54 protein-coding genes, 1 tRNA gene, 1 pseudogene and 1 riboswitch (1 of these 57 only partly in view) are annotated in these 56,174 nt (G+C 62.7%); of the genes and pseudogenes, 18 read left to right on the forward strand and 38 right to left on the reverse strand.

The genetic code is table 11. From position 1 onward, the window contains the following. Nucleotides 1-63: 63 nt before the first annotated feature. Entirely contained in the window at nt 64-195 is a 132-nt protein-coding gene (locus LC298_RS18005; protein WP_263289079.1) for a hypothetical protein, read from the reverse strand. A 122-nt stretch (nt 196-317) separates the two neighbouring features. Here LC298_RS18005 and LC298_RS08770 point away from each other — a divergent pair, with 122 nt between their 5' ends. Next, nucleotides 318-2,291, forward strand: coding sequence for a M23 family metallopeptidase (locus LC298_RS08770; protein ID WP_131568902.1), 1,974 nt, complete (start codon nt 318-320; stop codon nt 2,289-2,291). Here the strand turns inward: LC298_RS08770 and LC298_RS08775 are convergent. The 4 genes from LC298_RS08775 to LC298_RS08790 all read right to left on the reverse strand — a co-directional run bounded on the left by LC298_RS08775 (nt 2,288) and on the right by LC298_RS08790 (nt 6,628). Next, nucleotides 2,288-3,835, reverse strand: a complete 1,548-nt coding sequence (locus LC298_RS08775; RefSeq protein WP_131568904.1) for an MFS transporter — start codon at nt 3,833-3,835, stop codon at nt 2,288-2,290. The genes LC298_RS08770 and LC298_RS08775 overlap by 4 nt on opposite strands. 111 nt (nt 3,836-3,946) lie before the next feature. Next, nucleotides 3,947-4,876, reverse strand: coding sequence for an electron transfer flavoprotein subunit alpha/FixB family protein (locus LC298_RS08780; protein WP_131568906.1), 930 nt, complete (start codon nt 4,874-4,876; stop codon nt 3,947-3,949). 22 nt (nt 4,877-4,898) lie between these two features. Continuing rightward, nucleotides 4,899-5,648, reverse strand: a complete 750-nt coding sequence (locus LC298_RS08785) for an electron transfer flavoprotein subunit beta/FixA family protein (protein WP_131568908.1) — start codon at nt 5,646-5,648, stop codon at nt 4,899-4,901. 206 nt (nt 5,649-5,854) lie between these two features. After that, a complete protein-coding gene (locus LC298_RS08790; protein ID WP_131568910.1) occupies nt 5,855-6,628 on the reverse strand; it encodes a rhomboid family intramembrane serine protease in 774 nt (257 codons plus the stop codon). A 149-nt stretch (nt 6,629-6,777) separates the two neighbouring features. Here LC298_RS08790 and LC298_RS08795 point away from each other — a divergent pair, with 149 nt between their 5' ends. Further along, nucleotides 6,778-7,662: a bifunctional helix-turn-helix transcriptional regulator/GNAT family N-acetyltransferase gene (locus tag LC298_RS08795; protein WP_131568913.1), complete on the forward strand. Its 885-nt coding sequence runs from the start codon at nt 6,778-6,780 to the stop codon at nt 7,660-7,662. A 6-nt stretch (nt 7,663-7,668) separates the two neighbouring features. Here the strand turns inward: LC298_RS08795 and LC298_RS08800 are convergent, their stop codons facing one another. The 3 genes from LC298_RS08800 to LC298_RS08810 are packed head-to-tail and all read right to left on the reverse strand — an operon-like array spanning nt 7,669 to nt 9,343. Continuing rightward, on the reverse strand, nt 7,669-8,250 hold the full coding sequence (locus tag LC298_RS08800) for a cob(I)yrinic acid a,c-diamide adenosyltransferase (RefSeq protein WP_131568915.1): 582 nt from the start codon (nt 8,248-8,250) through the stop codon (nt 7,669-7,671). A 9-nt stretch (nt 8,251-8,259) separates the two neighbouring features. After that, entirely contained in the window at nt 8,260-8,463 is a 204-nt protein-coding gene (locus LC298_RS08805) for a twin transmembrane helix small protein (RefSeq protein WP_131568917.1), read from the reverse strand. Between the two features lie 46 nt (nt 8,464-8,509). Further along, nucleotides 8,510-9,343 carry an SDR family oxidoreductase gene (locus LC298_RS08810; protein WP_131568919.1) on the reverse strand — a complete coding sequence of 278 codons (834 nt, stop codon included), beginning with the start codon at nt 9,341-9,343 and terminating at the stop codon, nt 8,510-8,512. Nucleotides 9,344-9,421: 78 nt separating this feature from the next. Between LC298_RS08810 and LC298_RS08815 the strand changes: the two genes are divergently transcribed. From LC298_RS08815 to LC298_RS18110, 3 genes are all read left to right on the forward strand, one after another. Further along, complete coding sequence (locus LC298_RS08815) at nt 9,422-10,336, forward strand: YihY/virulence factor BrkB family protein (protein WP_131568922.1); 915 nt, start codon at nt 9,422-9,424, stop codon at nt 10,334-10,336. Between the two features lie 94 nt (nt 10,337-10,430). Then, on the forward strand, nt 10,431-10,712 hold the full coding sequence (locus LC298_RS08820) for a hypothetical protein (protein ID WP_131568924.1): 282 nt from the start codon (nt 10,431-10,433) through the stop codon (nt 10,710-10,712). A gap of 40 nt (nt 10,713-10,752) precedes the next feature. Continuing rightward, nucleotides 10,753-11,706, forward strand: a complete 954-nt coding sequence (locus LC298_RS18110; protein WP_131568926.1) for an AEC family transporter — start codon at nt 10,753-10,755, stop codon at nt 11,704-11,706. On the opposite strand, the gene gluQRS is transcribed toward LC298_RS18110, so the two are convergent. Then, complete coding sequence (gene gluQRS, locus LC298_RS08830) at nt 11,701-12,558, reverse strand: tRNA glutamyl-Q(34) synthetase GluQRS (RefSeq protein ID WP_131568928.1); 858 nt, start codon at nt 12,556-12,558, stop codon at nt 11,701-11,703. The two genes, LC298_RS18110 and gluQRS, sit on opposite strands and share 6 nt — an antisense overlap. A 77-nt stretch (nt 12,559-12,635) precedes the next feature. On the opposite strand from gluQRS, the gene LC298_RS08835 reads away from it, so the two are divergent. Together LC298_RS08835 and LC298_RS08840 are read left to right on the forward strand one after the other, a co-directional pair. Then, the gene (locus LC298_RS08835) at nt 12,636-13,277 is read left to right on the forward strand and encodes a DNA-3-methyladenine glycosylase family protein (RefSeq protein ID WP_131568930.1); all 642 of its coding nucleotides are present in this window, start codon (nt 12,636-12,638) and stop codon (nt 13,275-13,277) included. A 133-nt stretch (nt 13,278-13,410) separates the two neighbouring features. Continuing rightward, nucleotides 13,411-13,968: an HNH endonuclease gene (locus tag LC298_RS08840; protein ID WP_131568932.1), complete on the forward strand. Its 558-nt coding sequence runs from the start codon at nt 13,411-13,413 to the stop codon at nt 13,966-13,968. Nucleotides 13,969-13,986: 18 nt separating this feature from the next. Here LC298_RS08840 and LC298_RS08845 read toward each other — a convergent pair whose 3' ends face one another. Both LC298_RS08845 and LC298_RS08850 read right to left on the reverse strand, forming a co-directional pair. After that, entirely contained in the window at nt 13,987-14,496 is a 510-nt protein-coding gene (locus LC298_RS08845) for a disulfide bond formation protein B (protein ID WP_131568934.1), read from the reverse strand. A gap of 81 nt (nt 14,497-14,577) precedes the next feature. Next, nucleotides 14,578-15,231 (reverse strand): exopolysaccharide biosynthesis protein, encoded by a 654-nt coding sequence (locus LC298_RS08850; RefSeq protein WP_131568936.1) that lies wholly within the window; start codon nt 15,229-15,231, stop codon nt 14,578-14,580. Between the two features lie 162 nt (nt 15,232-15,393). Between LC298_RS08850 and LC298_RS08855 the strand changes: the two genes are divergently transcribed. Both LC298_RS08855 and LC298_RS08860 read left to right on the forward strand, forming a co-directional pair. Beyond that, a tRNA-Leu gene (locus tag LC298_RS08855) sits at nt 15,394-15,478 on the forward strand. A gap of 49 nt (nt 15,479-15,527) precedes the next feature. Beyond that, nucleotides 15,528-17,180 (forward strand): AMP-binding protein, encoded by a 1,653-nt coding sequence (locus LC298_RS08860; protein ID WP_131568938.1) that lies wholly within the window; start codon nt 15,528-15,530, stop codon nt 17,178-17,180. A 19-nt stretch (nt 17,181-17,199) separates the two neighbouring features. Here the strand turns inward: LC298_RS08860 and LC298_RS08865 are convergent, their stop codons facing one another. From LC298_RS08865 to LC298_RS08920, 12 genes and pseudogenes are all read right to left on the reverse strand, one after another. Continuing rightward, nucleotides 17,200-18,474, reverse strand: coding sequence for a GNAT family N-acetyltransferase (locus LC298_RS08865; RefSeq protein WP_131568941.1), 1,275 nt, complete (start codon nt 18,472-18,474; stop codon nt 17,200-17,202). Beyond that, nucleotides 18,471-19,883 (reverse strand): lipopolysaccharide biosynthesis protein, encoded by a 1,413-nt coding sequence (locus tag LC298_RS08870; RefSeq protein ID WP_131568944.1) that lies wholly within the window; start codon nt 19,881-19,883, stop codon nt 18,471-18,473. Before LC298_RS08870 ends, LC298_RS08865 begins: the two co-directional genes overlap by 4 nt. Nucleotides 19,884-19,980: 97 nt before the next feature. Next, a complete protein-coding gene (locus LC298_RS08875; protein ID WP_131568946.1) occupies nt 19,981-20,823 on the reverse strand; it encodes an AAA family ATPase in 843 nt (280 codons plus the stop codon). Nucleotides 20,824-21,048: 225 nt separating this feature from the next. Beyond that, nucleotides 21,049-21,930, reverse strand: a complete 882-nt coding sequence (locus tag LC298_RS08880) for a 3-hydroxybutyryl-CoA dehydrogenase (RefSeq protein ID WP_131568948.1) — start codon at nt 21,928-21,930, stop codon at nt 21,049-21,051. Between the two features lie 118 nt (nt 21,931-22,048). Then, complete coding sequence (locus tag LC298_RS08885; RefSeq protein WP_131568950.1) at nt 22,049-22,411, reverse strand: MmcQ/YjbR family DNA-binding protein; 363 nt, start codon at nt 22,409-22,411, stop codon at nt 22,049-22,051. A 22-nt stretch (nt 22,412-22,433) separates the two neighbouring features. Continuing rightward, the gene (locus LC298_RS08890; RefSeq protein ID WP_131568952.1) at nt 22,434-23,795 is read right to left on the reverse strand and encodes a L,D-transpeptidase; all 1,362 of its coding nucleotides are present in this window, start codon (nt 23,793-23,795) and stop codon (nt 22,434-22,436) included. Nucleotides 23,796-23,972: 177 nt separating this feature from the next. Continuing rightward, the gene (gene clpB / locus LC298_RS08895) at nt 23,973-26,585 is read right to left on the reverse strand and encodes an ATP-dependent chaperone ClpB (protein WP_131568954.1); all 2,613 of its coding nucleotides are present in this window, start codon (nt 26,583-26,585) and stop codon (nt 23,973-23,975) included. A gap of 213 nt (nt 26,586-26,798) precedes the next feature. Further along, on the reverse strand, nt 26,799-27,503 hold the full coding sequence (locus LC298_RS08900) for a DUF4167 domain-containing protein (protein WP_131568956.1): 705 nt from the start codon (nt 27,501-27,503) through the stop codon (nt 26,799-26,801). A 285-nt stretch (nt 27,504-27,788) separates the two neighbouring features. Beyond that, on the reverse strand, nt 27,789-28,661 hold the full coding sequence (gene prmC, locus LC298_RS08905; protein ID WP_223385606.1) for a peptide chain release factor N(5)-glutamine methyltransferase: 873 nt from the start codon (nt 28,659-28,661) through the stop codon (nt 27,789-27,791). Next, the gene (gene prfA, locus LC298_RS08910; protein ID WP_131568958.1) at nt 28,658-29,731 is read right to left on the reverse strand and encodes a peptide chain release factor 1; all 1,074 of its coding nucleotides are present in this window, start codon (nt 29,729-29,731) and stop codon (nt 28,658-28,660) included. The genes prmC and prfA overlap by 4 nt, the downstream gene beginning before the upstream one ends. Before the next feature lie 144 nt (nt 29,732-29,875). Beyond that, nucleotides 29,876-31,973: pseudogene (ptsP, locus tag LC298_RS08915) on the reverse strand (phosphoenolpyruvate--protein phosphotransferase); the annotation flags it as partial. 142 nt (nt 31,974-32,115) lie between these two features. Then, a complete protein-coding gene (locus LC298_RS08920; RefSeq protein ID WP_131568960.1) occupies nt 32,116-33,369 on the reverse strand; it encodes an aspartate kinase in 1,254 nt (417 codons plus the stop codon). A gap of 162 nt (nt 33,370-33,531) precedes the next feature. On the opposite strand from LC298_RS08920, the gene ubiG reads away from it, so the two are divergent. Next, on the forward strand, nt 33,532-34,287 hold the full coding sequence (gene ubiG / locus LC298_RS08925; RefSeq protein ID WP_131568962.1) for a bifunctional 2-polyprenyl-6-hydroxyphenol methylase/3-demethylubiquinol 3-O-methyltransferase UbiG: 756 nt from the start codon (nt 33,532-33,534) through the stop codon (nt 34,285-34,287). Here ubiG and LC298_RS08930 read toward each other — a convergent pair. From LC298_RS08930 to LC298_RS08945, 4 genes are all read right to left on the reverse strand, one after another. Next, entirely contained in the window at nt 34,280-34,708 is a 429-nt protein-coding gene (locus LC298_RS08930; RefSeq protein ID WP_131568964.1) for a DUF1178 family protein, read from the reverse strand. The genes ubiG and LC298_RS08930 overlap by 8 nt on opposite strands. A 24-nt stretch (nt 34,709-34,732) precedes the next feature. Beyond that, entirely contained in the window at nt 34,733-35,569 is an 837-nt protein-coding gene (locus LC298_RS08935; protein WP_131568966.1) for a carbon-nitrogen hydrolase family protein, read from the reverse strand. An 8-nt stretch (nt 35,570-35,577) separates the two neighbouring features. Further along, entirely contained in the window at nt 35,578-35,835 is a 258-nt protein-coding gene (gene grxC / locus LC298_RS08940) for a glutaredoxin 3 (RefSeq protein WP_131568968.1), read from the reverse strand. An 85-nt stretch (nt 35,836-35,920) separates the two neighbouring features. After that, nucleotides 35,921-36,754 carry a ComF family protein gene (locus LC298_RS08945; RefSeq protein WP_223385607.1) on the reverse strand — a complete coding sequence of 278 codons (834 nt, stop codon included), beginning with the start codon at nt 36,752-36,754 and terminating at the stop codon, nt 35,921-35,923. On the opposite strand from LC298_RS08945, the gene LC298_RS08950 reads away from it, so the two are divergent. Beyond that, on the forward strand, nt 36,722-37,585 hold the full coding sequence (locus LC298_RS08950) for a class I SAM-dependent methyltransferase (protein ID WP_131568971.1): 864 nt from the start codon (nt 36,722-36,724) through the stop codon (nt 37,583-37,585). The two genes, LC298_RS08945 and LC298_RS08950, sit on opposite strands and share 33 nt — an antisense overlap. A gap of 21 nt (nt 37,586-37,606) precedes the next feature. On the opposite strand, the gene LC298_RS08955 is transcribed toward LC298_RS08950, so the two are convergent. The 5 genes from LC298_RS08955 to LC298_RS08975 form a co-directional block, all read right to left on the reverse strand. After that, nucleotides 37,607-37,936 carry a hypothetical protein gene (locus LC298_RS08955; RefSeq protein WP_131568973.1) on the reverse strand — a complete coding sequence of 110 codons (330 nt, stop codon included), beginning with the start codon at nt 37,934-37,936 and terminating at the stop codon, nt 37,607-37,609. A gap of 211 nt (nt 37,937-38,147) precedes the next feature. Then, nucleotides 38,148-38,564, reverse strand: a complete 417-nt coding sequence (locus LC298_RS08960; protein ID WP_131568975.1) for a (deoxy)nucleoside triphosphate pyrophosphohydrolase — start codon at nt 38,562-38,564, stop codon at nt 38,148-38,150. Further along, nucleotides 38,557-39,348: a GNAT family N-acetyltransferase gene (locus LC298_RS08965; RefSeq protein ID WP_223385608.1), complete on the reverse strand. Its 792-nt coding sequence runs from the start codon at nt 39,346-39,348 to the stop codon at nt 38,557-38,559. The genes LC298_RS08960 and LC298_RS08965 overlap by 8 nt, the downstream gene beginning before the upstream one ends. Beyond that, nucleotides 39,329-40,573, reverse strand: a complete 1,245-nt coding sequence (gene argJ / locus LC298_RS08970) for a bifunctional glutamate N-acetyltransferase/amino-acid acetyltransferase ArgJ (RefSeq protein WP_131568979.1) — start codon at nt 40,571-40,573, stop codon at nt 39,329-39,331. The genes LC298_RS08965 and argJ overlap by 20 nt, the downstream gene beginning before the upstream one ends. 16 nt (nt 40,574-40,589) lie before the next feature. After that, on the reverse strand, nt 40,590-41,582 hold the full coding sequence (locus LC298_RS08975; RefSeq protein ID WP_223385609.1) for a peptidylprolyl isomerase: 993 nt from the start codon (nt 41,580-41,582) through the stop codon (nt 40,590-40,592). Between the two features lie 138 nt (nt 41,583-41,720). Between LC298_RS08975 and secA the strand changes: the two genes are divergently transcribed. Beyond that, on the forward strand, nt 41,721-44,588 hold the full coding sequence (gene secA, locus LC298_RS08980; RefSeq protein ID WP_131568981.1) for a preprotein translocase subunit SecA: 2,868 nt from the start codon (nt 41,721-41,723) through the stop codon (nt 44,586-44,588). Nucleotides 44,589-44,708: 120 nt separating this feature from the next. Here secA and LC298_RS08985 read toward each other — a convergent pair whose 3' ends face one another. Then, on the reverse strand, nt 44,709-45,173 hold the full coding sequence (locus tag LC298_RS08985) for an aminoacyl-tRNA deacylase (RefSeq protein WP_131568983.1): 465 nt from the start codon (nt 45,171-45,173) through the stop codon (nt 44,709-44,711). A 470-nt stretch (nt 45,174-45,643) separates the two neighbouring features. On the opposite strand from LC298_RS08985, the gene LC298_RS08990 reads away from it, so the two are divergent. Continuing rightward, nucleotides 45,644-46,645 carry a hypothetical protein gene (locus tag LC298_RS08990; RefSeq protein ID WP_223385610.1) on the forward strand — a complete coding sequence of 334 codons (1,002 nt, stop codon included), beginning with the start codon at nt 45,644-45,646 and terminating at the stop codon, nt 46,643-46,645. 168 nt (nt 46,646-46,813) lie between these two features. Further along, nucleotides 46,814-46,891, forward strand: a riboswitch (SAM riboswitch). Between the two features lie 60 nt (nt 46,892-46,951). Next, nucleotides 46,952-47,875, forward strand: coding sequence for a homoserine O-acetyltransferase MetA (gene metA / locus LC298_RS08995; protein ID WP_131568989.1), 924 nt, complete (start codon nt 46,952-46,954; stop codon nt 47,873-47,875). A 6-nt stretch (nt 47,876-47,881) separates the two neighbouring features. Here metA and LC298_RS09000 read toward each other — a convergent pair whose 3' ends face one another. Next, nucleotides 47,882-48,823, reverse strand: coding sequence for a Tle-like phospholipase domain-containing protein (locus LC298_RS09000; protein ID WP_131568991.1), 942 nt, complete (start codon nt 48,821-48,823; stop codon nt 47,882-47,884). 106 nt (nt 48,824-48,929) lie between these two features. Here LC298_RS09000 and LC298_RS09005 point away from each other — a divergent pair, with 106 nt between their 5' ends. Together LC298_RS09005 and LC298_RS09010 are read left to right on the forward strand one after the other, a co-directional pair. Further along, entirely contained in the window at nt 48,930-49,391 is a 462-nt protein-coding gene (locus LC298_RS09005) for a GNAT family N-acetyltransferase (RefSeq protein ID WP_131568993.1), read from the forward strand. 21 nt (nt 49,392-49,412) lie between these two features. Beyond that, nucleotides 49,413-50,675 (forward strand): flavin-dependent oxidoreductase, encoded by a 1,263-nt coding sequence (locus LC298_RS09010; RefSeq protein ID WP_131568995.1) that lies wholly within the window; start codon nt 49,413-49,415, stop codon nt 50,673-50,675. Nucleotides 50,676-50,716: 41 nt separating this feature from the next. Here LC298_RS09010 and LC298_RS09015 read toward each other — a convergent pair whose 3' ends face one another. The 3 genes from LC298_RS09015 to LC298_RS09025 form a co-directional block, all read right to left on the reverse strand. Further along, complete coding sequence (locus LC298_RS09015; protein WP_131568998.1) at nt 50,717-51,196, reverse strand: c-type cytochrome; 480 nt, start codon at nt 51,194-51,196, stop codon at nt 50,717-50,719. A gap of 64 nt (nt 51,197-51,260) precedes the next feature. Beyond that, on the reverse strand, nt 51,261-51,536 hold the full coding sequence (locus LC298_RS09020; protein ID WP_131569000.1) for a DUF2933 domain-containing protein: 276 nt from the start codon (nt 51,534-51,536) through the stop codon (nt 51,261-51,263). A gap of 85 nt (nt 51,537-51,621) precedes the next feature. Next, on the reverse strand, nt 51,622-52,701 hold the full coding sequence (locus LC298_RS09025) for a YncE family protein (protein WP_131569002.1): 1,080 nt from the start codon (nt 52,699-52,701) through the stop codon (nt 51,622-51,624). Between the two features lie 117 nt (nt 52,702-52,818). On the opposite strand from LC298_RS09025, the gene LC298_RS09030 reads away from it, so the two are divergent. Together LC298_RS09030 and LC298_RS09035 are read left to right on the forward strand one after the other, a co-directional pair. Then, on the forward strand, nt 52,819-54,063 hold the full coding sequence (locus LC298_RS09030) for a sensor domain-containing phosphodiesterase (protein ID WP_223385611.1): 1,245 nt from the start codon (nt 52,819-52,821) through the stop codon (nt 54,061-54,063). Between the two features lie 68 nt (nt 54,064-54,131). After that, a complete protein-coding gene (locus LC298_RS09035) occupies nt 54,132-55,316 on the forward strand; it encodes a vWA domain-containing protein (protein ID WP_131569004.1) in 1,185 nt (394 codons plus the stop codon). Here LC298_RS09035 and LC298_RS09040 read toward each other — a convergent pair. After that, a protein-coding gene (locus tag LC298_RS09040; RefSeq protein ID WP_131569006.1) for a glycerate kinase type-2 family protein crosses the window boundary here: on the reverse strand, nt 55,305-56,174 show its 3' portion. Its footprint extends 405 nt past the window's final position; only the last 870 of its 1,275 coding nucleotides appear in the window; its start codon lies beyond the right edge, outside the window — the gene reads right to left on this strand; it ends in the stop codon at nt 55,305-55,307. The genes LC298_RS09035 and LC298_RS09040 overlap by 12 nt on opposite strands.

A 56,174-nucleotide genomic window follows, 5' to 3' on the forward strand; every position in this document is an offset into this window, starting at 1 on the left:
CGCCATTCTGCGTTTTTTTTCATTTTTTTGCCAGTCGGCCCGGACGCCTTTCTGGCCCTTGCGTTAAGGGCGCGAAGCCGGCTGCGCAGACCACACTGCGAGACCCGGACCACCGTAAGCGAGGACACCCAGAAGCGCGCCGTCGGCGCGGTCCGACGCGAGCGGGCCGAACTCGCCGTCCTCTATGTTGTCCACTCTCGGCGGACTCCTTAAAATATGCCCCCCTATTGACGCTTCCTGTTCATAGGTCCGCGTTGACACATTACGGTCCAAAAGGCATGGAACAGGCGTAAGGGGAAGCCAACATCAAAAGCATAATGGCAATCACGCATTCCGCCGGACCGCAATCCCGGAGCATTGACGTCGGAAATGAGCCGCCGCTCCTCGGTGCGGGACGGAAACGCGTGCCGGATCGGCGAGAGGTTTCTCTCAGATGGTTGAGCGGCACCGCCCTCACCGGACTGACGTCCACGGTTCTGATGGGTGCCGCCTTGTTTGCCGCCTTGGACGGCCGTGAACTTTTGGCCACGCCTGCAGAAGTGGCCAGCGCCGACGTTTTGGATGCTTTCGGCAACCGGGATTTGGGGGAAAAGGGCGCGCGTGTATACAAGGCGGCCGCCTTCATTTCCGAACCCACAGACCGCCGGCGCATGAGCGTCTCGACGGTCACCCGACAGGGTGACGGCGACGTAATTCGCACCAAGCCGTTTGAACACGTGAAGATCGCACTTGCAGCAAATCACAAGACCGACCGAGCCTTTCCGCCATTCGATCCGCTCAACATCTTCTCCGATAATGAGGAGGCCGGGGGCGTTGTCGACGATGTCGAGCAAAGTCTCATTTACGGCGCGACGGTCGAAACCGAGGTCAGCATCTGGACTGCGGATTTCGACTTCAGCAAGGACATCCCCTCGAACGCCTTGGCGCTCAACGATCAGGAAGCCGAGGAAATCGTTCGGGAGACGGCGGCTATATTGACGGATGGCACGGTGCAGCTCGCATCGCTGCACTATGTGGATCCCTTGCGTTTCGGGGTCGACGACATCGGACTGGCCGCTCTTGGACTGGCCGCCACAGCCCGTGTGATTCCCCAAAACATGACCGTCGCACCGCGCCAGGACAACACGGTAGAATTCCCCGTTTTTGAGGAAGACCTGATCGAGATGACCTCCACGATGGAAATCGCCGCGGTCCTCGGGTCAACCGGATATGGCCGGGCTGCTTCCATGGCCGAAGCCTTGGAAACGCTGCTGAAGACCAAGTCGCTAAAGTCCGGCCACGCCATCCGGCTCGGGCTGCAGGATGGCCCGGCCGGTAAGGACATCGTGCGGGCATCGGTCTATTCCGGCCCGAACCACCAGCTGACGATCGCGCTGAATGACAGGATGCAGTATGTCCCGGCGCCCGAACCGGTTGGTTCGGGGATCATGAGCGACCGCGAAGGCGACGAGATGGCTCCGGTTCTGGCGAGCCGTGATCTGCCAAGCGCCTATAACGCGATATACCGCGGCGTCCTCGCCTACGATCTGCCGGAGGAGATGGCGGCGCAGATCGTCCGCATGGTTGCCGCCGATGTCGACTTCCAGAGCGCGATTCGACCAACGGACCGGCTGGAGCTGTTTTTCTCACTGCCGGAAGAAGCGGTGGCGGAGGAAGAAGATCACGAGCTCCTTTTCGTGGAGGCCGACTTCGGCGGAACAACCCGCACCTACTATCGCTACCGCTCATCCGATGGAACGGTCGACTATTACGATCCGGAGGGACGCAGCGCCCGCCAGTTCCTGCTCCGCAACCCTGTACCGAACGGGAAATTCCGCTCGGCCTTCGGCATGAGGAAACATCCAATCCTCGGTTATTCGAAGATGCACTGGGGGGTCGATTGGTCGGCGCCGCGCGGCACTCCGATAATCTCCCCGGGCGCCGGGGTTGTGAAGAAGGCGGGGTGGTCGAGCGGTTACGGCAAACAGACTCTGCTTAAGCATGCAAACGGCTACGAGACCTCGTTCTCGCATCAAACGGCGTTTGCGAAGGGCATACGTGAGGGTGCCCGCGTCCGCCAGGGACAGGTGATCGGTTATGTCGGCACCACCGGCCTTTCGACCGGTCCGCACCTTCACTACGAGATGCGGGTGAACGGCAATCGCGTTGACCCGCTTCGAGTCCGACTTCCCAAGGGGCGGGTTCTTGCCGGCGATGATCTTCAGGCCTTCAGCCGCGAACGCGACCGCATCAATGCCTTGCTGCAGAAAGAGACGCCCGACGGGACGGTTGTCGCGCAAGTCGACGGCTAGCCGGCCTCAGTTTGCCGCGCGGCCTCCCCTCTCGGTCCATGCCCGAGCGTGATCCAGGCGATGGCCGCCGACGCCAACGACATCGCCCCCACGATTGTCGCGATCAATGCGAAAGCGCGGTTGGTCGCAGCCTGATGGGCCGCTTCGGCGCCCGCATCGCCTAAGAAGAGTGAGCCAAAGGAGACACCTGACAACGCGGCTGCCTCACCGCTCGCTTCCACGCTCGAATCATAAGCGGTGGCGGCGACCAGACCCATCGACGCGACCGCGACCAATCCGGCGACACGCGAGATCGCGTTATTGACTCCCGAGGCCGTGCCGGTGTCGTCATCGGAGACCGACGTCATCACCGCAGCGGACAGAGGTGAAACGACGAGACCCATGCCGAGACCGCCCGCAAACATGAGCGGCAGCACCTGGAACCAGAGATCCTGAGACGAAGCGGACCATGCGAGGCCGAAATACGCCAAAGCGACAATCACCGATCCCGCTGTGATCATGGCCGCCGGTCCAAACCGGTCCGACTGTGCGCCCGCCCAACCCGAAAGCACGGCAATTGATGCTCCGAACGGCACGAATGCGATCGCGGCTTCCGACTCGCTGAAGCCCCAGACGCCGATCACCGTCATCGGCAGATAAAACAGAACCGCAGACAGGCCGAAATAGAGGAAGAAGGTCAGCACGTTCGCACCCGAAAAGGCAGTGATGCGAAACAGGTCGAGCGGCACCATCGGCACCTTGGCGCGCATTTCGGCATAGACGAACAGCGAAAGGAAAAGCGCTCCGGCGCCAACGAACAGGATCAGCCTCGGCGCACCCGGCACAGTGCTCTCGCCCTCCGTGCCCGTCAGCCCATAGGCGAGAAGAAACAGGGAAACCGTGACGAGCGACCCTCCGATCCAGTCGATTTCGCGTTTTGCTTCCGGCGCGTCGGGCGGCACCCGGAACCACAACATCGCCATCGCCGCCAGCCCGAGTGGCAAATTGATCGCGAAAATCAGCCGCCACGCCGGCTCGCCGCCCACCGACAGAACGAACCCGCCGAGGACCGGTCCGCCGATCGTCATGAAAGCTGACGCCGAAGCCCATATGCCGATCGCCTTCCCGCGCTTGTCGGGTGGATATGCCTTAGCGATGATCGCCAAGCTACCGGGAACCATGATCGCCGCGCCCACTCCTTGGATCGCACGGGCACCGATCAGCAAGGGGGCATTCGGCGCAAGCGCGCATACCAGCGACGCGGCAACGAAAATTGCGATTCCCGCGATGAATGTCCGCCGCAAACCATAGCTGTCGCCAGCCGCGCCACCGATCAGGATCAGCGACGACAGGAAAAGCATGTAAGCGTTGGATATCCAGAGAGCTTCCGCCAGCGAAGCCGGCAGGTCCTGCCGGATGGACGGAATTGCGATCGCGACGACACTTCCGTCGATGAAGCCCATACTCGAAGCGAGAATCGCCGAAATCAGGACGAACCGTCTGCGTTCCCGCGGGCAGAACGTCCGGCTTCCCGCCGCCCGTACCGTCTGTGCATTCGCATCCATGGCCACCTGCCGATCTCCCGGGCATGGTCCAAGCGGTAACAAAGTCCAAGCGGTAACAAAAAAGCCGCCGGCAAGCCAGCCGGCGGCTTTGGTTCGGTTGCCGTAAGCGGCTCAGAGCGCCTTCTCGAACTCCGGCAGAATGTCGAACAGGTCGCCCACCAGACCATAGTCGGCGACCTGGAAGATCGGCGCCTCCTCGTCCTTGTTGATGGCCACGATGACCTTCGAGTCCTTCATGCCGGCAAGATGCTGGATCGCTCCTGAGATGCCGCAGGCGATATAGAGTTCAGGCGCGACAACCTTGCCGGTCTGTCCGACCTGCCAGTCGTTCGGCGCGTAGCCGGCGTCGACCGCGGCGCGGCTCGCGCCGATCGCGGCCCCGAGCTTGTCGGCCACGGGCAGCATCACTTCCTCGAACTTCTCCTTCGATCCCAGCGCGCGTCCGCCCGAGATGATGATCTTGGCGCTCGTCAGTTCCGGCCGGTCGCTCTCCGCGATCCTGTTCTCGACGAAGGAGGAAAGCCCCGGATCGGCCGGCGCTGAGACAGTCGCCACCTCCGCCGAGCCGCCCTCGCCAGCGCTGTTGAAGGAGGCCGTGCGCACGGTAATGACCTTTTTGGCATCTGTTGCCTGAACGGTCTGGATCGCGTTGCCCGCATAGATTGGGCGCTTGAACGTGTCGGCGCTGACAACCTCGATAACATCCGAGATCTGCATCACGTCGAGCAGCGCCGCGACGCGCGGCATGATGTTTTTGCCGTTTGTGGTCGCGGCCGCGATCAGCGTGTCGTAATCGTCCGCCAGCGAGACGATCAGCGCCGCCATTGGTTCGGCGAGTTGCTGCTCCAGCGAAGCATCCTCGGCCAGTAGCACCTTGGACGCGCCGTCTAGCTTCGCGGCCGCCTCGGCCGCCGCCTTCGCATTGGAACCTGCGACCAGCACATGCACCTCGCCGCCGATGGCAGACGCCGCGCTCAGCGCTTTCGCGGTCTGGTCGGAGAGGGTTTCGTTGTCGTGTTCGGCAACAAGAAGAATGGCCATTTTCGTGTTCCTTCCCGCGTCCCTAGAGGACACCCGCTTCGTTTTTCAGCTTGTCGACGAGTTCCGAGACGCTGCCCACCTTCACGCCTGCCTTGCGGCCTTCGGGCTCTTCCGTCTTCAGCACCCTGAGACGCGGGCTCACATCGACGCCGTAATCGGAGGGCGTCTTTTCATCGAGTGGCTTCTTCTTTGCCTTCATGATGTTCGGGAGCGAAGCGTAACGCGGCTGGTTGAGGCGCAGGTCGGTCGTAACGATTGCCGGCATCGCGAGTGAAACCGTCTGCAGCCCGCCATCGATTTCGCGCGTCACTTTCGCATTCTCGCCTTCGATCTCGACCTTGGATGCGAAAGTTCCCTGACTCCAGCCGAGCAGCGCAGCCAGCATCTGGCCGGTCTGGTTTGCGTCATCGTCGATCGCCTGCTTGCCGAGAATTACGAGGCCCGGCTGCTCTTCGTCGACCACACCTTTCAGGATCTTGGCTACCGCCAGCGGCTCGGTCAGCTCGTCGGTCTTGACCAGAATGCCGCGGTCGGCGCCCATGGCCAGTGCGGTTCGAATGGTTTCCTGTGCCTGCTGCGGCCCGATCGAAACGGCGACGATCTCGGTTGCTTGGCCAGCCTCCTTCAGCCGGATCGCCTCTTCCACCGCGATTTCGTCAAATGGATTCATCGACATCTTCACATTGGCAAGCTCGACGCCCGAACCGTCTGCCTTCACGCGAACCTTGACGTTGTAGTCAACGACCCGCTTGACCGGCACCAAAACCTTCATTGCTCTTCACTCCCATGCTTTTCGCCGCAATCCATACGGACGCAGCGGCTGCGCGGCTTGCGCAAACTCGACATTTCCCGTCGGCACGGGAATGCCGTTTTCTTGCCCATGCGGCAAGTCCCTTTTCGGACAAGCCCTGAACCTCCGTACACGAACTAATTGACGTTTACGTGAACGTCAACAACCTCTTCCTGCACGCGCCTGCCTTACCCGCGGCCCCATGGTCTGGGCGGCGCGGATCGAGGGTTCTCGCGCGCGGCGGTTGTCCCGACCGTGACCGCGCGCGGAGTGACTATCCTCCGGTCGAACAACGGCACACCGCGTCGTCGCATGACAAGAACCAGCGCCATCCCGGTGAGGACCCCGCCCACATGCGCCGCCCATGAGATTTCATCATCCGGATAGAGAACGATTGCGGCCATTTGGTATCCGACCCACAATACCAGCGGGATGAATGCCGGCAGCCGCAGCGGGATACGCCCGAAAGCGAGCACCCAGATCAGCACCTTCGGATGCAGTAGCAGATAGGCGCCGATGACGCCCGAAATGGCACCTGAGGCACCAATGAGCGGCGCCTCCGAAGTGGGAAGAAGCAGTCCGTGGGCCAGAGCGCCCGCCGCCGCGCAAAGCAGGTAAAAGGCAAGAAAGCGAAAGTGCCCGAGCGCATCCTCGACATTGTCGCCGAACACCCAGAGAAACAGCATATTGGTTCCAAGATGCATGAACCCGGAGTGCAGGAAGGCGTGCGACACGAGTGACAGCTCTTCAGGGATCAGCACTGCCTCGGGCGGCAGTTCGGCGAAATCGTTCACCACGGCCGGGATGTAGCCAAGCGAGAAAACGGCAGCGTTGTGGAATCCCGGAACGAAATCGAGATTGAAGGCAAGATAGACAAGCACGTTTACCGCGATCAGCGCCAGCGTCACATACTGCAGCTTGATGTGCTTCAGCTGATTGGCGTCATGCAGCGGGATGAACATGGTGGGCGGCGACTCGATCGGAAAGCGATATCCGTTCCTAGCGGTTTTGGCACGTGGCCTACAAGGTGGCCCGCGACCTGCTCGAAACCGTGGGGACCGAAGCAATGTTTTTCTTGTCAACGCAATTTATCTGACTAAAGTCAGAGATCATGACGACGATTGATCCCGTTGCCCGTTTCCGCCGCTTCAGCCGCGCCGTGACGATGGAGGTCGGCGCGCTCGACACCTCGTTTCTGGGCCGCGGACGGCCGCTCGGCGCCGCGCGGCTTTTGAATGCGGTGGGTCAGGGGCGATCCGACGTGTCTGACATTCGCGACTACCTCGGGCTGGATTCCGGATTGGCGAGTCGCCTCCTCCGCGGGCTGGAGGAGGACGGGCTCGTGGTGACACTGCGGCATTCGCGAGATGCTCGCCGCCGCATCATTGAACTGACGGAGGCGGGCCGGCGGGAGTTTGCGGCCTATGAGAGGTTGTCCAATCAGCGCGCCGAACGTTTTCTCGGTAGTCACCCGAATCCGGATGCGCTGCTCGAGGCGATGGATCTTGTGGCATCAGCCATTGGCCGCGACAACATCTCCCTTGCGGAGACCAATCCGGAAAGTACGGACGCACGATACTGCTTGGAGGCGTATTATGCGGAGCTGGCGCGTCGTTTCGAGGAAGGCTTCGAGGTCGCACGATCTCGCGATCCCGAGGCCTCGGACATGGTCCGCCCGCGCGGAGCGTTTATCGTGGCGGAGTCCGACGGACTGCCAGTAGGGTGCGTCGGTCTGAAGGGCAGCGGCGGCCAGATCGCGGAAGTCAAGCGGCTCTGGGTCGCCCCTTGCGCGCGCGGCCTGGGACTGGCCAGGCACCTGATGGCCGCCGCGGAGGATGCCGCCTTGAGCCTTTCAATCACCACGTTGCGACTCGACACGAATAAGGCCCTTCCCGAGGCGATCCACCTCTATCGGAATACGGGCTGGACAGAGATCGACCGCTTCAACGACGACCCCTATCCGGATTTCTTCTTCGAGAAGCGCTTAACGCCGTAGGAAGAGTTAGCGGTTTTCGCCCGGTACCCACAGCACATCCCGGCCGCCCTTTTTGTTGACCGCGCGTGCCGCAACGAACAGGAAGTCGGACACCCGATTGATATATTTGAGCGCTTCTGCGTTGACTTGCTCGCCGGGCTTTTCCGCTAGTTCGACCATCACCCGCTCGGCGCGTCGTGCCACCGTGCGGGCCAAATGCAGCGCGGCGGCAGCCTCCGTCCCGCCGGGCAGAATAAAGGAACGCAGCGGGCTGAGATCGGCGTTCAGCGTATCGATGTCGTTCTCGATACGCGCAACTTGCGACTGGATGATGCGAAGCGGCTCGTAAGGCGGCTTTTCGCCCGTTTGGGGCGTCGCCAGGTCGGCGCCGAGATCGAACAAATCGTTCTGGATGCGCGACAGCATCGCGTCGATCTCCGCATGGCCCTTGGCCGTCTCAATGCGAGCGAGACCGATGCAGGCATTCGCCTCGTCGACAGTTCCGTAGGCTTCGACGCGGATATCGTGCTTCAGGCGCCGTTCCCCGGACCCGAGCCCGGTCGTGCCGTCATCGCCAGTCTTCGTGTAGATCTTGTTGAGCACGACCATGAATCATTCCTATCCTGCACCGCCCGACCGGGCGATCCAGATACCGATCACGATGACCACAACGGCAACGAACTGCAGAAATACGCGAAGCTGCATCATCTTGTTGGAAAAATTCCCGTCGCCGCTGCGCATCATGTTTCGCAGACCGACCATCAGCGTGGCAGCAACAGCAAGCATGACCGCCAAAGCTAGATAAAAAAGCACATCAGACATAGTGAACGTCCATGAGTTTCGTCAAACCGCTTCCGTGCACCCTTACCTAGGCTCGTGCCGCGACGAGTCTATAGAAAAGGTCGGTGGGAAGCAGCCACTTTCCGAGCGCGGCGATGCGGGTTTGCGGCGTGACATGATATCGAGATTGCGGCCTTGCAGCCGTCAGGGCGTGGCTCAGTGCGCGATAGACCGAGGCCAGCGCGCGCCCCTTGTCGTCGGGGGTGCCGCCGGCCTCGAGTTGCGCAATCCGCTTTCCGTAGGCAGCGGCATGCACGCTGCCCTCCAGGTCGATATACTTGCGGGCGTATCGCAGCGCATTGGCGGCGATCATGGATGGAACCGGTCCTGGCTCGATTAGCGAAACATGAAGGCCACTGCCCAGCAATTCCATGCGCTGCGTCAGCATGAGACCCTCGATCGCGTATTTCGAAGCGACATAGGCGCCCCGGAGCGGCGCCGGTACAAATCCCAGTACCGAGGAACAATGGATGATCCGGCCGTGCCCTTGGCGGCGCATCACCGGAACGGCAAGCGACGTCAGTTCGTGCCAGCCGAAGAAATTCGCGTCGAATTGCTCACGAAGCGCCGCGATCGGCAGATCTTCCACTGCCCCCGGCTGGCTGTAGGCGCCGTTATTGTAAAGCGCGTCTAGCCTGCCGCCCGTCGCGTTCATCACCTTCTCGAAAGCCGCCGCAATCGAATCGGGTTCGCGGTAGTCGAGATAGACTGTCTCGAATCCCTCTCCGGCAAGCCGCGCTAGATCGGCCTCCTTGCGCGCGGACGCGAACACGCGGTACCCGTCTTCACGAAGGCGGCGGGAACAGTAGCGTCCGATGCCCGTTGAACAACCGGTGATTAGAATTGCTGAACTGTGTGGCATCTTCGCGTTATGGAAATATCAACAGGATGGAGGGCTTTCCCATATTCGCATTGGCATGGCAACGCGCTGGGGAATCCGATGCTTAAGCGGATCGTCGCTGTAAAGCGTGTCACCTACGACGCGTTTGGCCATTTCAACGCGACGGACGGATGGGCCCTTGCCAGCCACGTTGCCCTGTCGACTCTGCTCGCCATTTTTCCCTTCCTCATTTTCGCCACCACGCTCGCCGGCTTTCTGGGCGCCGAACGGTTTACCGAGACGGCTGTCCACCTGGTTTTCGACACCTGGCCGGAGAGGATCGCCTCGCCGATCGCCCGCGAGGTGGAAAACGTTCTGACGGTGCAGCGCGGCGGGCTGATGACGATCTCGGTTCTCGCGGCGGCATTCTTCGCCTCTAACGGCATCGAGGCCTTGCGCGTGGCGCTCAACCGCGCCTATCGCGTCGACGAATCCCGGCCGATCTGGGTAATCCGGCTGCAAAGCCTCGGTTTTGTCATCATCGCCACCTTCAGTTTCATGGCCATCAGCTTTCTCCTGGTCCTCGCGCCGCTGGCATTCCGGATCGCCCGGCAATGGGTGCCTGGAATCGAGGCGCTGTCGGTCTCCATCGGGGTATTGCGTTTCACCGTGGCGCTGGTGGTCCTGATTGGCGGTTTGTTCGTGGCGCACAAATGGCTGCCCGCTGGCAGACGCTCGTTCGGGTCGCTGGTTCCGGGGATCGCGCTGACAATGGTCGCCTGGGTACTCGGCGCCACCCTGTTCGCCACCTATCTCGAGAGCTTCGCCGTCTACGTGACCACCTATGCCGGCCTGGCGTCGATTATGATCGCGCTGGTTTTCCTCTACATAATCTCCGCCATCTTCATTCTCGGCGCTGAAATCAACGCTGCAATCATCCGTTACCGCGAGGCTCGCGCCTTGGTGACCAGCGCGCGTACCGAGTCGCTGACGAAGCGTCGTCGCCTCCGCCGGAGAAAAAGCCCGCGCCGTTAAAATTGGACGCTTCCGGTCAACAACAAATAAAGACCGGCAGGTGATATTAACGACTGATGAACGAAAGCGTGGTGGGACAGCTATGATAGCTGGCATGGACACGACGACGCTCCTGATGATCGGATTGATCGTCTGCGCGGGGGCATATTTTATCGCTTCGGCGATGGATGGCGTGATGGGCGCTGACGGTTTCGGTACGGTACCCAACATGGTCATTCTGCTCGTAGGGGGATTTCTCGGCCTCTACCTGATGAACTGGATCCACATTCCGTTGGGTGACCCGACAATGCAGGCTGTTGCAGGCATCACCGGCGCGTTTGTATCGCTTGCTTTCCTGGCAACTATCAAGGCGATCGCCAGCCGCCTCGGCTACTAAGGCCCTTTACCGCGCATCGGTTTCGTGAAATTGCGGACGGGTGGCGCACGTATTCGAGATCGTTCTCCCCGTCTTTGGCATCTGCCTTCTTGGCTATCTCGCTATATCGGTCAAACTCCTGACGATCGATACCGGTGATGCGCTCGCCCGTTATGTTTTTGTCATCGCGGTACCGGCCCTCCTGTTTTCCAGTCTCGCCACCGGAACCTTCGACGCCGCCAGCGCCGCGCAACTCTGGCTGGCCTATTTTGGCGGCGTGGCGGTCACTTGGATCGTCGCCTCGATCATGATCCGGGTCGTGTTTAAGCGCGATTACAAGGCGAGCATCATCGCCGGCATAGCAGCATCCTTCGCAAACACGGTGTTGATCGGCATTCCTCTCGTGCAGCGCGCATATGGCGACGAACTGACCCAGGTCCTGTTCCTCATTGTCTCAATCCACCTGCCGATGATGCTGCTCGCCGCAAGTCTGCTGGTGGAGTATGCAGCCTATGCGGACGACCCGGGTTACGGGTTCCATCCATACGAGATCGCCCTGCGCGTGCTGAAAAACCTCGCCACCAATGCCATCGTCGTGGGAATTGTCGCCGGGGCGCTCTGGCGCCTGACGGGCCTGCCGCTTTCGGGACCGCCGGCCACTATCGTCGAATGGCTCGGACGCACCGCCGGACCGCTGGCTCTGTTTTCGCTCGGCATGAGCCTGCACAAATACGGGATCGCCTCCAACATAAAGCAGGCTTCGCTCATCACCGCCATGTCATTGGTGTTCATGCCCGCAGTCGTGCTCGCGATCGGCATTTCCCTTCCGGGGCTACCCATTGAATGGGTCCGGGTCGCGGTGATGACAGCGGCATGTCCCACGGGGGTAAATGCCTATCTGTTTGCCACTCACTTCAGGACCGCCGAGGGGCTGTCAACGAATGTAATCATGATGAGCACCGCGTTCGGCGCGGTCACGATCGCATTCTGGCTGGCGGTTGCAGCGGCGCTATAGGCTGACCATCCGCCGGATATCGCCGGGTGTCGCCCCGGCCTCACGCAAGGCCGAGAGGCTCGTGTCCCGGTTGGTCTTCGACAGCTTGCGGCCGTCTGCTCCCAACACGAGGTCGTGGTGATGATACAACGGCCGCGTCAGCCCAAGGAGTTCCTGCAGCACCACATGCACGGCCGTCGCGTGAAAGAGATCGCGGCCGCGCACGATATCGGTAACCCCTTGCAAGGCGTCGTCAACCACGACGGACAGGTTGTAGCTCGTCGGCGTATCGCGCCGCGCGACCACCACATCGCCCCACGCTGCAGGATTGCCCTGCACGGTCCCGGTTTCTCCCTCCGGTCCCGCGCCGGTCTCCTCCCAGCGACAGTCAGATCCAATTCGTTCGAGCGCCGCTTTCATGTCCAGGCGAAGAACATGGGGTTGGTCCCCGCTCCCGGTTTCAAACCGCCCGCCCGGATAGAGTGGCGCGCCATCGGGATCGCGCGGCCATGGCCCGGCCTTGGACTCATGCGCCTCGACCAGACGACGCGCCTCGGAGCGGCTGAGGAACGACCGGTAGACGATTCCCTCGGCTTCCAGCAGATCGAGCGACTGCCGGTAATCGGCGAAATGTTCGGATTGGCGCCTTATGACGTCATCCCATTCGATGCCGAGCCACTGTAAATCCTCACAGATACCCTGCTCGAACGCTGGCGTGCAGCGTTCGACGTCGATATCCTCCATGCGCAGCAGGAAGGCACCGCCCGTTTGACGCGCCATCTCGAAATTGACCAGCGCCGAATAGGCATGCCCGAGATGGAGCCTGCCGTTCGGGCTCGGCGCAAATCGGAAAACGGCTCCGGATCGGTTCATCGGGTTTCAGACAATCGATTCAAGGCAGTCGGTTAGGAGTGGTGTGACGAACGAAGACCGGGAAATGGCGCTCCGCAATGCAGCCGATCAACAGTGAAAGCGATATCGCGCGCGGACTGCAAGCCCTTCGCCGATGCGATTCCCGTTTGGGGGCCGTCATTGACGAAAGCGGTCCCGTTCCCTTGCGGCGCTCAAGGCCGGGCTTTGAGAGTCTCGCATCCATCGTCGTCTCCCAGCAGGTTTCGAAGCAGAGCGCCGACGCGATCTGGGGTCGGTTGACCACGCTGATCGACCCGCTCCAACCCGAACCCTTCCTGGCCGGCGGCCCGGATATCTGGCGTAAGGCAGGACTGTCGCGTCCAAAACAGCGCACGCTTGTCGCCGTCAGCGAAGGGGTCCTCTCGGGCGATCTCGATCTCGATCAGCTGTGCCGGGTCGATGGCGAAGCGGCGATCGGAAGACTGACCGCGGTCAAGGGAATCGGCCCATGGACCGCCGAGATCTACCTCCTGTTCTCGGCTGGCCACCCCGACATCTTCCCCGGCGGCGACATTGCGCTTCAAAACGCCGTGGCCGACGCCTTCGGTATGGCGGAACGGCCAAGCGACGGCGAATTGCGGGTCATCGCCGAATCATGGTCGCCCTGGCGTGGCGTCGCTGCCAGGCTTTTCTGGGCATTCTACGCGGCCCGGCGGGGCCGCATGGTTGCCCCGCAATAGTATTCGCTTGACAACCTTCTGAAAAACAAGCGTAAATTTGTCCGGTGCTGTGATGAAGCGAATGCTTCACAAGGGTGTCACAACGCGCATACTATAAGCGCGTCCAATCGATCGTGATGCGAAGAGGTGAGCCTTGACGATTGCGGTTTCGCCGGACAGCCTTCCGGCGCTCGTACTCAACGCGGATTACCGTCCGCTAAGTTACTATCCCTTGTCGCTGTGGTCCTGGCAGGACGCGATCAAGGCAGTCTTTCTCGACCGTGTGAATATCGTCGCCGAGTACGAACACGAAGTCTCTTCACCGTCCTTCGCCATGCGGGTTCCGAGTGTCGTCTGTCTCAAGAGCTATGTGAAACCCGGTACCAACCCTGCCTTTACCCGGTTCAACGTGTTTCTTCGCGACAAGTTCGAATGCCAGTATTGCGGCGCTCCGGACGACCTGACATTCGATCATCTCATCCCCCGCCGTTTCGGCGGTCAGACGACATGGGAGAACATCGTCACCGCCTGTTCGCCCTGCAACCTGCGCAAGGGCGGCAAGATGCCCCGTGATTCGGGAATGCGGCCGCAGCAGATGCCGTATCATCCGACAGTGCACGACCTGCACAACAATGGCCGAAGCTTCCCACCCAATTTTCTTCACGAAAGCTGGATGGATTATCTGTATTGGGACGTCGAACTGGAGCCCTGAGCGGCATCCTTTTTTTGATCAGGCTGCCGGCTTCCTCAACGCGGCGTAGTACGCCCCCGCGGCGATCACGGCGCTTGCCAGCACGTTCCAGCCCGCAAACGACAGTCCGAGGAATCGTCCCGCTGCCTCGTCGCAGGAGGGCGGTGTGACGGTGTCGAGGGCGCCCAGCAAGCCTTCGGCCTCGGTCACCAGTCCGCTGGTCGCAGCCGCGCCGCAATCGGTCGGACCGGGCCACCAGCCCCACTCGACGCCGGAATGGAAGACCGCGAGATAGAACCCGTATGTCATCGCGAGCCCGACCACTCCCAAGGCCAGCCGGGCGATAATTGCTGGCCAGCGAAACGCCGCCGCGGCTGCCGCGATCAACGCCACGGGTATGGCCGCATAATATGGCTCGCGCTGTTCGAGGCACAGCTTGCACGGGATGAACCCGCCGATGTGCTCGAAGCCGAGCGCCGTTCCGACGACGGCGGTCATGGCTACAGCCAGGAAAAGTGCCGCGGTGAGATAAAAATTCTGGCGGGCCATGAGGGAAACTCCGAAGGATTGGTCCGGGCGGGTTAGCGCAAAATTTTCGGCACGACAAACCTCCCGTGAAAGCGGCGGGGGTCAGGCGGCCGTGCCGCGATTCGCTGCCCAGTCGATCAGAAAATAAAGAAGCGCCGGCCCGCCGATCGCCAGGATCGAAACCCAGACGAGGCCGATCAGGAGACCGAGCATGACGAAGATCCCGTCGCGCTCGATCAGTCCCGCCGCCGCGATTGCAACGCCTATTCCCGGCACCGTGTTGGTCAGCGGCAGCGGCACCAGAATCGACAGGCAAGGCACGATCAGCAGCGCGCCGAGAACGCGCATTCCCCTTCGCCCGGTCAGGCCCGCAAGACGCGGGTGGGCAAGGCGTTCGAGCCAGCCTGCATAGCGCTTTACCCGCGCCACCACTTCCATCAGGCCATCGACCGGCAATCGCCGCTTGCGCAGGGTTTCCGGCAGCCACGGCGCGCGCCGCCCGGCAGCCATTTGCCAGGCGAGAACCATCATCGGCAGTGCCACCAGCTGCGGCAGCAGATAGACGAATGGAAGAGTGCAGGGAAGCGCCAGAATCAGCATGAGGAGGCCGAAGGCCCGCTCCTCCATGGCGTCGCTCAGTGCGCCGAGGCTGATATGCCCTTCGCGGTCCCGCTCGGCATCGCGAAGGATCTGTTCAATCTTGGCGAGCGCGCCCCGTGGCTCCGCACGCGCGTCTTCTCCTGAGGGGGTGTCCACGATCGCTGCATCTTTCTATTGGGTCCAGATCACCGCATAACCCGGAAATCGAAATCAATGCTAAACATTTCCGCGTTCCGGGATCATTGCGGCGGCGCGGTGGGAAATCGGCTTGACGCATCTGCACGGCGCCAATAATGCTCCCGCCGTTGCCGAACGTCGGCCCCTCTGGCGGAACTGGTAGACGCGCGGGATTCAAAATCCCGTTCCTTCGGGAGTGCCGGTTCGATCCCGGCGGGGGGCACCATCAATTCACGCGCGACCTCACCGGCTGGTGCATCCTTCTTGACTGCCGCATGGAACAGTGCATTGCGTTAGCGATGCTTCCTGCCGACGCAAAGTCCTACGACGATCTCATCAACCGCTTCCGCTGGGACGTTCCGGAGACGTTCAATATCGGCGTTGCCTGCGCGGACGCGCCGGCCGGTCGCAACCCCGACGGCCCGGCGATCATCGACTGGTCGGCCGAGGAGCCCGTCACGCTCACCTTCGGCGAACTCGCCGACAGATCCTCACGCCTCGCTGGAGCGCTAAGGGCGCGCGGCATCGCTCGCGGTGACCGCGTCGCAATCCTCCTTCCCCAGTGCTTCGAGGCAGTCATCGCCCACATCGCTGTGTACAAGCTAGGAGCGATCGCGGTGCCGATGGCGATGCAGTTCGGACCCGACGCCATCGCCTACAGGCTGACGCTCTCTGGTGCGCGGGCGATCCTGCTGGACCAATCCGGCCTTGAAAAGCTGAAGACTGCCGGGGCGGGCTTTGAGGCGCTGCAACTCGTAATCTCGGTCGGCGGCGGTGACGGCACGGAAGCCTTCGATGCGCTTGTCGCCGCCGCGCCTTCGGGCTTCACGCCGGTCGATACGCAGGCCGGCGATCCCGCGCTGATGATCTTCACCTCCGGAACGACCGGACAGCCTAAGGGCGCCCTGCACGCCCACCGTGTCCTGCTCGGCCACCTGCCCGGTGTGCAAATGCACCACGAGTTCCTGCCGCAGCCCGGCGATCTCCTGTGGACGCCGGCCGACTGGGCCTGGGCGGGCGGACTCCTGAACGTACTCCTGCCCGGCCTGTTCTTCGGCGTCCCGGTCGTCGCCGCACGAGCGCCGCGTTTCGAGGCCGAATGGGCCTTGGCACTGATGGAGCGCGCGGGCATACGCAACACCTTCCTGCCCCCGACGGCGCTGCGCATGCTTTCAACGGTCGAGGACGTCGCCGGGCGCTACGGCCTGAAGCTTCGCACCATCGGCTCAGGCGGCGAGGCGCTAGGGAAGAAGACGCTGGAATGGTGCCGCGAGACGCTGGGGCTCACCGTCAACGAGTTCTACGGCCAGACGGAGTGCAATCTCGTGCTTTCCGCCTGCCGACAGATTGATGTCCTGCGGCCGGGATCGATGGGCAAGCCTGTTCCGGGCCATCATGTGGCAATCATCAACGACGATGGGTCAGTGCTCCCGCCCGGTGCACAAGGCCAGATCGCTGTGCGCAGGCCGGACCCGGTCATGTTTCTACGTTACTGGAGCGACAATGCAGCGACGGAGAAAAAATTCATCGGCGACTGGATGACGACCGGCGACCGGGGCGTGATGGACGCAGACGGCTTTTTCCACTTCGTTGGCCGCGACGACGACGTGATCACTTCCGCCGGATACCGCATCGGCCCGGCGGAAATCGAGGACTGCCTCGTTGGCCACCCCGCTGTTGCACTGGCCGCCGTGATCGGCAAGCCCGATCCGATGCGCACGCAACTGGTAAAGGCCTACATCGTTCTCCGGAAGGCATACGCTCCGGGCGACAACCTGAAGCGCGAAATTCAATCCTATGTTAAGGCCCGCCTTTCGGCCCACGAATACCCGCGGGAGATCGAATTCATTGACGAGATGCCGCTGACGACGACCGGCAAGGTCATCCGCCGCCTCTTCCGCGAGCGCGCCGTCGCGGAAAGCGGCTAGATACACTGAGGCTGCACATCTAGCGCTTTCTGACGAATCCCTTGAGCCGGTCTCTCACCGATTTCGCGACATTGCGCGTCGAGCGATAGAGTTCGATCTGCGACGTTACCTGTCTGGTCTCGCGGTCGAGATCGGGCCTCAAACCGACCACCATTGTCGCGAATTCCCGGGTATCGGACCATATCCGCGTCATCACCGGGTGATCCTCTGCAGCACAACTGTCAGTCGTCTGAATATTCGGATCGTCGAGATGCGTCTCGGTCACCTGCAGGATCAGCAGCGTGCCAGGCGAATGGTTGGCGAGCGCCTCGTCATAGGTGGTCTTCCAAGTCCAGGCGTGACCGGCCTGTACGAAGACGATTAGCGAGGCGATTACCCTGCCGTCGAGCTTGAAGCTGTGAATACGGCAGAGGTCCCGTTCCGCCAGATTGTTGATCGCCTCGCGCGCAAAAGCGGCACGGAACCGGTCTGCCGCAAGCGAGGTTCGTTGACGTCCCTTCCAGCCGGCGTTCTCGAGCAGCAGAAATTCTTCCATCGCCACCCGTACGTCTTTCGGGCTGCGGGCGATCTCGTACTCGAACGCGCCGAGCGCCTCGAGTTGGCGGCGATGTCGCCCCAGATTTCGTCGCCCCTGCCCGCTGACGCCATCCTTGAAATACGCGACGCTATCCAAACCGCTCTCTAGAAACGGACGCCGGACCGCGCCGGTCGTCGTCACCGGAAGCCCCCGTCCGATGGCAACGCCGCGAAGCGCCGCGATGGCAGGGCTGCTCATCATGACGTCGGGCAGCACGAGTACTTTGGGAAGCGGAAGGTCCGGGTCGCCGAGCGTGGCGACGAGATCCTCGAGCGTTCGGGTCGCTTCCCGCCGCTCAACCAGAGGAGCGCCGTAAGGGCCGAACGGGTTGGCCCAGGCGCGGATCACGTCTGGCCCGATCGCGAAGCCGGGCTTCTCGATGGAGAACGGCATCAGGAAACGTGTCTCCGGGCTCTCGCCGGAACCGTCTTGCAACAACATGAGATGCACTTGCCGCTCATCCAGCCGGGACATCGCCGGAACGAGGAACCGCGGGGCGAAGAAAATGTTGGGCTCCAGCGCAAAATCGGTCACGCGGTCGATGTCTTCCAGGATATCGAACCCACTGTTTGCCGCATGGACGACGAAACGCCGCTCGTCATTGGCCAGACGGCTGACCTCGGGAAGCCCTTCGCGGGGCGGATCGCCGACGATTCCCGACAGCAAGAACGAGCCAGCGTGCAACACATTCTGTTCGATGACCGGCGAGTGAATCATACCGTCGCCTCGCCGGGTTTGCTCGGCGCGAATACGAACATCAGGACGCCGACCCGCCGGTGAACGACGAACATCAGCAGCCCGGCTTCAACGAGCGTCGCCGCCGCCGTGGCCGTGGCCGCCCCAAATAGTCCGTATCGGGGGATCAGTATCATGTTCAGGACCACGTTGAGCGCCAGTACCGCGGCAAAGATCACAGCGCAGATGTTCTGGTTACCCGTCATGTTGAGAAGGCTCTCGGCGGGGCCGATGCTGGCGCGTAGCACGACGCCCGCGACCAGGATGAACAGGAACGGGTAGCCGGCTGCGAACTCCGCGCCAAAGAGCCCCAGAAGGAACTTGCCGAGCAGCAGCACAGCGGCGCCCATCAGCAGGGATGGCCAGAACGTCCAGCGGACCGTTTGGCGCGCGAACGTCTGGAGGGAGTCCCGTTCGCCAGCGCCGCTGCGCGCGGCGAACTCCTGCGCGACGCCCGCCTTCACCGCGAAGAAAACGAAGTGCACCAGCGCCAGTGTCTTTACCGTGGCGTAATAGACGGCCACATCATCGGGCCGCATGTAAAGGCCGACCATCAGTACGTCGGCATTGGTGAGAAGGAAGAAGAAGCCCTCGACGAGGAAGATCGGCACGGCCACTTTCATCCAGGGCGCCATATCGGTCTTGCGCGGTCCTGGCGGATAGAGCGCGTCCAGATTTCGGGTAACGATCACCAGTTGCAGGAGCGCGGTCGAAAAGGTTGCCAGTACTGCCGCGATTACCGCCGTCGCTGCGGATGCGGCAAAGCCCGCGATATGCGCCGCTGCCATGAAGCACAGCAGGAGCAGCGGCCGCAGAATGTAGGTCGGTGTGAGGGCGCGCACCGGCCAGGAGTTGGCGCGTGCCGTGCCGTCCAGCACGTCGCCCAGCGACAGCATCGGCAGGCAGGTGAACGCCAGGATGAAAGGCACAACATAGTAGGACTCGATCCGTTCACCGAGCAGCAGAACCAGACCGATTCCGGCCGCGGCCACGATCGAGGCGGAAATGAAAACAAAGAGGCGGCTCGCAAGCAACAGACCGCGCAGCCGATCGAAATCCTCCTGCCTGCGGTACATCGGAAGGAACCTGATCACGGCCGTTTGAAACCCGAAGCAGGAAAGGCTTCCAAGGATGATCATCGTCGTCCAGACGAAGACGTAGATCCCGTAATCGAAGGTTCCCGTCCAGCGGGCAAGCACGACCTGGGAGAAGAACGCAATTGCCGCGCTGACGATGCGGATGGCAAAGGCTATCAGCGACATGCGGCGGGCGACCGCGGCTTCGTCGCTCCCCTGCCACGCCGCGTCGACCATTTGCGTGAGCGGCCGCATCCGCCGGTAAACCGGTGGTGCGAGAAGCTGTTCGGCTGTTTGGGTTGCAGAGAAGCGCAAGACGGAAAGTCCGCTGTGTTTCCGGTATCTTCACCAGATCTACACGCACGGATTTAAGAAACCGTTCGCCTGCCCCGTAACTGGCAAACCCGAACCGCTAACCGCCCCGCTGCCGCGCAAGAAAGGCCAGCCGCTCGAACAGGTGGACGTCCTGCTCGTTCTTCAGCAGGGCGCCGTGCAGTTTGGGCAGGGCATTCTTTGCGTCGCCGCGCAGGGTTTCGGGATCGACATCATCCGACACGAGAAGCCGGATCCAGTCCAGCGCCTCGGACGTCGATGGTTTCTTCTTCAGTCCGGCAACCTCGCGGATTTCGTAGAACTGTGTCAGGGCCGCGCGCACGAGGTTCCGCTTGATGCCGGGATAGTGGACATCGACGATCGCATGCAGCGTCTCGATGTCCGGAAACCTGATGAAATGAAAGAAGCACCGGCGCAGAAACGCATCCGGAAGCTCCTTCTCGTTGTTCGAGGTGATGATGACGATCGGGCGCGTCTCGGCGCGGATCGTCTCGCCAGTCTCGTAGACGAAGAATTCCATGCGGTCGAGTTCCTGAAGCAGGTCGTTCGGGAACTCGATGTCCGCCTTGTCGATCTCGTCGATCAGCAGGACCGTCTTCCGTCCGCCAGTGAACGCCTCCCAGAGCTTGCCGCGCTTGATGTAGTTGCGGATGTCCTCGAAGCGCTTGTCGCCCAACTGGGAATCGCGCAGCCGCGAGACCGCGTCGTATTCGTACAAGCCCTGCTGAGCCCTGGTCGTGGACTTGACATGCCATTCGATCAGATCGAGACCGAGCGCCGCAGCCACCTGTTTGGCGAGCTCCGTCTTTCCCGTGCCGGGTTCGCCCTTGACCAGCAGCGGGCGTTCAAGCCGGATGGCCGCATTGACGGCGACCCTCAGGTCCTTTTCGGCGACATAGACATCGGTGCCTTCAAAATACACGTGGTGTTCCCCGGGTGCGGTTTCAACCGGGTTCTAGGGAGGCAATACCCCACCGGCAAGGTTACCACAGCGGTTCGCAGTGTGACCGAAATCACATTACCGTGAGGAACGCCGCGCTATGTCGGACCAGCCGGGCCGGGACGCAGCCGCTTACCCGGCGGCAGGGTTCCGCGCAGGCCTCGATTGCCCCATGGTCTGCGCGGAATCTCCCGCCCCGGTCACCGTTCAGCGCGTGGGAACGGGAGTTTCTCCCCGATAGTCGTAGAAGCCGCGACCCGACTTTTTGCCCAGCCAGCCGGCCTCGACATATTTCACCAGCAGTGGACACGGTCGGTATTTCGTGTCGGCAAGACCGTCGTGCAGCACTTGCATGATGGCGAGACAAGTGTCGAGGCCGATGAAATCGGCAAGCTCCAGCGGCCCCATCGGATGGTTGGCTCCGAGCTTCATGGCCGTGTCGATCGCTTCGACCGAGCCCACACCCTCATAAAGCGTGTAGATCGCCTCGTTGATCATCGGCAGCAAAATGCGGTTGACGATGAAAGCCGGGAAATCCTCCGAGACGGTGATTTTCTTGCCGAGCGAGCGGACGAAGCCCTTTGACGCCTCGAAGGTTACATCCTCCGTGGCTATGCCGCGCACCAGTTCGACCAGCTTCATGCGCGGGACGGGGTTCATGAAATGGATGCCCATGAAGCGTTCGGGACGATCGGTAGCCGACGCTAGGCGGGTGATGGAAATCGAGGAAGTGTTGCTGGCAAGGATCGCCTCCGGTTTCAGCACCGGACACAGCTTCGCGAATATCGACCGCTTGACCTCTTCGCTCTCGCTGGCCGCCTCGATCACCAGATCGCACTCGGCTAGATCCGCAAGACTGCCCACGGGCAGAATGCGGGCTGCGGCCTCGGCGGCCCCCGATTTGTCAATGCGTCCGGCCTCGACGGCCGACTCGAGAGCCTCCGCCACTTTCGCCTTGCCACTCGCGGCGGCCTCCGCCGAAACGTCCACCAGCCGCACGTCGTATCCGGCGACCGTGCAGACCTGCGCAATGCCGCAACCCATCTGCCCGGCGCCAACCACGCCGACCGATTTGATATTTCCCGTCATTTTCCTGTTATCCCGCAGCGCCTTGCCCAATTCCCGGGGCATTCTGCGATTGCTGCGCTGCAATGTAAACCTAACTCTTTCATCGCGCCGATCGCGACGGGTGGGCCGGACTGTCGGTTTAGTCCTTGATCCCGATCTCGCGCCGCCCCTTGCGGGTCAGGTTAAGCGTGACCAGGCGGTGGCTCTCGGTCAGATAATCCCGCAGGGCGGCATCATCCATCGCCTCTTTCGCGGTCCGCTGGATCCATTTCATTCCCCGCGAGGCGAGATAGGGGGCGGGGCGCAGTCCCGGCTGCTCACGCAGAACGTCAAAGGCGAGTTCGGAAACCTTGAAGGTCACGGCAAGTTCTGTTCCCTTGCTCCAGCCAGCAATGGCGAAGATCTTGCCGCCCACCTTCCAAACATGCGCGCCGCCCCACTGGATCACGCGGAATGCGCCGGGAAGGCCGGCGCAGAACGTGTCGTATTCGTCGAGGGTCACCGCAGGCCGTCCGCGACCTGCCTCAATCCAGAAATTCCACCGTGACGCCCTGGCTCACCATGTCGGCGAGTTCGGCCGCATCCCAGTTGGTCAGCCGGACGCAGCCGTTGGAGTTGGTTTTGCCGATCCGGCTCGGCTCCGGCGTTCCGTGGATGCCGTAAGTCGGCTTGGACAACGCGATCCAGATCGAACCGACCGGCCCGTTGGGACCCGGCGCGATCGTCAGAATGTCGCGGTTGTCGCCCTGCACGAAGTTGATCTTCGGATTGTAGGTGTAGTTCGGATTGACGGCGATCCGTTCGACCGTGTGCGTGCCGGATGGCGACGGGGTGGCCGAGGACCCGATCGTGGCCGGATAGGCGGCGATCAGTGCGCCGGTCTCGTCATAGGCGCGGACCTGCTCTCTCGTCTTGTCAGCCTCGATGCGGACCACGGTGCCGGCCAGTTCCTCGCCGGTCGCGGCGACACGTATGGTCGTTCCCGGCTGGTTGAAATCGGCGCCGGGATTGAGCTTCACGAGATAATCCTGGTCCATATGAAATTTCTCGGCCAGCAGTTCGAGGGGCGAGGTGAAGGAGAGCGCCTCCAGCTTCGCCTTCTCGGCATAATCCTCGGGCACCGATGGAATGAACGGGCCGGCGACATCCTCGGGGGTGATCGTGTAGTCGGTAAAGGCGTCGCCGCCGGACAGTTCGAGCTCGGCGTCGATCTCGATCTCGTTTGCCGGGTCGACCACGCGCCCGGTAATCGTCCGGTAGCTGTCCAGCGCCTTCTGCACGTTGCTGCCCATGCGGCCGTCGATCACGCCGGGCGAAACACCCTTGCGGTCGAGTAGCACCTGCAGCTTGGCGACGATGTCGGCGTCAACCTTCGGGAGGGGATCGGTGCGCGGTATCGCTGCGGTCCGGGTCTCGGGAAGCGGTTCGGCCTGTGGCGCGGGCGCCGGCACGGGGTCAGGCTCTGGGGAGGTGGCAACGCCGCGGTCCTCGAGCAGTTCCTCCAGACTGCGGAACCGCCGGCCTCCAGGTTCGGACGGGGCCTGCAGGGGCGCGCGCTCCACGCGCCGCGGCACCGGAGCGATTTCCTCCGCCGGGGGAGGAGGGGGCGGAAAATAGTCCGGATCAATCTCACCCAGAGCGGCTGCCGGCTGGCGGTCGCCGGGAAACAGCGCACGCCGCCCGTCTGGCTCCTCGATCGCGACGATGCGATCCGTTCTGCGGTCGTAATAGACGCGCCGGCCGCGCCGGTCCACGAACATGCCAATATCGGCCTGGGCGACTTCGACGGCTTCGGCCGCCGTGGCCGGGATCACAGACATGCTGCCTGACACGAATATCATGCCCGCCAGAAGCGCGGAAAGTTTCAGTGAGCGGAAGTGAAGCATCTCGAACGGATCCCGGGTCAAACGTTTAGGGCCGCAAGAGCCAAGCCATGCAGCCTCCAGGCCGTTGCAACCCGGATCAATTGAGTCCCATCGGGGTTAATGGAAGGATAAGAATGGGGCGTGAAAATGGCTGTCCCGGCCGCGAGCCGGAACAGCCTCGATACCGAAACGCCGCCGTCAGGCCGCGTGCTCCTGCAATTCCTCGCCGGAAACCGGCTTGAAATTGAGCCGGTCCGAACCGCTCAACACCTTGACGGTCGAGCCGTCGAGGATCTCCCCTCCGAGGATACGCTCCGCGAGCGGGTCCTGAAGCTCGCGCTGTATGACGCGCTTCAGGGGGCGGGCGCCGTAGGCCGGGTCGTAACCCTTGTTTGCCAGCCACTCCAGCGCATCGCCGTCCAGGTCGAGCGTGATCTTGCGGTCGGCAAGCAGCGCCTCGAGATGGCGCAGCTGAATTTCGACGATCCGGCCCATCTCGGCCCGTTTCAACCTGTGGAACAGGATGATCTCGTCAACCCGGTTCAGGAATTCGGGCCTGAACGACGCACGCACCACGTTCATCACGTCGTCGCGGACGCTGTCGGTATCCTGATCCTCCTTGAGATTCACGAGGTACTCAGCGCCCAGATTCGACGTCATCACGATCAGCGTGTTCTTGAAGTCGACCGTCCGGCCCTGACCGTCGGTGAGACGGCCGTCGTCCAGCACCTGCAGCAGAACGTTGAACACGTCCGGATGCGCTTTCTCGATCTCGTCGAACAGGATCACCTGATAGGGCCGCCGGCGGACCGCCTCGGTCAGCGCGCCGCCCTCCTCGTAACCGACATATCCGGGCGGAGCGCCGATCAGGCGGGCAACGGAGTGCTTCTCCATGAACTCGCTCATGTCGATGCGCACCATCGCGTGCTCGTCGTCGAACAGGAAGTCGGCCAGCGCCTTCGTCAGTTCGGTCTTGCCGACGCCGGTGGGGCCGAGGAAGATGAACGATCCGATCGGCCGATTCGGATCTTGCAAGCCGGCACGCGCGCGACGCACGGCCTTGGAAACCGCTTGGACGGCTTCGCCCTGACCGACCACCCGCTCGGCGAGTTCGTCTTCCATGCGCAAAAGCTTGTCCCGCTCGCCTTCCAGCATCTTGTCGACGGGGACACCGGTCCACCGCGAGACGATATGAGCGATGTGGTCGGGCGTTACCGTCTCCTCGACCATTGAAGCCGCGGCGCCGTCTTCCGATTTCTCGGCCTCAACGAGGCGTTTCTCGAGATCCGGAATCGTGCCGTAGGCAAGCTCACCGGCACGCTGGAACTCGCCGTTGCGCTGCGCGATCGCGAGTTCGTTGCGCATCTCGTCAAGCTCGCGCTTGAGGTCGGCGGCGGTGCCAAGCTTCTCCTTCTCGGACTGCCACGTCGCCGTCAGGCGGTTCGACTCTTCCTCAAGATCGGCGAGTTCCTTTTCGAGCTTCGAAAGACGATCGCGCGAGGCTTCGTCCTTCTCGACCTTCAGCGCCTCGCGCTCGATCTTGAGCTGGATCACGCGACGGTCGATCTCGTCGAGCGCTTCGGGCTTCGAATCGACCTGCATGCGCAGCCGCGATGCCGCCTCGTCTACCAGATCGATCGCCTTGTCGGGCAGAAAGCGGTCAGTGATGTAACGGTTGGAGAGCGTGGCAGCGGACACCAGCGCCGAATCCGAGACCCGGATCTTGTGATGCTGCTCGTACTTCTCCTTGAGTCCGCGCAGGATCGAAACCGTATCCTCGACCGACGGCTCGTCGACGAATACCGGCTGGAACCGGCGGGCCAGCGCCGCATCTTTTTCGACGTGCTTGCGGTATTCGTCGAGTGTGGTCGCTCCGACGCAGTGCAGTTCGCCACGCGCCAATGCGGGCTTGAGGAGGTTCGACGCGTCCATCGCGCCGTCCGCCTTGCCGGCGCCGACCAGCGTGTGCATCTCGTCGATAAACATGATGATGCCGCCGGCAGCGCCCTGAACCTCGTTCAGCACCGCCTTCAGACGTTCCTCGAACTCTCCGCGATATTTCGCGCCGGCGATCAGCGCCCCCATGTCGAGCGCCATCAACTGCTTGTCGCGAAGGCTTTCGGGCACGTCGCCATTGACGATGCGCAGGGCCAGGCCCTCGGCGATCGCGGTCTTGCCGACGCCGGGTTCGCCGATCAGTACGGGATTATTCTTGGTGCGGCGCGACAGGACCTGGATGGTCCGGCGAATCTCGTCATCGCGCCCGATCACCGGATCGAGCTTGCCCTCGCGGGCGTCCGCCGTCAGATCGCGGGCGTATTTCTTTAGAGCGTCGTAGCCCTGTTCCGCATTCGCGCTATCGGCGGTGCGGCCTTTGCGGATGTCGTTGATCACCTGATTGATGCTCGCCGGCGTCACTCCCGCCTTCGACAGGATGTCCGCGGTCTTCGCCGATTTCTCCATCACGAGCGCGAGCAGAAGGCGCTCGACGGTGACGTAGGAATCACCGGCCTTCCTGGCGATTTCCTCGGCCGTGGTGAACACCTTCGCCAATGGCTGGGCGAGGTAAAGCTGGCCATTGCCGCCCTCCACCTTCGGCAGCGCGTTCAGGGCCGTCTCGACCGCCGTGCGAACGTCACGCACGTTGCCGCCCGCCCGTTCGATGAGGGACGAGGCGAGGCCCTCACTGTCGTCGACCAACACCTTCAACAGATGCTCGGGCGTGAATTGCTGGTGGCTGGAACCCAGAGCGAAGGTCTGGGCCGATTGTATGAAACCGCGAACGCGGTCGGAATATTTCTCAAGATTCATCCTGGTCTCCAATCGTCCTGAAGGCCTTAATCGAAGCGCCCTCGGGTTCGTCGATGACAGGCTCCCGCATTGCGGCAAGCCCTTTGCTCCACGGGATATGGTAACTGGAAAAGGAGAAAAAAAGGGGCTTCAAAACCCCTGCGGCCATGAAAAATCCGCACCGGTCACCCGGTGCGGACAAATTTCCGAACGTAAGAAGTAGCCTCGGAGACGTCAGACTTCCGCGGCAACCGGCTTGGTATCGGAGCCGCCGCTATCATCCGTCCTGCCGCCATCCGTCTTGGCATCGTCCGTCTTCACACCGTTCGTTCCGGCTCCGCCGGCATCCTCGCCGGAGCCGTCGCTGCGGGGCTTGCGAGGACGGCGGGTCGTCGCGCGGCGCGGTTTCTCGGACGCGCCCTGCTCCTCCTGCTCAAGCGATACCTCGACGGGCGTCTCGCCGATCACCGGCTGCGGCTCATCGGAGGCGTCGCGCCCGTTCTGCTGGCGGTCGTCGCTGGCGCCCGGCCGACGATCCCTGTCGCGGTCCCGGCCACTGTCATGGCCACGATCGCGGCGGCGCCCTGAGCCGCCGGATGCTTCCGGCTGATTGCCGCCGTCGCTGTCGTCACTGTCCCGATCTTCGGCCTGTTCGCGCTCCTCGCGTTGTGCCTGGGCTTGGGCCTGGGCTGCCAGAATGATGCGGTTGTAGTGCTCAGCGTGCTGCAGATAGTTCTCGGCCATCACGTTGTCGCCGGACGAAAGCGCGTCGCGCGCGAGCGTCGCATACTTGTCGGCGATGACCTGCGCGTTGCCCCGGATCTTAACGTCCGGGCCATTGCTCTCGTAGTTGCGCGAAAGCGGGTTCTGGTTGCGCCTATTGCCGCCCCCGCCGCTATTGCGGTTGCGCTGGCGGCGACCTTGCTGTTGTGGTCTCATCAGACTCTCATATTGTCGTTAACATGCTGTAGGGTGCATATTTCGCCCGATATTGCCGCGACGGGGTCTTCCCCGGTTCCTCGTCAGGGCAAACAAAAATATCTGTGCGTGCCTGGCAAACGGTATCGCACGATTAGCGGCGGAAGGCGGGGGTCCGCACGGGAATGATCTAGATTTCCGTTGGGTGCCGGACTGGCGGTATTTCTGCGCATTCCGCCCTTACACAGGTAGCGACCGATTCGCTTCTTCACAAGTCATTTTTTCGATTTGATGCGCAAGTTACAGCTATTTCACAAAAATCAGTGCCCGATCATGCCCCGAAAAGTCGCATTTCTCTCCTGACTTCCGCATTCCTGCCGCTTCGAACAGGGTCAACACGTCGCGCTTCTGGTCATGGCCAATCTCGACGGCGACGGCGCCATTGTCCGTGAGGTGCGCGGCGGCGCGCGCCGCAAGGACACCGTAGGCGTTCAGCCCGTCGCCGCCGCCGTCAAGCGCGGCAAGGGGATCATAATCGCGCACATCCGGGTCTAACGCGGCTATCTCGCCGCTGCGGATATAGGGCGGGTTGGAGACGATCAGATCGAATGTTCCGCTGATGTTCTCGAACCAGTTCGACACGACAGCCTCGAACCGGTCGCCGAGACCCAGCTGCGCCGCGTTCCGTTCCGCGATCGTCAGCGCGCCGCGCGAGATGTCGGAGCCGACCGCAACCGCGCCTTGAACGTTGGCGAGGAGCGCCAGCGCGATGGCCCCCGAACCCGTGCCGATGTCGAGAATGCGGCAGACAGCATTCCCGGCGACCGTGCTTTCGACCAGCGGCATTACCAGGTCGACGAGGGTCTCGGTATCGGGCCGGGGTACCAGCGTCTCTTTATTCAGCCCGAGCGGTAACCCGTAGAACTCGCGCTGACCGATGATGCGGTGCACGGGTTCGCGGCGCAATCGGCGCGCGACGCACACCTCGAAGCCCATGGCGGCCTTCGAACCGACCGGCAAGTCCGGCTCGCGCATGCGCGACAGGACAGTGATTCCGGCCGCGAACTCCAGAAGCAGGCTGGCGTCGAGATCCGGGGTCGGCAATCCGGCCTCGGCAAAGCGCATTCTCGCTGACCGGTGGAGCGCCTCGGCAGTTCCGGAATACGTTGCGGGGGTCACGCGGATTCCGCCGTCAGGAGCTTCGTCTGATAATCGGCGATCAGCGGGTCGATTACATCGTCCAGCTCGCCCTCGATCACACGGTCGAGCTTGTAGAGAGTGAGATTGATCCGGTGGTCGGTCAGGCGGCCCTGCGGGAAATTATAGGTCCGGATGCGTTCGGAACGATCGCCAGAGCCGACCTGGACGCGGCGTGCCTCGGCACGTTCGTCGGCAGCTTTCTGGCGCTCGGCGTCATACAGGCGCGCCCTCAGGATCTCCATCGCCCGCGCACGGTTTTGGTGCTGGGACTTCTCCGACTGCAGGACGACGATGCCGGAGGGGATGTGTGTGATCCGAACCGCCGAATCGGTGGTGTTGACGTGCTGGCCGCCGGCGCCGGACGACCGCATTGTATCGATGCGCAAATCCTGGTCGCGGATCTCGATGTCCACATCCTCAGCCTGCGGCAGGACAGCGACCGTGGCAGCGGAGGTGTGGATGCGCCCGCCGGCCTCGGTTTCGGGTACCCGCTGCACACGATGAACACCGGATTCGAATTTCAAGCGCGAGAAGACCCCCTTGCCGGACACCATCGCGATGATCTCCTTGAAGCCGCCGGCGTCGCCTTCCGATGCCGAAATGACGTCCATCTTCCAGCCGCGGCTCGCGGCATAGCGCTCATACATGCGGAAAAGATCGCCGGCGAAGAGGGCGGCTTCGAGGCCGCCGGTCCCGGCGCGGATTTCGAGAATGGCATTTCTGGCGTCGGCGGCGTCCCGTGGAAGAAGGAGGATCCGGATGTCCTTGCGCAGCGCCTCGAGCTTGTCGTCGGTCTGGTCGAGTTCCGCCTGCGCCAGCTCGCGCATTTCCCTTTCGGTGGCGGGGTCGTCGAGAAGCGCTCGCAGATCGCCCCTTTCCGCCATCGCCGACTGATATGCGCGGATCTTCGCGACAATGTCCTCGAGTTCCGAATATTCAGAAGCGAGACGAACATAGGTCTCGCTGTCCGGCCCCGACGCCATCTCGCTTTCGAGCAGGGCGAACCGCTTGACCAGCTGGTCCATCTTGTCGGTCGGAAGTTCAATCATGCGGGGCGCGGTTGCTGCTCGATCAGTTGTAGGGAATGGAGTGCTCGTCGGCGTAGGCGCGGACGATGGCTTGCATATCGGTGGGATCGCGATCGTTTTCAATCGCCGCAATCAGCACCTCGGAGAGCCCCTTGAGATCGGTCGCGACGAGCGCCGCCTTTACCGGCCCGATCGAAGCGGCGGACATCGAGAGATGACGGACGCCAAGCGCCGCAAGCGCGAGCGCGCTTAGCGGCTTGCCGGCAAGCTCGCCGCACAAGGTGAGCGGCGTGCGGTGTTTTTCTGCGTGATCCGCGACACTTTTGAGCGCCTTCAGGAAGGGCCGGCAGATCGGCTCGAAGCGATTCGCGATCTGCGAGTTACCGCGGTCTGTGGCGGTCAGGAACTGAAACAGGTCGTTCGACCCGATGGAGACAAAATCCACCGACCTCATCAGCGCGTCGAGATCGAACAGCAGTGCCGGCACCTCGAGCATCGCCCCGAGTTGCAGGCGCGTCGGCAACCCGTGACCAAACCGCGAAAGATGATGCACCTCCCGGTTGATGATGGTGCGCGCCTGCTGGATTTCGGCTACGTCGGTGACCATCGGCAGCATAACCCGCAGGACACGGTCGTTCGACGCCTTCAGAAGCGCGCGGATCTGGGTTCGGAAAAGCCCCGGGCGATCGAGCGAGAGGCGAATCGCCCGCCAACCGAGCGCCGGGTTCTCCTCGTGCGGCGTATTGCGGAAATAGGGGAGTACCTTGTCGCCGCCAATGTCGAGGGACCGGAAGGTCACGGGCTTCCTGCCGGCAGCTTCGAGAATGCTGCGATAAAGCGTTTCCTGTGCCTCGGCGCGCGGAAACGTCTCGGCGACCATGAACTGCAGTTCGGTGCGGAAGAGGCCAATCCCCTCCGCGCCGGATTCGTCGAGTTGCGGCAGGTCGACCAGAAGACCGGCATTCATCTGCAGGCTGAATTCCTGGCCGTCCTTTGAGACCGACGGCTTGTCGCGAAGAACACGGTATTCCTGCTGGCGCCGGGCGCGAAACTTGACCTTCTCGGCGAATGCCGCCTCCACGTCTGGCTGCGGCCGCAGATGCACGTCGCCGGCGAGCCCGTCGACGATCATCGGATCGCCGTTTTCGGAAAGCGCCACGATGCCCTTCGCCTGGCCAACCACGGGTATGCCCATGGCGCGAGCGACGATGACAACGTGGCTAGTCGCCGCGCCGTCCTCCAGCACAAGACCGCGCAGGTTCTTGCGCGGATAATCCAGCAGTTCGGCCGCGCCCATCGACCGGGCCACGAGGATCGTGTCGGACGGCAGTTTCGCCTCTCGCGTGGCAGCGTCCTCGCCCATAAGCTCGCGCAGAAGCCGGTTGGCCAAGTCGTCGAAATCGTTCATCCGCTCGCGCAAATAGGGATCGCTGACCGCGGTAAGGCGTGCGCGCATGTCGCTCTGCACCTTCTCGACGCTGGCTTCGGCGGTCAGCCCGTTGGCGATCGCTTCCTCCAGGCGGCGCACCCAGCCCTTGTCATGGGCGAACATGCGGTAACTTTCCAGGACGTCGCGGTGCTCGCCCTCAAAGGCCACCTCGCGGCGCGCGAGCATGTCGTCAATGGTCAGCCGCAGCGAGCCGAGGGCGGTGGCGAGGCGCTCGATCTCCGCGTCGCTGTCCTCGTTGAACAGGTTGGTCACGACGATGCGCGGTTCGTGCAGGACGACGTGGCCAAGGCCAATGCCGTCGGCAAGGGCACGGCCCTTGCTGGTCACCGGCCGTGACAGATCCAGCTCTATGCCCGCCGTCGAGAGCCGCTTCAGGTCGCCCGCAGCAATGATCTCGCCAAGCACCATGGCGACCGTCTCGAGGGCCTCCGTCTCGTCGTCGCCGTAAAGACGGTGCGCCTCGTTCTGGACGACCAGCACACCGAGCGTCCGGCCGGCGCGCAGGATCGGCACGCCGAGGAAGGAGTTGTAGATCTCCTCGCCGGTTTCCGGCAGATATTCGAAGGCGGGATGTTTCTGGGCCTCGGCAAGGTTGAGCGGCCGTGCCGATGACGCGATGGTGCCGACCAGACCCTGTCCGAGACGAAGGGCGGAGTGGTGGACCGCCGAGGGATTGAGACCGACGGTGGCGTAAAGTTCGAGCACGCCGTCGGCTCGCAGCACATAGGCGGAGCATACCTCGGCGACCATGTTCTGGGCGATCTGGCGCACGATCCGGTCGAGCCGCTCCTGCGGCTCCATCGGCTCCGCCATTATCTCGCGGAGGCGTTTCAGGAGGACTCTCGGTCCGGCATCCGCCTCACGTAACAAAGACTGCTCCCTTACTGGTTGAATACATGGCCGCGTTGCGGACCATACGTCCGCTGCCGCCATTTATATGGCATAGACTTGCTGCTCAGACTTTGTCGAGACCGTAGACGCTGTGCAAGGTGCGTACGGCGAGTTCCCAATAGGCGTCGTCGATCAGGATCGAGATCTTGATCTCCGATGTGGTAATCGCCCGGATATTGATGCCGCGGTCGGCGAGCGCGCGGAATGCCGTGGCGGCAACGCCGGCATGACTGCGCATGCCGATGCCGATGACCGAAACCTTCACCAGTCCGGCCTCGGATTGCACGGCCTCGTAGCCGACCTCCTCCTTGACCGTCTCCAGCGCTCCCAAGGCCTTGTCGATATCGGCATTCGGCACCGTGAAGGTCATATCGGTGTATTGGCCGTCCGCCGAGACGTTCTGGACGATCATGTCGACATTGATCCCGGCCTCGGCCAGCGGGCCGAAGATCGCCGCGGACACGCCAGGCCTGTCGCGGACCCGGCGGAGGGAAATCTGCGCCTCGTCGCGGGCATAGGCGATGCCGGTCACGTTCTGTTGTTCCACGATCTCATCCTCACTGCAAATCAGGGTCCCGGGCGGGTTGTCGAAATCATCCATGCCCGGCGCGTCCGGCGCCTGGAAACTGGACCGCACGAAGGTTCGCACATTGTGCACCATGGCGAGTTCAACCGAACGCACCTGGAGAACCTTCGCCCCAAGCGAGGCCATCTCCAGCATTTCCTCGAACGACACCCGGGAAAGCCGCCTGGCCTTGGGCTCGATGCGGGGATCGGTCGTGTAGACGCCGTCGACGTCGGTGTAGATGTCGCATCGGTCGGCCGCAATCGCGGCTGCGATGGCGACCGCGCTGGTGTCCGACCCGCCGCGGCCAAGAGTAGCGACGCGGTTGTCGGGGCCGATGCCCTGAAAACCGGCGATAACGGCAACCTGTCTGATCGCGAGGCGTTCAAGCAGGCGCTCTCCCTCGATCTCCTTGATCCGCGCCGCGCCGTGGGAACCATCCGTCTTGATCGGAATCTGCCAGCCTTGCCAGGACCGGGCGTCGACCCCCATCGATTGCAGGATGATCGCGAGCAGGCCGGAGGTCACCAGTTCGCCGCTTGCGACGATGGCGTCGTACTCGCGCGCGTCGTGCATCGGCGAAGCGGCGCGGGTCAGTTCCACAAGCTCGTTCGTGCGGCCGGCCATCGCCGAGACGACGACGGCGACCTCATGACCGGCGTCCGTCTCGCGCTTGACGTGCTGCGCTACATTTCGGATGCGGTCGATATCGGCGACGGACGTGCCGCCAAATTTCATCACGATGCGGGCCATTACGGGTAATCTTGCTCGGCGTTCGGTTTCGCCGGCCCGCCTCCGGCGTCCGACAAGTCGGTGCGGTCCATATCGAATTGCAATCGGGGCCGCAAGATTGCCGTCTTGACATCGCGGCGCGTCCGCCCGACTTCACAGGCGTCGGAAAAAGGAAACGAGCACATGGCCGCGGGCAGGACAACCATCGACGCCGACGAGATCGAACGCTTCTCCCGGCTTGCCGCCGAGTGGTGGGACCCGACCGGCAAGTTCAAGCCGCTGCACAAGTTCAATCCGGTCCGGCTCCGCTATATCCGCGAGACGCTGATCGAGCATTTCAGACTCGACGCCCATTCGCCGAAACCCCTCGCCGGGCTGCGCGTCCTCGATATCGGATGCGGCGGCGGCCTCCTTTGTGAACCGATGGCGCGGCTCGGCGCGGAGGTCGTGGGCGCGGACGCATCAGCGACGAATATCGAGGTGGCGAAGATTCACGCCGAACAGGCCGGCATTGCGGTGGACTACCGCGCCACGACCTCCGAGGACCTCGAGGCCGCGGGCGAGACCTTCGACGTGATCCTCAATATGGAGGTCGTCGAGCATGTCGCCGACGTCGACTTGTTCCTGAAATCATGTGCGGCGATGGTCAGGCCGGGCGGCCTGATGTTTGTCGCCACCATCAACCGGACGCTGAAGGCCTATGGGCTGGCTATCGTCGGCGCCGAATACCTGCTGCGGTGGCTGCCGCGCGGTACACATCAATACGAGAAGCTGGTGAAGCCGGACCAGATCGATGCGGGCCTGGCGGGCACAGGACTGACCACGGTCAAGCGCAGCGGCGTGGTCTACAACCCGCTCGCGGACGAGTGGAACCTCTCGCGAGACATGGACGTCAATTACATGGTTGTCGCCGCGCGCAGCAGCGGGAAGGTCAGTTGAGGTCCTCGGGCAGATCGGGAAGCGGCATGACATCGACGCCGTCGTCGAGCAGCCCAGACACCTCTTCCGCCGTCGCCTTGCCGTAAATTCCGCGCGCTTCCGTCTCGCCGAAGTGGATCTTGCGCGCCTCCTCGGCAAAGCGGCTGCCGACATTCTCGCCCTGTTCGCGCACGAGGCGGGCCAGATCGCGCATCTTCGCGATAATTTCGGGCTGGGCGGGGCTGGCGGTCACTACGTTCATCTGGTCGCGGTGCCGCGTCCCCGCGACATTCGGGGCCATCAGCGCCTTGGACACGCGCGAGGAGCCGCACGCCGGACATTCGAGAAAGCCGCGTTTGCTCTGCGTGTCGAAATCGGCGCTGTTCTTGAACCAGCCTTCGAATTCATGGCCGCCGTCACATACAAGCGAGAATTTGATCACGATCTAAACTCCTGCCGAATCGCCTTATTGTCCGGCCCTCAGATTAAACGGGCGTGAATTTTTCAAATTCGGTATCTTTGCGCGCGCCGATTCGACGTCGTCGAGGTCCAATTCGGCAAAGATCGCCCCGGGTTTGTCATCAGCCTTCTCGGCGACCACGCGCCCCCACGGATCGACAATCAGCGTGTGTCCATATGTTTCGCGGCCGTCCGCATGGCGGCCTCCCTGTGCCGCAGCGATCACGAAAGCACCGTTTTCGATAGCCCGGGCGCGTAGCAGGACATGCCAGTGGGCTTCGCCGGTCTGACGCGTGAACGCAGCAGGCGCCGTCAGGATCTGCGCCCCGGAAAGCGCCTGCTCGCGAAACAGGGCCGGGAAACGTACGTCGTAACAAATCGCAAGACCGAGCCGGGCAGATCCAGCCCGGATGACCCACGCCTTATCGCCGGCTTCATAAATCGCCGATTCCCGCCAGCGTTCACCGCTGTCGAGATCGACATCGAACATGTGGATCTTGTCGTAGCAGCCCTTTTTTTCGCCGTCTGGACCGAAGAGAAACGCGCGATTGGCGACCTTACCGTCGCCTCGGTCGATTGGGGTCGAGCCGACATGAAGCCAGATCCCGTGCCGCGCCGCGAGATCGGCGGCGGCTGCGACGATCGGGTCTTCGTCTTCCGGAAAGATTGCTTCGAGGAGCGCCGCCCCGTCCTTCTGGACGAGCCCGGTCATTTCCGGCGTCTGCACGTAGGAAGCGCCCTGCGCCGCCGCTGCTTCGACGGCAGCCGCGAAATCATCGCGGTTTGCGGCGAGGTCAATGCCCGACCGCATCTGGATCGCCGCGACTTTCAACGACCGGCCCATGGCGATGCTCAGGCCATCAGCAAGGCGTCGAGCTTCCCCGCACGCTCAAGCGCGTGAAGTTCGTCGGAGCCACCCACATGGGTTTCGCCGACAAATATCTGAGGGAAGGTCGAGACGCCCTTGGCGCGCTGGATCATCTCGCGCTTCAGGCCGGGGTCGAACGTCGCATCGTGCTCGACATAGGACACCCCCTTCTTGTCGAGCAGGCGCTTTGCCGCCGAGCAGAATCCGCACAACTGACGGGTGTATATGGTGACGTTTGGCATCGAGGCTCCTTTCGCGCGGGTATATATGGTCGGTCCCGGGTGCTGAAAAGGCCGAAAACTTCCATCTCGAATCGATGGCGAACGATTACCGCCGGGCGACGAAATGCGGCACGACCCGCGAGAAGGCGAGAATGTCGATGGAGGAGGCTCCGGCGCGCAGCAACGCCTTCGCCGCGGCATCGATGGTTGAGCCCGTCGTCAGAACGTCATCGACGACGAGCACCCGACGCCCGCGGACTGCGATCTCCTTTTCGGGCGGGACCCTGAAGGCGCCGCGGACGTTGCGGCGCCTTTCCGCCGCCGACAGCCCGACTTGCCGCCGGGTCGGCTTGACGCGCAGGAGCGCTTCAGGCGCGAAGTCGAGTCCCGCCTGCTGCGCAACCGCCCGGCCCAACTCCGCAGACTGATTGTAACGTCGCAGAAGATATCTTCGCCAGTGCAGGGGGACCGGAACAACGACGTCGCTCTCGGACATCATTGCGCCGGCGGCCCGAACCATCCAGCGGGCCATCCACGGGGCGAGTTCGCCCTGGTCGCCATATTTCAGGCGTTGCGCAAGCTGCCGGGCGACGCCCGTGTGCAGCACGGCCGCCCTGGCGCGTCGATAGGCGGGCGGGTTTGCGATCGCCGCCGCGCTCACCATGTTTCCGCCGAAGTCATGCTGAAAGGGCTCGCCGGTTATCGCGCAGAGCGGTTCGGCGACGAAATGCATGCCGTTCCAGCATTCCGCGCACAGCACGCCGCGCTCGCTCACGTGCCTTCGACATCCGAGACAAGTGTCCGGGAACAGCGCCAACGCGATCAGGCGGCTTGCCTTTTGGGTCAGGGTCTGCATGTGACTGGCCATCGCCGCGATTTTCAGGGCGACAGGCTCGCAGAAAGCGTCATGAGCGTCAAAGTCATTATCGACCGCACCCATGTCTCGTTCGCACGACGACGCGCGTCACGGCTCGGCGACCGGGGGGCGGCTTTTCTGCACGCGGCGATGGTCGACGATCTGCACCTGAGGCTATCGGCCGTCGACCGGGTGTTCCAGAACGCTCTGTTGATGGCGCCGGAGCATGCCCCCGAGATAACGCCGCCGCTGGACACGCACAAGGTCAAGAAGCTGAGCGCCGTACCCGCAGGGGAAGCGGCCGGGCCAGGTGCGGATGAGGTTCCGGTTCTGGAGGCGGAGAGCCACGATCTGGCAATCAGCCTCGCAACATTGCACGAAACCAACGATGTACCGGGGATGCTGGCGCAGATCCGACGCGCACTCAGACCCGACGGTCTGTTTCTGGCTTGCCTGCCGGGTGGCGACACCTTGCACGAATTGCGCGATAGCCTGCTTGCCGCCGAAGCCGAACTGACCGGTGCTGCCCACGCCCGCGTGTTGCCTTTTCTCGATGTGCGGGATGCGGGCGCATTGCTGCAGCGGGCCGGATTCGCGCTACCGGTCGCCGACCGCGAGACACTGACCGTCCGTTACGACACAATGTTCGATCTGATGCGCGATCTCCGCGCCATGGGCGCGACCAACAGCCTCGTGACACGCAAAAAGACCTTCACCCCCAGGCAGATTTTCCTACGGGCAGCCCGGCACTACCAGGAAAACCATGCCGATGCCGACGGGCGGATACGCGCGACGTTCACGCTCATATGGCTGTCCGGATGGGTGCCGCACGATTCGCAGCAGAAGCCACTGACGCCGGGCACCGCAACGGTGCGGCTCACGGACGTCCTGAAGGACCGGTCAGGCGGTACCTAGATTCGCCCCCCGGGGGGCCGTTCAGCAATCGCCGGACCGCGTGCCGTTCGAGTGAACGATGCACATGGCTCCCGGAGATGTCTGCAGAACACTGCGTCGAATAGTGTATTGCGTGGAGCCCTGGTGGATCGTGCCGGCCGAGCCGGTCGCCGTACGGTCGAGACCGCTATAAAAAGGACTGCCGGCCAACCGCGTCGTACCCCCACGGTCCAGAACCGGCGCCACGAACAGTGCGATTGCTATCGCCAGTGAACCGAAAAGCAGGGTGATACGCAACACGCCGAGGCCCGCTTCCCCGATTGCGGAGCTCCTTGGCGGCCGGATATCGGCCCAGTCCCGTTCGTCGTGCATGAATGTTTCCCCTCGAACCGGAACCAACTCGGATTCGCACCGCGTGTAAACAAGGCGATCTTCATAAAACATCGCACGCTGTAATAAATGATTGATTAACGACGTTTTTTAAGTGCGGACAGGGATTGACGCCTGGCCTTGCCGTAAGCCGCGCAAAACAGTCAGGAGCGGGAAAAGGAAGTTCGGTCGTTCCAGTTAGGGATGAACGGCTCTAGAGCAGGTCCTGCAGAATCGGGACGAGCGGAATATCGGCTGGCGGCATGGGAAAGTCGCGCAGGGAGCGGGCCTTCACCCATTTGAGCCGCTGTCCCTCGCGGGCGACGGGAATGCCCGTGTATTTTCGGCAGACGTAAAGGGGCATCAGCAAATGGAAGCTCTCGTAAGCATGGCTTGCGAACGTCAGGGGAGACAGGCAGGCAATCTCGGTTCTGATTCCCAGTTCTTCGCGCAATTCGCGCACGAGCGCATGCTCCGGCGTTTCGCCGTGCTCCATCTTTCCGCCGGGAAATTCCCACAGGCCCGCCATCGCCTTGCCGTCGGGTCGCTGCGCGAGAAGAATACGGTTGTCCGCGTCGAGCAGGGCGCAGGCCGCGACGAGAACGATCGGGAGACCGGTCGAATTAGTCATGATCGGGGCGTTCGCCCTTCTGACGGTAGGCGTAGGTATAGACGGTCTCGAAACCAAGCCGGGAATAAAGGCCGACTGCGGGCTTGTTCGAGGACGTGACCTGAAGCCACGCGCGCTGTGCACCCTGCGATGCCGCCCACCGCAAGGAGGCGCGAACGATGGATCGCGCGTATCCCTTGCCTTGCTGGTCTGGGCGCACGGCGACATCCAGAAGCCCCGCAAGGTCATTGTCGTGGACGCACAGAGCCGAGGCCACGGGGCCGTCCTTGTCCTCGATAACGAACATTCCGCTTGGCGGGCGGATCGATTCCATGACCTCCGACAATCCGGCCTTGCGCTCCGTCCCCTCGCCCCGGATTCTTAGGGAAGCGTCGACGTATCGCCCGATATCCCTTAGCGGGATCTGGTCGATGCCGCTGTCGAGATCGATATCCTGCAATTGCGCAACCATCACCTTGGTCTCGTCGAAGCGGCGCCAGCCATGAGCGTCGAAATGCGCACTCAGCTGCAACGGTGCGAGCGGCGAGAGCCGGAACACCAGCGGCCGTCCATATGCCCCGAAGCGCTTCGCGGCGCGGTCGATCCGGCTGCCGATGTCACGGTGGTCCGCGGGGTCGAGCGGATTGACCGAGTTGAGGCGCTTCGACGGGTGCCCGGCGGTCAGCCTGACAGCCCAGCTTCCATCATAGTGGACCGATGCGGCAGGCCAGGCGCGGAACCCGACAGCTTCCAATCGCCTCACAAGCGCAAGCCCGGCCACGTCCTCAACTCCTGTAGTCGCCATTGATCGCGACATACTCCTTTGTGAGATCGCACGTCCAGGCGGTGAAACGACCTTCGCCGAGGCCGATATCGACGCCAATGACGATCTCGTCGCGTTTCATGTAGGCACTCGTTTCCGCCTCCGAATAACCTTCCGAGCGCTCGCCTTCCGATGCGACCAAGATGTCGCCGAACCGGATCGCAAGGAGGTCGCGATCAGCCGGTTCGCCGGCCTTGCCGACGGCCATCACAACGCGGCCCCAATTTGCATCCTCCCCGGCAACAGCCGTCTTGACCAGCGGGGAATTGGCGATCGACATCGCGATCCTGCGCGCCGAGGCGTCGCTCACTGCCCCGGTGACCTCGACGCGAACGAGCTTTCTTGCGCCTTCGCCGTCCCGGGCGATCATGATCGCGAGGTCGCGCAGGCACTCGGCGAAGACCGCCGAAAACGCTTCGAGCCGGGGGTCGTCCGGGCTGTCGATCGGCGGTGCGCCGCGCGCGCGCGCCGTGCCGGTCGCAAAGGCCAGCAGCGTATCGGACGTGGAGGTGTCGCTGTCTACGGTCACCGCGTTGAAGGTTTCCCCCACATGCATCGAAAGCAGTGCCTGCAGCACCTCGGCGGAAAGGGGTGCATCGGTGGCGACGTAGGCCAGCATCGTGGCCATGTCGGGCGCGATCATGCCGGCACCCTTAGCGATGCCGTTGATCGTGACAGTGGCATCGCCGAGCGCAACCGACTTGGTGAACATCTTCGGAAAGGTGTCCGTCGTCATGATGGCGTGCGCGGCGTCGTTCCAGCGATCGCCGGCCGCGGATTCGACCATGCCGGAAAGATGCCGCTCGAAATGGGAGGGGTCCAGCGGCTCGCCGATGACGCCCGTGGATGACAGGAAGACCTCGGACTGCGCGCAGCCCAGGGCATCAGCGGCGGACCTGGTCGCGACGGAAGTGGTGTGGCGGCCCTTCTTGCCGGTGAAGGCATTGGCGTTGCCGGCGTTCACCACCAGAATCCGCGCGCGGCCGCCGGGCAGGTTCTCGCGGCAAAGCTCGACCGGCGCCGACGGACATTTCGATGTGGTCAGGACGCCAGCGACGGTGGTTCCCGCGGCAAACATCACCGCCAGAAGGTCGGTCCGGTCCCGGTACTTGATGCCGGCCTTCGCCGTGGCGATGCGCACGCCGTCAAGGGCGGGCATGGCCGGGAAGGACTTCGGCGCGAGCGGAGAGATGGTTGCGGGTGTCATTGCCAACACGGTCCTGCTATTCGGCGGACGTTTCCCGGCTCTTCATCGCCGCATCCAGGTCGGGATCCCGTATTTCGAGATCGGCTTCGGCGCGCATCGCGCTCAACAGCTCGAAATAGCGTTCCCGCAGGAGCACCGAGCGGATCTGCGGCTCGACCTCCGCGTAGGAGGGGGGCTGGACCTGACGCTTGTCCTCGACCTTGATCACATGCCAGCCGAAGTCGGTTTTGACCGGCTCCTTCGTATACGCCCCGGCATCCAGCGCGAAGGCGGCTTCCTCGAATTCCGGGACCATGCGGCCCTTGGTGAAATACCCGAGATCGCCGCCGGCGGGTCCCGACGGCCCGGTCGATTTTTCTTTCGCGAGCGCCTCGAAATCGGCTCCCCCGTCCAGTTCGGCGATCAGGGCCTTCGCCTCTTCCTCGGTTTCGACGAGGATATGCCGCGCCCGAACCTCATTCTCGGGCGGAGTGGCGGCAACTTCGCGGTCGTAGCGCGCCCGCACATCGGCGTCGGTGACCTTGTCGACGACTTCCTGCTTGAAATAGGCGTTGTGCAGGGCCCGCTGACGGAGAAACTCCAGGCGGTCGAGAAATTCCTCGTCCTCACCCAACCCTTCGGCGGCCGCCTTGTCAGCAAGCATGCGAATGTCGACCAGTGCGGTCAGGGCGGCTGCGCGCCGCCCTTCCTCCGGGACCTGGCCGAGTTGATCCTGGAGATCGGACAATGTCATTTCCAGGTCGCGCTCGGTAATGTCTTCGCCGTTCAGGGTTGCGACAACCTTCGATCCATCCGTCTGCTGGGCACGGGCGTCGTGCGGCGCCGACAACGCCGCAAGCGCGGCCAGCGCAAAAGCCGCCGTAATGCCACGCGCGATTGACGCGGTCGCAGAATTCAAAAGGGAAAATAGCATCAAGAACTCGCTTTTATCCTGAGAGGGGGTGCACGAAGTCGTGACCGGAAAACCCTGGAAAACGCCGAACAGCGGCGTTCCCGGCGACGTTGACATCACTATTTCGCCCTCTTATCTGTCCTTTGCTATCGCGTCCACCTTCAACCTGGGCGGTTGGCTCACGAGAGATCGACACCCACAAGAATCGATGGTCGCCTGACAGAGCGCGGCCGGTCCACGGAGAGGACCATTTTCATGGTCAATTTTGGCGGCGTAGCCCGCAAGTTTTTCGGTTCATCCAATGATCGCCGCTTGAAGGCGCTTCAGCCCCAGGTGAATGCGATCAATGCGCTCGAAGGCGAGATGCAGGCGCTCAGCGACGATGCGCTCCGCGGCAAGACCGAGGAGTTCAAGGCGCAGGTAAAGGACGGCAAATCTCTCGACGACCTGCTGGTCCCAGCCTTCGCGGTCGCGCGCGAAGCCTCCAGGCGGGCGCTTGGTTTGCGTCCGTTCGACGTGCAGCTGATCGGCGGCATGGTTCTCCACGAGGGGTCGATCTCGGAGATGCGCACAGGCGAGGGCAAGACCCTCGTGGCCACGCTTCCCGTCTATCTCAATGCCTTGGCGGGCCGTGGCGTACATGTTGTCACGGTCAACGACTACCTGGCCCAGCGCGACGCCGAGTGGATGGGAAAGCTCTACAATTTCCTCGGCCTGACGGTTGGCGTGATCGTGCACGGGCTGGACGACACGCAGCGCAAGCAGGCCTACGCATGCGACGTGACCTACGCGACGAACAACGAGCTCGGTTTCGATTATCTGCGCGACAACATGAAATATGAGCGCGCCCAGATGGTGCAGCGCGAACACGCCTACGCGATCGTCGACGAGGTCGACTCAATCCTGATCGACGAAGCGCGCACCCCGCTGATCATTTCCGGCCCGCTCGACGACAAGTCCGACCTCTACATTGCGATCGACAAGTTCATCCCGCAGCTGACGCCGGATGACTACGAGATCGACGAAAAGCAGCGCTCGGCGACCTTCACCGAGGAGGGCACCGAGAAGCTCGAGCAGATGCTGAGTGAAGCCGGGCACCTGAAGGAGGGCGGCCTCTACGATATCGAGAACGTGGCAATCGTTCACCACGTGAACAATGCCCTCAAGGCGCACACGCTGTTTCAGCGCGACAAGGATTATATCGTCAAGGGCCGCGACATCGTGATCATTGACGAGTTCACGGGCCGGCAGATGCCGGGCCGCCGTTTCTCCGAAGGCCTTCACCAGGCGCTCGAAGCCAAGGAGAATGTCGACATCCAGCCCGAGAACCAGACGCTGGCGTCGGTCACGTTCCAGAACTATTTCCGCATGTACGACAAGCTTGCCGGCATGACCGGCACGGCCTCGACCGAGGCGGAAGAATTCGGCAACATCTACGGGCTCGATGTCGTCGAGGTTCCGACCAACCTGCCGGTGAAGCGCGTCGACGAGGACGACGAGGTCTATCGGACGGTCGAAGAGAAATACATCGCCGTGGTTCTCGACATCATTGCCAGCCAGCAACGAGGCCAGCCGGTGCTTGTCGGCACGACTTCGATCGAGAAATCGGAGTTGCTGTCGTCGATTCTCGGCGACAAGAAGCGGCTGAAGTCGATTCGCGACAGCGTGCAGGCGCGGCTCGACGGCCTCAAGGCCGGCAAGGAGCCGGAACTGCGCGAGTACCTCGAAACCTCGCTCAAGGATCTCGATGGAGCGCTGAAGAACGGCGGCGTCACGCATGAGGTCCTGAACGCCCGCCAGCATGAACGCGAAGCCTTCATCGTCGCACAGGCGGGGGTTCCGGGCGCGGTGACGATCGCCACCAACATGGCCGGCCGCGGAACCGATATCAAACTCGGGGGCAATGCCGAGATGCGCGTCGCGCAGGAACTCGGCGATCTGCCCGAGGGAGAGGAGCGCACGCGGCGGATCGCGGAGATCGAGGAAGACGTCGAACGGCTGCGGCAAAAGGCGGTCGCTGCCGGAGGGCTCTACGTGCTCGCCACTGAGCGCCACGAAAGCCGCCGCATTGACAACCAGTTGCGCGGTCGTTCCGGCCGTCAGGGCGATCCGGGGCGCTCCAAGTTCTTCCTGTCGCTGCAGGACGATCTGATGCGCATTTTCGGATCGGACCGGATGGACGGGATGTTGCAGAAGCTCGGCCTGAAGGAAGGCGAGGCGATCATCCATCCCTGGATCAACAAGGCGCTGGAAAAGGCGCAGAAGAAGGTCGAAGCGCGCAATTTCGACATCCGCAAGAACCTGCTGAAGTTCGACGACGTCATGAACGACCAGCGCAAGGTGGTGTTCGAGCAGCGCAAGGAATTGATGGACGGCATGGGCCTGACCGACACCATCGCCGAGATGCGCCACGAAGTGATCGAGGGGATCGTTCACCGGCACATTCCGGAGAAGGCGTACGCTGAGCAATGGGACATCGCCGGACTCAAGGAAGAGACCACGAACCTGCTGAACATCGATGTACCGGTGGACGCCTGGGCAGCCGAAGAAGGCATCGCCGAAGACGACATCATCGAAAGGCTGACCGAGGCCGCCGACAAGGCCGCCGCCGAGCGGGCGGAACGTTTCGGGCCCGAGATTTCGGCCTATGTCGAGAAGTCGATCGTCCTTCAGACGCTCGATTCTCTCTGGCGCGAGCATCTGGTCAATCTCGACCACCTGCGCTCGGTCATCGGGTTCCGGGGCTATGCGCAGCGCGATCCGCTGCAGGAATACAAGTCCGAGAGTTTCGAACTGTTCCAGTCGATGCTGGCGAACCTCCGTCAGGCGGTGACGGCACAGTTGATGCGCGTGGAAATCGTCCGCGAGCAGTCCGAGGCGCCGCAGCCGACGCTGCCCGAAATGGAGGCGCGCCACATCGATCCGGTCACCGGAGAGGACGAATTCGACGTGGCCGAAGCGCAATACGGCGCGGCGCTCGTCACCGGGCAGGTTTCCTCCGAGGACCGCGATCCCAACGATCCGGCGACATGGGGCAAGGTCGGGCGCAACGAGGCGTGCCCGTGCGGCTCAGGCAAGAAATACAAGCATTGCCACGGGGCCTTCGTCTCGACCGTCGCCTAAAGCCATTCACCTTGAACGGATCTCTGGTCCGGCGAGGAGAATACCGCACCGCGTCGCACCACTCTTCTTGGTGGTTCCCGGGAGACCGGTGTCGGACGAGTCCAGTTCGAATGAACGGTTCTAATGGCTGATGTGCCCGTGCGGCACGCCGTACATCAGCCGCCCGAATTCGTCGCCGGGCAGATGCACCAGGCTCGTGTGGTCGCCGCCCTCGAAATAGATGTCGCTGCGTCCTTCCAGTTCTTCGTCGACCATGCATGTGACCCGGTACGGCACTCCGAGGGCCGGCACGGCGCCGGTGTCGCAGTCGGGGAACAGCATGCTTGCCTCCGCCTCCGATGCCAGTTCGACGTTTTCACCGATGATCGCGCGAACCTTCGCCATGTCGATCTGGCGCGATGCCGGCACAACGGCGAGGATGTAGCCGTCGTCCCATTTCAGCACCACGCCCTTTGCCATGCAGCCACCGGGAATGTGGCTCGCCTCTGCCGTGCGAGACGCGGAGTGCGTGCGCGGATGTTTCATCACCTCGAACGGGATGTGGTTGTCGTCGAGATACTCGTGCAATGTCAGTGCTATGCCCATGGCGGTCGTCCTCTCTGGCGGCCCGCCATGCGTCACGGCGGCCGGATCAGCAGGTGTCGGCCCGAGTTCTTACATGCTTCCGGCCGTTACACCCGCCGGGTTCATGCGCTGCCCCGTGCGGGGCAACTGAAAGCTCCAGAATACACCCGCCGCGCCCACCCAACAAGCTGATCCCACCGTCGACGTCCGGCGCTCGCGAAAGCCGGCCAATTGCATGTTTTGCCACCTGCGCGCCCTCCCCGGGCTTGTCCAGAGGCGATCGCCAAGCGGCTCGGTCATTCAACACGAAAAAACCGATCCAGTCGGCTGCTGCACGTTCAGACGCCAGCCTGACGTGGATAAGTTTTTCTCCCCTTTCCGCACAACGTGTTGTTTTCACACGGTATTGGCATTTTTTCGCGCGATTTTTATCCACACCCCCGAAACCTCCCGGATAATCCGTCCCGTGTTTGTTGCCGAAGGAGGCGGGAATGGGTTTCGACTGGGAAGGGTCGGTGGAACATTACGGCGATGCGCTCGACGCGCTTGCCGCGCGGCTCGTCACCATGGCCGGAATCCTGTGGGGCCGGCCGGTCGAAATGCTGCCGCGCCGGCTCTATCTGGAGATCCTCGCGATCCTTCGCCCCGCCGAATTCGCGCTGCGCCGCCTGATCGTCATGGCCGCCTGGAAGGTGGTCCCGGAGATCGGCCTGCCGCCTGCGACAGAAGAAGGCGAGGAGCCGCCGCGCACCACTCTCCCCCCTTGTGGGGGAGAAAGCGATTTCGACGGCTTGGCCGAGCAAACGGCGAAGGCCAAACGTCAGAAATCGCAAGAGAGGGGGTTTGCCCCCTCATTCGGCCCTTCGGGCCACCTTCTCCCACGAGGGGAGAAGGAAGGCGCCAGCCGGCGACGAGCAACGGCTAGCGGCTTGCCGCTTACGACAGAAACCACCGAGGAGCTTAAGGGCGGGACTTCAGGGGCCCATCAGCAAGGGCAAAGCCCGCAGCTTAAGGATGGGACACCAGGGGCCCGCCAGCGAGCGACAGCGAAGCTTAAGGGCGGGACAAGGAAGGGCGGGACAAAGACCCCCCGCGTCCCCTATTTCCCGATCTTCGATCCGTGGAAGCGCTACGGCCCGCCATTTCTGACCGAGGAGCAGATCGCGGCGCTGAACGATCCGAACCGCGTGCCCCTGCCGCCCCGGCCGGTGCTCGACCCGGATGAGATGGTCCCCGCCAAAACCCTCTGCCGGCGGGTGCGCGCTTTTGCCAACGCGCTGCTCAACCTCGACCACCACATTCATCGCATGGCCCGCTGGCGGGCGCAGCGCGCCGCCCAGTCCAAACTGCCCTGGAAGGAGCGCACGCTGCGGCGGCTGTCGCCGATCCGGCCCGGGGTGCCGCCCGGCTACCGCGAGCGGCCGAAGACCCTTGTCGGCGAGACGCTGAAGGACTGCCACATCCTCGCCCTCGACGCCCTCAACAGTTCGTGAGGCTTCAGGGGCCCGCCAGCGACGAATGCAATTGAGGAGCTTAATGGCGGGACAAGGAATCCGCGCGCCTATCTCCCCCTTGCGGGGAGATGACGCCGGAGGCGACTGAGGGGGGAGGGAGAGCGACGGTCCGCCCGCACATTGACGCCCGCGCGGCCCGCCACTACATTCGCGCCCTGTGGTGATTTGGCCGGCCGGCTTGCAGCCACTTGAAAAAACTCGCTAAAGGGCCGAGACGACAAACGAGCGAATGTCCGACCGGCAGCGAGAGATCGCCGCCGGTTTTTTTGTATTTGGGGTAGTGCCATGCCGATCCGTATTCCCGACCAGCTTCCCGCACGCGACGTGCTTGCGCGCGAAGGCGTGATGGTCATGGACGAAGGGACTGCGCTGCGCCAGGACATCAGGCCGATGCAGATCGGCCTGCTCAACCTGATGCCCAACAAGATCAAGACCGAGACCCAGATCGCCAGGCTCGTCGGCTCGACGCCGCTGCAGGTGGAACTGACGCTCGTGCGCATTGGCGGACACAAGGCGAAGAACACCTCGGAGGATCACCTTATCTCGTTCTACCAGACATGGGAGGAAATCAGGCACCGCAAGTTCGACGGCTTCATCATCACCGGTGCGCCGATCGAGACCCTGCCCTTCGAGGAGGTCACCTACTGGGATGAACTGAGGGAGATACTCGACTGGACCGAAACCCATGTCCACTCGACCTTCAACATCTGCTGGGGCGCGATGGCTGCAATCAACCACTTCCACGGCGTGCCGAAATACACGCTGCCGAAGAAGGCGTTCGGCGTCTACCGACACCGCAATCTCAACCCCGCCTCCCCCTATCTTGCCGGTTTTTCCGACGACTTCTCGATTTCCGTGTCGCGCTGGACCGAGGTGCGCAAGCAGGACATCGAGCCCGAGACGGGATTGGAAATCCTGATGGAATCGGACGAAACCGGTCTGTGCCTGGTGTCGGAGAAGAAGTGCAACCGGCTCTACATCTTCAACCACGTCGAATACGATTCCACGACACTGGCCGAGGAGTATTTTCGCGACGTCGAGGCCGGAACGCCGATCGAGGTTCCGGCGAACTATTTCCCCGGCGACGATCCGCAGAAAAAGCCGCTCAACCGGTGGCGCAGCCACGCCTTCCTGCTGTTCGGCAACTGGATCAACCAAGTCTACCAGACCACCGATTTCGATCTTGAAAAAATCGGACTGGACCGCTGACGCGGCCTATGTCGCGAGGCATTGCGCGCGCGAACCGCCAAGCTCGGCCCGGCAGATCAGGTCGCAGGCCAGCTGCGCGATGCTGTGCTGCCCGATCGGTCCGCCGCCCTTGCTGCCGCGCTTGAAGGTCGTGCGGAAGTTGAAGCGCAGTTCCTTGACCTGCGGATCGGCGGTCGAAAGCGAGATGAGCTGCCGGCTGCCCCACCGGAGCGTCGAAAGCACCTCACCCGCCTCATACACACGAAAGATCCGGACTCCCTTGCGGTTCGCCCCGTTAAGGCGGGGATCGCTGATGGTGTAGCCCGTCACCGGCGACGTCGCGAATGCGTAGACCAGCGAGATGTCCTTCGAGCTGTACGCGGCATGCTGAGCCAGCCCGCCGCCGAGCGAATGGCCCGTCGCGATGATTTCGACATTATCGCCGAAGCGCCTCTTCAAATCCGGAACCAGCTTGTCGACGAGATCCCGGGTCTGTTGATACTGGCCATAGGTCACGGGACTGAACCGCGTAAGCCAGCCCGCATTGGCATGCCAGTCGCCCAACTCGGTGAAATTCGTGCCTCGAAACGCCAGCGCCACGCGCGCATGCGGACCGGACCCGCGGTCTTCCCACACCTGGTAGGCGAAACCGGGAATCGTTACTTTGCCGGCAGGCTTTGCGGGGAGATAGTCCTGCGAATACTCGCTCAGGCGTTTCCAGCGTTGAGCATGGCGGCTCGGCGCCTCGCAGCGCGGCGCAAGCCGGGCAACGTCGTCGTCGTAGGCGGCCGCTGACAACAACGCGTATTGAGAGAGACCGGTGAGAAGCGGATCGATCTGACCGTTCTCCAGATGCTCCAGCGGATGCCAGCTTCGCGCCGGATCACGCACGAGGAACTTGCTGTCGGGTGGTGACAGCCAGCAGCCTGAAACCAGAAAGAAGCTGCACAGAGCAGCGAGAATGCGCATGGTATCCCCCGACCAATGCCCAATGCCGTTTCGCAAGTTGCGGCATCGGTCGGGATGTTGGACAAACTCTCAGACAAAATCAAACTCGCCACCCCGGGACCGTTCGATGCCCACAGAAGAGAAAATCGTGATACGGCTCCTCGAGCGCAGGGATGAGCCGGATTGGCGGCGTCTCTGGACCGCCTATCTCGAATTCTACGAAGCGAGCGTTTCCGAAGAAGTCTTTCGCGGCAGCTTCGAGCGGATGCTTGCCGGAAACGCCGGCGCGCCGAACGAGTTCAGGGGGCTGCTGGCCACGCTTGCCGGAAAACCGGTCGGTCTGGTCCATTATCTCTTTCACCGCCACGGCTGGCGGATCGAGAATGTCTGCTACCTGCAGGATCTTTACGCCGATCCGCACGTGCGGGGCCGGGGCATCGGCCGCAAGCTTATCGAAGCCGTCTATGCGGACGCGGACCGGGAAGGTTGTCCGTCGGTCTACTGGCTGACGCAGGAGTTCAACACTGACGCAAGGAAGCTCTACGACCGGATTGCAACCCTCACCCCGTTCATCAAGTATCAGAGATAGGATCGCGAGCGGAGGACGGACATGACCATTCTCATCGCCGGCGCGGGGATTGCCGGCCTGACCCTTGCGCTGTCGTGTCATCAGGTCGGGCTGTCGTGCCGGCTCTTCGAACAGGTCGATGCGATCAGGCCGCTCGGCGTCGGGATCAACCTGCAGCCCCACGCGGTCCGCGAGCTGTTCGAGCTCGGACTGGAAGAAGAGCTTGACGCCATCGGCGTCAGGACCCGCGAAGTCGCCTATTTCTCCAGCACCGGACGCCCCATCTGGTCCGAGCCACGCGGCCGCTTCGCCGGCTATGACTGGCCGCAATTCTCGGTGCACCGGGGCCAGCTCCAGATGATGCTGGTCGACGCGGTGCGCGAGCGCCTCGGGCCGAACGCAATCGAGACGGGCATGAAGCTCACGGGGTTCGCGGACCATGCCGGCGGGGTAACGGCTGCTTTCCGCGACGCCTCGGGTTACGGGGTCGCCGTCGAAGGAGACATTCTCGTCGGCGCTGATGGTATCCATTCGACTGTGCGGGAGCGTCTTCACCCGGACGAGGGGCCGCCTGTCTGGGGCGGCGCGATCCTTTGGCGCGGGACGGCCTGGGCCGAACTGTTTCTCTCCGGGGCGACCATGGCAATGGCCGGTCACGAGCGTCAGAAATTCGTCACCTATCCGATTTCCCGGCCCGACTCGGAAACCGGACGGGCCCTGATCAATTTTATCGCCGAACTGAAGACCGATCCGTCCCGGGGCTGGCGACGTGAGGACTACAACCGCACCGCCGATCTCGAAGAATTTCTGCCGCAGTTCGAGCACTGGCGGTTTGATTGGCTCGACGTGCCGGCGCTGATCCGCTCCGCCGAGAGGATCTACGAATACCCGATGATCGACCGCGATCCGCTCGACGCCTGGACGAAGGGCCACGTCACTCTGACCGGCGACGCTGCGCACCCGATGTATCCGATCGGCTCCAACGGCGCGTCACAGGCCATCCTTGACGCCCGTGTCATGGTGCGCGAACTGCTTGTCCACGGACCGCACCGCGACGCGCTGACAGCCTACGAGAATGACCGGCGCCCGGCGACGACCGGGATTGTGCTTGCCAATCGCGGCAACGGCCCCGACGCCGTGATGCAAATCGTCGAGGAGCGCTGCGGCGGAGTGTTCGACCATATCGACGACGTGCTGACGCCGGAGGAACGCGCGACCATCGCGACCGACTACAAGAAGCTCGCCGGCTTCGATGTGGACGGGCTGAACGCGCGCCCGCCCATCGTTCCTGCCCGAGGGGGCTGACGCGCCGCGGCACGTGAGCGCCGCGGCGGATCAGGACCGTCTCACATCCTGTGCTCCCGGTAGCCGATTCCGTTTTCCGCCTGGAGTTCGCGCACATAGGCGATGATCTTGGCGACCTGCTGTTCCGAGACCTGGGGCTGTCTCGGCATGTTGCCGAACGGCCAGTGATGCGCCGGCACGCCGTTGGCGACGGCCGAGTAGAACGACTCGTCCGAGTGGTGTCCGGGATTGTAGATGTCGTTGACGAGGGGCGGTGCGCTTTCGGTGCCTGCGGCGTTGACCCCGTGACACGTGGCGCAATTGCTGTTGAACAGATATTCGCCTGCCTGCGCGGTTTCGGTCAGTTTTGGCACCTTTACCTCGGCAAGCGTCGCGGCGGTGGCGCCGGTGGTGGTAGCGCTGCGGTCTTCGCCGGGAATAAACGCATTCACGACGATCCCGACGACACCGGCGGCAAAGACGCCGATGACAAAATATTTGGGCAGATTGGACCAGATGTCGTGCTTCTTCGCTTTGGCCATTTTTGTTGTCTTTTCGATTCAGGAAGTGTGAAGCCGGCGTCCCGGCGCTTGAGCGGAAGGCCGGCTATTTGGTCTGTGGAAGCGCCGGCGCTGCGTCGCCCCCAAGATCGGCCACCGGTTCGGACTTGACTGTTTCGACCTCGTCCGGCTTGCCGTGACACGACTTGCCCAGCATCCTGTGCATCACAAGGTGCAGGCCCACACATGCCAGCAAAGGTGCGACAAGCCCGGCCTTGCTCAAGATGCCGGAAGCGGTGCCTCCGGCGAGGAGATAAAATCCGATCGGCGCGGCCATGACCGCACAACAGGCCCACATTCCGTATCGGGAGATAAGTCCCATGCCGGACCTCGCCTCAATCGGCTCGTCCGTTTTGCATCCGTTCTGGCGCGAAAAATTCTCTTGGTTCACTTCTGTGTTTCCCGAACTAGTTGCTTACCACCATCTGGTGGCCAATGCCTTGAGTGGGTATTGTGGACCGCACCGACAGATCGCGCGGGTCCAGCACCCAGACCAGGGCTTCCGCAGCACTGCTCACCAGCAGCCCCTCATCCGAAAGCGTCATGTGATAGGGTTGAGGTCCCACCGAGACCTCCGACGATTTTCCTGTGGCGACGTCGACCTTGACGATCTTTCCCGTCTCTCGGGCGCTGACATAGACGACGTTTTCGCCTTCCGCGATGCCGTGCAATTCTCCGCCGATCTCGAACCGCTGCAAGGTGTCGCCGCTATCGGCATCGATGACCGACACGGTACCGTTATCGGCTTCGGCGGCGAATATTCTTCTCGCCTCGCTGTCGAAGGCGAGATGTTTCGGTCCGTTGTCGAGCACCAGGTTACGGACCACGTAACCCTTTTCCGGATCGACATCGCTCACCGTGCCATTCCCCGCGTTGCTGACGAAGAAGCGCCCGGTCACAGGATCGTATACGGAATATTCTGGCTCGGGCCCGGTGGCGACCGTCGCGGCAACGGAAAAATCGCCGAGATCGATGATGGATACACTCGCAAGTCCGGGATGAGTGACGACGGCCCATTTGCCGTCGGTGCTGGTTTCGACGTGATGGACCGACCCGGGCACCTCGATCTTCTTGATAATCTCACCGGTTTCCGCCTCGACTGCGCTGACGATGCTGACGGTGCCGTCCATCGGCTCTTGGCCGCCGCCGTGATGGGCATCGTGCTCGTCTTCGCTTGCTGCGGCTGGTTTTTGAACGTTTCCGCGTTCAATTGTCGCCAAACTGCCTGCCAGAAGAATATCTCGCCCCGGAATGGCCGCAAGCCCGTGAACGGCCTCGAGCCCCTCTATTCGCCTCAAGACCTCAAACTTGTCGGAGAGGACCAAAGTGGTGTTGGCGTCTCCTTCGGGAATATAGATATCGGCTAACGCGCCGCTCCCACCGGCGATCAGGGATGTGACGAGTGTCAGTGTCTGTCCGACCATGCGCATGGCAACCTCCTGCGTGGTGTATCCGCCCCATACGACCTCCCCCAACTGGAAGGTCAAGCGGACTCGGCACGTCACTTTCCGGGCGGATTTCGACGAGATTGCCCCGATTCAGCGGTTCTTAGGAGTTTCTTGCTAGCGGTTCGTTCCAGGAAACGCGACGAAAAGGCGCATCTCATGCCGGAACACGCCAGAAGGATAATGGAGGCGCTGGCGGCAGGCAGCGCGAGTGGCGATCTGGTGCAGGACGCGCTGGAGGCGATTCGCAAGCACCTCGGCATGGAGGTCGCTTACCTCTCGGAATTCGTGGATGGTCGTTCAGTGTTTCGCCGGGTCGACGCGCCCGGGCTGGAACACCTGATCAAGCCTGGCGACTCGCAGTCTCTGGAAGATGTCTACTGCAATCACATTCTTGAGGGTCGCCTGCCCGAGCTGATCCCGAACACGGCGAAGGAACCGCTCGCCAGGGCTATGCCCATCACCGATGCGGTTCCCATCGGGTCGCATGTCAGCATTCCCATACGCCTCGCCGATGGCACGCCCTACGGCATGTTCTGCTGCCTCAGTCCCGCTCCCAACGAAACGCTGAACGACCGGGATCTGCAAACGATGAAGATGTTTGCCGACCTTGCCGCCCGTCATGTCAGCGAAGAGCAGGCGGCGAAAACGGCGAAGCAACGAACCGCCGAGCGCATTCGCCGGGCGATCGACACGCAGGCTTTCCGCATCGCGTATCAGCCGATATGGAATCTCAATCCGCTCCGGCCCGTCGGCATGGAGGCGCTTTGCCGCTTTGACGAGAACTCCGGACAGACACCGGACATCTGGTTCAGGGAGGCTGACGAGGCCGGACTGGGCGCCGAACTCGAAATGGCCGTGATCCGTAAGGCGTTGGAGAGTCTCCCGTCCTTGCCTGAGGATGTCTATCTCTCGGTCAATGCATCGCCCGGCATGGTCGCCGGAGACACATTTGCCGGTATGCTGGAATCACTCCCGCTGAAACGGGTCGTCCTGGAAATCACGGAACATGCGAGGGTGGAGGACTATCGCGCGCTCGATAGGGTCCTCGCCCCTCTCCGTGCTTCCGGTCTGCGTGTGGCCGTCGACGACGCGGGCGCCGGATATGCCAGCTTGCAGCACATTGTGCAGTTGCGGCCCAACCTCATCAAGCTCGACATGACGCTCACACGCGACATCGACAAGGACCGGGCGCGCCGCTCGCTGGCGGCGGCGCTGATCTTCTTTGCCGCCGAAACCGGCACGCGGATCGTCGCCGAAGGCATCGAGACGGAGGGCGAACTGAATTCCCTGATGGCGCTCGGCGTGGCCAGCGGCCAGGGCTATCTGCTGGGCAGGCCGGTTCCATTGGCCGATGCGATCGAATTGTGCGCGAAGAGGACGGACCGGCAAGCGCAAGGGTGACGCAAATCGTGTCGGATTATGTCCGCCGATGACATGACAAGGAGCACTGCGGGCGTTACCTTCGCCTCATGTTCATCCCGTTCTTCCTCGAACTCAAGGCCGCCAGGGTTCCAGTGTCGCTGCGCGAGTATCTCTCCCTGCTCGAAGGCATGGAGGCACGGATCGTGGATTTCGATGTCGACGGGTTCTACTTTCTGGCGCGCGCCTCGCTCGTCAAAGACGAGCGGCATATCGACCGGTTCGACCGGGTCTTTTCGCACGTTTTCAAAGGGCTTGAGGCCATCTCCGGCGAAGCGGGTATCGGTCCGAGGGCCCTGCCTGCCGACTGGCTGCGCAGGCTCTCTGAAAAATACCTGACAGAAGACGAAAAAAGGCTGGTCGAGTCGCTCGGCGGGTTCGAGAAGCTTATGGAAACGCTGAACGACCGGTTGAAGGAACAGCAGGGCCGCCATCAGGGGGGCGCGAAGTGGATCGGCACGTCCGGAACCTCACCCTTCGGCGCTTACGGCTACAATCCCGAGGGCGTGCGCATCGGCCAGAAGGAAAGCCGCCACCGGCGCGCGGTCAAGGTGTGGGACAAGCGTGAATTCCGCAATTTTGACGACACGGTCGAGCTCGGCACTCGCAATATCAAGGTGGCCCTCAAGAGGCTGCGCCGCTGGGCCCGCAGCGGGGCCCCGGACGAACTCGATCTCTCCGGAACGATCAGAGCAACCGCAGAGCACGGCTATCTGGATGTTCAGATGCGTCCGGAGCGGCGCAATGCGGTGAAGCTGCTGATGTTTTTCGATGTAGGCGGTTCAATGGACGACCACGTCCGCGTCGTGGAGGAACTGTTTTCGGCGGCACGCACAGAGTTCAAGCACATGGAGTATTATTACTTCCACAACTGCCTCTACGAAACCGTGTGGAAGGACAACCGCCGCCGTCAGGCCGAGCGCATTCCGACCTGGGACGTGCTCCATACGTACGGTCCCGACTACCGGGTAATATTTGTCGGCGACGCGGCCATGAGCCCGTACGAGATTGCCTATTCCGGCGGTTCGGTGGAGCACTGGAACGAGGAACCCGGCGCGCTTTGGATGCAGCGCGTGCTGGACAAATATTCGCATACCGTGTGGATCAATCCGGAGCACCAGGACAAGTGGGGCTTCGCCCAGTCCACCCGGATGCTGCGCGAGATCATGGGCGGACGGATGTTCCCGCTGACGCTCGAAGGGCTCGACGGCGCGACGCGCGATCTATCCAAGTAGGAGTACCTGCAGATCCGCCACGTTCGTTCCCGTGGCGCCGGTCATCAGCAACGCGTCGGCCACGTTCAGCGCATGGTATGCGTCGTTGTTTGCAAGGTAAGCATCGACTGACTCACCGGAAGCGCTGATCCTCTGGATTGTCTTGGGCGTCACGATGCCACCGGCGGCATCGGTCGGACCGTCGCGCCCGTCCGTTCCACCGGAAAGAAACACCCATTCACGTGGCAGGGGACTGCTTTCGCACAGCGCCGCCAAACGCAGCGCGAGTTCTTGGTTTCGCCCGCCCTTCCCCGTGCCGGTGACATGCACGCTCGTCTCGCCGCCGGAAAGGATCGCGACCGGTTTGTCCGGCTCGGCTGCACGCGCAGCCTCCCGGAAAGCCTCCGCCGCAGCCTGGACGTCCCCTGCCAGCCACTCTGCGAGAACGTCTGTCCGGTAACCCTTCCGGGCTGCAAAGGTCATCATGGCCTCGAGACTGATGCGGTTGGAGCCGACGAGAAGATTCTCCGTCGTGTGCGCTTCGCTGTCCGGCTTGGCGGCAGCACGCGCCTCTAGATGTCTCATGACGCTTTCCGGCATGTCGTTTTCCAGACCCAGCGACCGTACGATCTCAAGCGCACGTACCGGTGGCGCGGTGTCAGAGACTGTTGGGCCGGAAGCGATAATGGAGAGGTCGTCTCCCGGCACATCCGACAGGATCAGCGCGACGCCCTGCGCGGGCGCGATCAGGCGGGCGAGACCGCCCCCCTTCAGGCGCGAGAGCGCCTTGCGGACGGTGTTCATGGCGACGATGTCGGCGCCCGACTTCAGCAGCAGGTCGTTTGCCCGCATCTTTTCCTCCAGCGTGATGCCGTCGAC

Origin of the sequence: Oricola cellulosilytica, from assembly GCF_019966575.1 — a bacterium.
Taxonomy (GTDB): Bacteria; Pseudomonadota; Alphaproteobacteria; order Rhizobiales; family Rhizobiaceae; genus Oricola; species Oricola cellulosilytica.

Bases quoted from the DNA above. Each gene is read 5' to 3' on its own strand.
- LC298_RS08860 (WP_131568938.1), top strand. From the start codon at position 15,528: ATGGAACAGTGCATTGCGTTAGCGATGCTTCCTGCCGACGCAAAGTCC.
- metA (WP_131568989.1), top strand. From the start codon at position 46,952: ATGCCGATCCGTATTCCCGACCAGCTTCCCGCACGCGACGTGCTTGCG.
- LC298_RS08945 (WP_223385607.1), bottom strand. From the start codon at position 36,754: ATGGGTGCGGTCGATAATGACTTTGACGCTCATGACGCTTTCTGCGAG.
- LC298_RS08770 (WP_131568902.1), top strand. From the start codon at position 318: ATGGCAATCACGCATTCCGCCGGACCGCAATCCCGGAGCATTGACGTC.
- LC298_RS08935 (WP_131568966.1), bottom strand. From the start codon at position 35,569: ATGGGCCGGTCGTTGAAAGTCGCGGCGATCCAGATGCGGTCGGGCATT.
- LC298_RS09035 (WP_131569004.1), top strand. From the start codon at position 54,132: ATGTTCATCCCGTTCTTCCTCGAACTCAAGGCCGCCAGGGTTCCAGTG.
- LC298_RS08815 (WP_131568922.1), top strand. From the start codon at position 9,422: ATGCTTAAGCGGATCGTCGCTGTAAAGCGTGTCACCTACGACGCGTTT.
- LC298_RS08845 (WP_131568934.1), bottom strand. From the start codon at position 14,496: ATGGCCCGCCAGAATTTTTATCTCACCGCGGCACTTTTCCTGGCTGTA.
- LC298_RS08920 (WP_131568960.1), bottom strand. From the start codon at position 33,369: ATGGCCCGCATCGTGATGAAATTTGGCGGCACGTCCGTCGCCGATATC.
- LC298_RS08880 (WP_131568948.1), bottom strand. From the start codon at position 21,930: ATGACGGGAAATATCAAATCGGTCGGCGTGGTTGGCGCCGGGCAGATG.
- LC298_RS08810 (WP_131568919.1), bottom strand. From the start codon at position 9,343: ATGCCACACAGTTCAGCAATTCTAATCACCGGTTGTTCAACGGGCATC.
- LC298_RS08835 (WP_131568930.1), top strand. From the start codon at position 12,636: ATGCAGCCGATCAACAGTGAAAGCGATATCGCGCGCGGACTGCAAGCC.
- LC298_RS08780 (WP_131568906.1), bottom strand. From the start codon at position 4,876: ATGGCCATTCTTCTTGTTGCCGAACACGACAACGAAACCCTCTCCGAC.
- LC298_RS08820 (WP_131568924.1), top strand. From the start codon at position 10,431: ATGGACACGACGACGCTCCTGATGATCGGATTGATCGTCTGCGCGGGG.
- LC298_RS08865 (WP_131568941.1), bottom strand. From the start codon at position 18,474: ATGATTCACTCGCCGGTCATCGAACAGAATGTGTTGCACGCTGGCTCG.
- secA (WP_131568981.1), top strand. From the start codon at position 41,721: ATGGTCAATTTTGGCGGCGTAGCCCGCAAGTTTTTCGGTTCATCCAAT.
- LC298_RS08960 (WP_131568975.1), bottom strand. From the start codon at position 38,564: ATGACTAATTCGACCGGTCTCCCGATCGTTCTCGTCGCGGCCTGCGCC.
- grxC (WP_131568968.1), bottom strand. From the start codon at position 35,835: ATGCCAAACGTCACCATATACACCCGTCAGTTGTGCGGATTCTGCTCG.
- LC298_RS09005 (WP_131568993.1), top strand. From the start codon at position 48,930: ATGCCCACAGAAGAGAAAATCGTGATACGGCTCCTCGAGCGCAGGGAT.
- prfA (WP_131568958.1), bottom strand. From the start codon at position 29,731: ATGATTGAACTTCCGACCGACAAGATGGACCAGCTGGTCAAGCGGTTC.
- LC298_RS08965 (WP_223385608.1), bottom strand. From the start codon at position 39,348: ATGGCGACTACAGGAGTTGAGGACGTGGCCGGGCTTGCGCTTGTGAGG.
- LC298_RS08800 (WP_131568915.1), bottom strand. From the start codon at position 8,250: ATGGTCGTGCTCAACAAGATCTACACGAAGACTGGCGATGACGGCACG.
- LC298_RS09000 (WP_131568991.1), bottom strand. From the start codon at position 48,823: ATGCGCATTCTCGCTGCTCTGTGCAGCTTCTTTCTGGTTTCAGGCTGC.
- LC298_RS08890 (WP_131568952.1), bottom strand. From the start codon at position 23,795: ATGCTTCACTTCCGCTCACTGAAACTTTCCGCGCTTCTGGCGGGCATG.
- gluQRS (WP_131568928.1), bottom strand. From the start codon at position 12,558: ATGAACCGATCCGGAGCCGTTTTCCGATTTGCGCCGAGCCCGAACGGC.
- LC298_RS09010 (WP_131568995.1), top strand. From the start codon at position 49,413: ATGACCATTCTCATCGCCGGCGCGGGGATTGCCGGCCTGACCCTTGCG.
- LC298_RS08975 (WP_223385609.1), bottom strand. From the start codon at position 41,582: ATGTCAACGTCGCCGGGAACGCCGCTGTTCGGCGTTTTCCAGGGTTTT.
- LC298_RS09020 (WP_131569000.1), bottom strand. From the start codon at position 51,536: ATGGGACTTATCTCCCGATACGGAATGTGGGCCTGTTGTGCGGTCATG.
- LC298_RS09015 (WP_131568998.1), bottom strand. From the start codon at position 51,196: ATGGCCAAAGCGAAGAAGCACGACATCTGGTCCAATCTGCCCAAATAT.
- LC298_RS08805 (WP_131568917.1), bottom strand. From the start codon at position 8,463: ATGTCTGATGTGCTTTTTTATCTAGCTTTGGCGGTCATGCTTGCTGTT.
- LC298_RS08775 (WP_131568904.1), bottom strand. From the start codon at position 3,835: ATGGATGCGAATGCACAGACGGTACGGGCGGCGGGAAGCCGGACGTTC.
- LC298_RS08795 (WP_131568913.1), top strand. From the start codon at position 6,778: ATGACGACGATTGATCCCGTTGCCCGTTTCCGCCGCTTCAGCCGCGCC.
- LC298_RS08985 (WP_131568983.1), bottom strand. From the start codon at position 45,173: ATGGGCATAGCACTGACATTGCACGAGTATCTCGACGACAACCACATC.
- clpB (WP_131568954.1), bottom strand. From the start codon at position 26,585: ATGAATCTTGAGAAATATTCCGACCGCGTTCGCGGTTTCATACAATCG.
- ubiG (WP_131568962.1), top strand. From the start codon at position 33,532: ATGGCCGCGGGCAGGACAACCATCGACGCCGACGAGATCGAACGCTTC.
- LC298_RS08990 (WP_223385610.1), top strand. From the start codon at position 45,644: ATGGGTTTCGACTGGGAAGGGTCGGTGGAACATTACGGCGATGCGCTC.
- LC298_RS08900 (WP_131568956.1), bottom strand. From the start codon at position 27,503: ATGAGACCACAACAGCAAGGTCGCCGCCAGCGCAACCGCAATAGCGGC.
- LC298_RS08950 (WP_131568971.1), top strand. From the start codon at position 36,722: ATGAGCGTCAAAGTCATTATCGACCGCACCCATGTCTCGTTCGCACGA.
- LC298_RS08790 (WP_131568910.1), bottom strand. From the start codon at position 6,628: ATGTTCATCCCGCTGCATGACGCCAATCAGCTGAAGCACATCAAGCTG.
- LC298_RS08785 (WP_131568908.1), bottom strand. From the start codon at position 5,648: ATGAAGGTTTTGGTGCCGGTCAAGCGGGTCGTTGACTACAACGTCAAG.
- argJ (WP_131568979.1), bottom strand. From the start codon at position 40,573: ATGACACCCGCAACCATCTCTCCGCTCGCGCCGAAGTCCTTCCCGGCC.
- LC298_RS08955 (WP_131568973.1), bottom strand. From the start codon at position 37,936: ATGCACGACGAACGGGACTGGGCCGATATCCGGCCGCCAAGGAGCTCC.
- LC298_RS09030 (WP_223385611.1), top strand. From the start codon at position 52,819: ATGCCGGAACACGCCAGAAGGATAATGGAGGCGCTGGCGGCAGGCAGC.